The organism is Wenzhouxiangella indolica (assembly GCF_042310355.1).
In the GTDB taxonomy this organism is placed as follows: Bacteria; Pseudomonadota; Gammaproteobacteria; order Xanthomonadales; family Wenzhouxiangellaceae; genus Wenzhouxiangella.
Genome location: NZ_JBHJMR010000018.1, coordinates 1 through 55,194 on the forward strand (window position 1 = coordinate 1; position 55,194 = coordinate 55,194).

Here is a 55,194-nt window from a genome sequence, read left to right on the forward strand (position 1 = left end):
GCAACGCATCGGCCGATGCGTTACGGCCCTACGGGCCTCCACGCATCCTACGCGCCTGGATCAAGCCCCCGCGCGCGCAGCGCGCCACCTTCGAAGCCGAGCCGTCCTCGTGCGGGCTTCGCCCCACTCCTGCAAACGCCACCGGATCCTCCGACCGAGTCTTCGCGAAGCCCGCTCACCGAAGGGGCCAGCCCCCACAGTCATCAAGCTCCTGAGATAACAGAGCGTTGGACTTTGAAGTGAGAGAGCGTTTTTGCTTACTTTTGTCGCGAATGACAAAAGTGAGTCGCCGCAAGACCCCGCGAAGCGGGCCCGGGCGAAACAGATTTTGACTTGTCGAGGCCACCAAACCGCCCGGTGGCACCAACCCGCCAAACGCCCGCGGGGGGATGTTAAGCGCCCCGCGAACAAGGGCGACCCAATCAGATTGGGAGCACGCATCAGCAACGAGTGACGCCACCGGATATCTCGTCCGTCGGGGATGTAACCCCGACCTACGTCCAACAGCCGAATGTGCGAATATTTTCTCCTACCTCTTGTGGGAAGAAGAACAATGAGAACGTTCCTGATAGCCGCACTCGCGGTACTACTCCTGTCCGGCTGCGGCGAAGACGAGTCGGCCGACTCCCGGTCGGACGCGGCGCTGCCCGATGAGCAGGCTGCGACTACGTCGGCGGCCGATGAAGTGACTGACCAGGCAGGCGACGAGACCGCCGACAAGACTGCCGAAGCAGATTCCGGCAGTGAAGCGCCGCCTCCTTCCCCGTTGACACTGGAACTGGAAGACGGCACGACCCTGGCCTACGAAACCTTCGGGCAGGGCGACACCGCGGTTGTGATGCTGCATTGCTGGGGCTGCAACCGTCAGTTCTGGCGGCACCAGGTCGCGCCGCTGGTCAATGCCGGCTACCGCGTGGTGACCCTCGACCTGCCCGGTCACGGCGAGGCCGGCAGGGAACGCGACGAGTGGCGAGTGGGCGACTACGCCCGGGACGTCCGGGAGCTGATCGATGAACTCGGACTCGAGCGCGTCGTCCTGGTCGGCCATTCCATGGGCGGGCCCGTGGCGGCCATGACCGCACCGCTTCTGGACGAACGAGCGCGGGGTATCGTCTGCGTCGACACGCTGCACGATGCCGAGTTCGAATGGCCGGAGGGAATGTCGGAGCGCATGGCCCGGGGCTTCGAGTCCGACATGGCCGGCGCGCTCGACGGTTTCCTGGCGCAGATGTTCCCGCCCGGCACCGACCCCGACCTGGTCGCCTGGATTCGCGAGCAGGCGCTGGCCACCGACAGCGAGGCCCTGGTGGACCTGATGCGCGATTTCGGCAGCATCGACCAGGCGGCCATGCTGGATGCCGTTCAGGTACCGGTGCGCTGCATCAATGCCCGGCCCGAAGACGAACGCGGCATGCCCACGGCCGTCGAAACCAACCGCCGCTATGTGGACTTCGACGTGGTGCTGATGGACGGGGTGGGCCACTACCCGCAGCTGGAGGCGCCCGAGCGCTTCAACCAGCATCTTCTCGAAATGCTGGCAGAACTGAGCGATTCGAATGAATGACCCGCGCGAGCGGCTTCAGTCCGACCGAAGCCGCTCATGCCATCGGGCCGGATCGACCCGGAAGCACTTGCGCATTTCCTCGTACAGATCGGGATGGGTCTGCTCGAGCTGGATCGGCTTTTCGTAGAAGGTCTCGACCAGCACGGCAAAGAACTCCTCCGGCGCGGTGGCGCCATAGTGATCGAGCAGGGTGCGCGTCCCCGCGCTGGCTTCGCGCTGCAGTTGCTCGAACTCGCGTTTCATCACGCGCGCCCAGCTGATGTACTGGGAGCGCTGGTGCAGGATCGGCGCCCCGTCGACGGCGCCGTCGGCATCGTCGAGCTTGTGGGCGAATTCATGCAGTACGACGTTGTGCCCGTCCTTGATGTCGCGGCTGCCCGCCAGGGCCGAGTCCCACGACAGCACCACCGGCCCCCGATGCCAGGACTCACCCAGGCGGGCCTGGGGGCCGACCGACTGCACGAGCCCGTCCTGGCTGGTGTGCTGCGACACGAAGGTGCTCGGATACAGATAGATGGTCGAGAAGTTGGCGTACTGGTCGTGCGAACGGTTGAGCAGCAGGATGCAGGCGTTGCCCGCGATGGTCACGCGCATCTCGTCGGTGACTTCCAGGCCCTGGAAGCCCTCGAATGTCTTGTCGTGCAGGAACAGCTGGACATGCCCGTGCAGTTCGGACTTGAGTTCGTCCGGCAGCGCCCGGTAGAGCGGAACGTTGCGCTCGAGAATGTCCTGCCACGCCGCCGGCAGGGGCCTGGCGGCAATCTTGCCCCGGCGATGCCGGCGCCATCGTCCCCAGCCCCACCAGGCCAGCGCGGCCAGCGGCACAACCAGAAGAATCTCCATCAGGCCGCCCGTGCCGAAACGGCGCCTGGCAGCCGTGCCGCGCATTCACTAGAATGTTTCACGGCAAGGCAATCACGGGGAGTGCAATGAACGAAGCGCGTGATCGCTGTCCGGACTGCGACAGCCGGCTGCACCCGCAGGAAATCGAAAAACTGTTTCGTGGCGGCAAGCTCGATTGCTGGCATTGCAACGCACCGCTCAAGGCACGGGCCAGGGGACACTTGTCGGTGCTCACACAGGCCGCGGTCGGCGCGGTCCCGGTGTTCGACGCCGTCGTCGGCGGGGACACGCCCGCCTGGTGGGGCTTCGCCTTCGCCACCCTGGTCATCGTAGCCATCCACGTGCTGCCGCCGGGGCTGGTCCACGGCGCGCCGTGGGTGCGCATCGTCAACAGCCGGAGCGTCTTTGCCGTGAGCGAGGAATGAGCGCTTTCGGCAGCGGTCAATCACGGACATCGTCCTGCACCCACTGGAAGGCGTGCCAGAAATAATCACCGCTGCCATCGGCCGCCGGTGCGGTGCAGTTGATCTTGTTGCGGCCGGTCGAGCCGGCGCCGCCGATCTCGATCTGCAGCGAATGCGGCGGCCCCGCCTCGAAACGCAGCGTCAGACGCTCCCCGCTACCTGAATAGCAGGCCAGCTGCCCGTGCCGATAGGCGCCGTCGGCCAGTTTCAGCCGCAGCGACTCGACCGGCCCGCGCACGCCGTCACCCGAAGGCGAGGGCAGCTGCTCGATCACGGGAAACGGGCGCGAATCGACGGCCAGGGCGAAACGCTCCATGCCGTCGAAGCCGCTGGCCATGGGAAAGCGCGGCACCGACAGGCGGTCGGTGTGGGCCCCGACCGCACCCGAGCGCTGGGCCAGGGCGAAGTCGTAGCGCGCATCGACGAGTTCGGCCAGCGGATCCGAATCCTCGCCGTAGGGGTAGGCGAACAGCTCCGGTTCGGCACCGATCTCCTCGGAAATCCGTCGATGGGCGCGATCGATATCGGCCTTGACGCGCTCGGCCCAGCCGGCACGGCCCTCACCTTCCTCGCGCGCGATCAGGTGCCCGTGGCCGGCGCTGTGGTTGCCGATGATCACGCCGTCTTCGTACAGCGCGCGCAACTGGTCCCAGCTCATGTAGGGCGAATGACCGGCGTCGATCGCATCGGTATTGGCGAACACGGCGAATGGCCAGCCGCGCTCGCGCAAGCGCGGCCAGGCTTCGGTATGGACCGACTCGTAGGCGTCGTCGAACGTGATTGCGACCACCTTGTCCGGCACCGCTTCCTCGCCGTCGATCACGGCCGCGAGCAGTCGGTCGAGCGGCCAGACCTCGAAGCCGTTTTCATCCAGGTAGTCGAGGTGGGCCTCGAAGCGCCCGGGCGTGACGCTGGTCGAAGGCGGGGTGGACTCGCTGACGTGGTGATACAGCAGCACGACCGCATGGTCGGCCCGCGAAGGCTCGGCCGTGCAGGCGACCAGGCCCAGGCAGGCGGCAAGGATGGCGGTTCGAGCACTCATGCTCATGTCTTCAGGCGCCGGTATCGGCCGACGCGAGCGTGTCCGCCGAGGGTGATGCCTCACCCATCGCGCGGCGGATCAGCTCGCGGTTTGAACGAATGATCTGCTTGATCTCCTCGACGTAGGCCTCGCGGCGCTCCGAGTAGCGGATCAGGCCGTCGGCCAGGGACAGGGCCCGCGGCTCGACGTTCGCCTCGCGCTCGGCCTCGCGGATGCGGCGCAGCGGCAGGTAGGACGGGTGCGTGTTGAGGTTGTTGATGTAACGCCGGACGGAATGGCGCACGGAGTCGAAGGCGGCCACTTCGTGGGCGGCGTCCTGGTTGCGCCGCGACGGCACGATGCCGCAGCCGCGCACGTAGCACCAGTGACCGAACAGGTTGTTGCCCTGCCGGGCGAAACGCGAGCGCCCCCAGCCCGATTCCTTGGCGGCCTGGACCAGGGCCAGCGGCTCCGGCACGACGTCGACGCGCCGCTGCAGCAACGCCAGCGTCTCCTCGCGCGAGTCGCCCGGCCAATCGAGCTCGTACTCGGCCGAGAGCTTGCGCATCCAGTGCCGGTCGAGCAGGGGCAGCGGACGACCGTCATCGACCTCGGGCGCGATCTCGAGCAGGGTGCGCCGCTGATCGAACACCCGCTCGTTTTCCGAGGCGACGATCGGCGCCAGGAATTCGAAGAAGGACGCCTTGAGCACGTCGGCCCGCTCGATCTCGCTGAAGTCCGGCAGGACTTCCGGCGCCGGGCGCAGGACGGCCCACAGCGCGACCAGCACCATGGCGAGCAAGGCGGCACCTTCGCCGGCCCACTGCGGCGGCAGGCGATCGATCAGTCGCCGCGGCTGCGGCGTTTCGCTTTCGTTCGGGTTCACCATGCCTACAGTTTGCCACCAACGGGCTTACTAAGACATGCACAAGTATTGCCGTGTTCAGTCCGATTCCTCCCGCCGCCGCAGGTAGTCGCCCAGGTTGGGCGGCCGATAGTCGACATCCTCCCGCCAACGACGCTCGGCGGTCTCGTCGAGCATTTGTCCGGCGTGACGGCCGCCCTGCGCCGCGATCGGCCGGTGCCAGGGCGGAATCAGGCGAAACAGCCCGCGGCGGCTGCGCGCCGGCCCCTGGAAGACGTCCAGCGTGGCGGCCGGCGCATCGACCGCAAGTCCGCAAAGACCCGCCTGGCGCAGTATCCAGCCGAAGGTGATAGCGGAAAGCCCGGCGTTGGGACCGCCCCCGCCGACATCGCCGTGCACACCGACGAACCAGCGCTGCTCCACGGTCTGGTCGTGCGCCCGGGGCAGGCGGCGCCAGAGCGTGGCCTTGAAATGCCGGCGCTTCTCGTCGATGGCAAGGGCATGGTAGGCATACCGCACCGTTGGCCCGAGCCGCGTGTCGTGAAACTGCACCCGTCGGCTGAGCGGGCTCTTGTGCAGCAACAGCGGGTTGCCGAGCGCGCCGACCGTGTCCCACACGCCGATGAACTCGACCGGGGTACGGTTCTCGCGGGCATACCGCTCGCGAAAGCGAACGGCCTCGGCCGCATCGGGATGCTTGAGCGGCGAACGCGACTTGTACAGGTCGAAGGCCGAGTCGATGCGATCGGCGAACTCGGTTTTCAGCACACCGGCGTTGAAGATCATGCCGGCGAGGCTGCGGACCGTGAACGCGCCTCGGCTGTAGCCGAACAGGAACAGCTCGTCGCCCGGCTCGTAGTGCGCCACGACGAAGCGATAGGCGTCCTTGAGATTGTCCGACAGGCCCCAGCCCGTCGCGCCCGCAAACCAGCGGTAAAGGCGATTGCCGTCGCTGCCCACGCCGGGCCCGTAGTAGACCCGCTGCTCGACGCCCATAGAATCCTCGCCGGCCACCGACTCGGCCAGGCGCAGCACGTTCGTCGGCGCCGGCGACCCGTCGCGCTCGCGGTCGGCCGAACTCCAGGTGCCGTCACAACAGACAACGATTCGCTTCATGGCCCACTCCCCGATGCCATGAAATGATGCTACCCCCGTGGAACCGGGTCTTCAATTGATGCAATCGGGAATAGGGCTGACAGCCTCACCCATGCCCCGAAGGCCGGGCGTGCCAAGTTCCCTACCGGAAGCCCCTACAGGGCATATTGAATGATCATCTCCAGCGCCTCGTCGCGCGAAATCACGCCGTCGTGGTCGGCATCGAACTGGTCGAAGATCTTCGAACTCACGCCCACGCCATGCTCGCCGGTCAGGCAGCGCACCAGTTCGACGAACTCGCCCCTGGAAAGTACGCCGTCGCCGTTGGTGTCGACTTGTTTGAACATCTCGTCGACCAGTTCTTCGCGTTTCATGCCCGCTTTGCTCCGTTCAAGGGTTTGTATCAAGACTGCCCGGAAAGATAACACTACCCACGCCGGCTTGTTGTTACCCCGGCGGGCGGATTGAACCAGCGCCGCGCTTGGGTGCAGAATCGACGCATCAGGATCCATACCCTGCAGCGCTTCTTGCGACCGGACGATTTCAAGGAGGCAGCAAGGACCGCACCGTTCGCGCGCTCGCTTGTCGGGCGGCCATGCCCGATTGAACCGTTTTCCCTCCCGGGCGCACTGTAGAAGCAAGAACGCAAATGGACCCAGGACCCTTGTGAGAACCGGGAAGGAAAGGGCACTCGACGCCTACCTGGCCGCCTCGGCCCGAACGGGCAGTCGCAGTGCACTCGACAAGCTGGCCGGACGCTGGCAGCGCAAGCTGCTGGCCCACGCCCACCGCATGACCGGCGAAGCCGATCTCGCCGCCGACGTGGTGCAGGAAGCCTGGACCGACATCCTGCGCGGCATCGGCCGGCTCGACGACGTCAACGCCTTTCCCGCCTGGGCCTTCCGTATCGTGACCCGCCGCTGCGCGCGCGCCATTCGCGGCCGCCAGCGCCGGCGCGCCGGCACTGCGGCGCTGGCCCGCGACGCCGGGCCGACGACCGGGGACGACGGCGGCCACGAGAACCGGGCCGACCTGGCCGTGATTCGCAGGGCCATGGCCGAACTGCCGGCGGAGCAACGCGCGGCGCTCGGGCTGTTCTACCTCGAGGGCCTGAGAGTGGCCGAAATCGCCGTGGCGCTCGATGTCGCGCCCGGCACCGTCAAGACCCGACTCATGCACGCGCGCAACTGGTGGCCCTTCAACTGGATAATTGCGGATTCAGTTGGTCTGTCAGCGTTCAGGGCAAGACGCGGCTTGCAGTGAATGGCCTTAGCCCTTTACAAGAGCCGCAACGCCGCCATGGACGCTGACAGGCCAACCCTTAGGGCGCTCCTGTGGCGCTCCGCAGCGGCGTTCCCGCGCTTGCCAAGGGCGACGGCCATTGACTGCGCACGGCGCCTTGCTGCGGAACGCCACAGGAGCGCTGAACCCGCAATTATCCAGTTGAAGGGCCACGAACTGCGTGCCCGACTGCAAGGAGAACAGACATGAGCAAGATCGACGACCTGATCAACGAATCCCTCTCGAAAGAAGACGAAGCGCTGCTGGAGCACTACGGCAACGAACCCGGCTACTTCAGCCAGGCCATGGCCCTGTTTCGCGGCCAGCTCGGCTGGGTGATGTGGTTCGTGGGCATCGTGCAGCTGCTGTTCTTCCTGGGTGCGATATACGCCCTGGTGCAGGTCTTCACGGTGGACCAAGTGATGGACGCGCTGCGCTGGGGCGTCGTCACCGTCGTCCTCGTCCAGCTGTCGACCTTCCTGAGAGGCTTCATGGGCGCCCACTTCGAGGCCAACCGCGTCCTGCGCCAGATCGCCCGCCTCGAACTCCGCCTCGTGGCTTCCAGGACAGAGTCCTGAGACCCCCGAAGAATGATCTGGGTTTAAGGAAAGCCGAAGCGGTGATAAATTAAGTAGGAGGCGCAGTAGCTCTCAGCGCCTCCTAAAGCGCCCGTAGCTCAACCGGATAGAGCATCAGGCTTCGAACCTGAGGGTTGGGGGTTCGAGTCCTCCCGGGCGCGCCACCACGACGCCGCCTCACCAGGGCACCGGCTTGCCGTGGTGGTCGAAGAAGCCACCGCTGTCGTCGGCGCCGAGCCGGTCGATGACCTCTAGCAGCTCGCGCGCGGCCACCTCGGGCGCGCGCACCGACAGGCCGGCCTTGCCGAACGGCGCCGACAGACGCGTATCGACGGTGCCGGGATGAAGCGCGACACAGACCGCTTCCTTCGAGCGCCGGTGCAGTTCCACGGCGGCGCTGCGCACGAACTGGTTCAGCGCCGCCTTGGAAGCGCGGTAGCTGTACCAGCCGCCCAGGCGATTGTCGCCGATCGAACCGACGCGCGCCGACAGGGTGGCGAACACCGACTTGCCGCCGCGCGGCAGCAAGGGGAGGAAATGCTTCATCAGCAGCGCCGGGCCGGTGGCGTTGACGGCAAAGGCCTTCGCCATGTGCTCGGGGTCGAGCTGCGACCAGCTCTTTTCCGGCCCGAAGTCGTCGTCGTGCAGGAAGCCGGTGGCGTCGATCACCAGGCGCAGGTCACCGCCGAGGGTTTGCACGTGTTCGGCGGCGGCGCGAATGCTGTCCTCGTCGGTGACCTCGAGCGGCGGATCACTGCGGCGTGACAGCCCGACAACTTCCAGCTGCCCGGAATGGGCTTCCAGCCGGGCGCGAAGCGCGGCACCGATGCCGCCGCTGGCGCCGATCACGACGACCTTTCCTTCGGCCGGAAAAGCCCTGGCATCGCTGGGTTCGATCATGGCGTGTGCGCGATCGGGGTCGGCAACCCCGTGTTCGGGTAGACCCGTATCGTGAGGCAGGCCGGGCGAATCCCGCGTCAACGCTGTACCGGCGTCGGGCACCGCTGGTACGGTGGGCGCCGCGCACCAAGCGACCCGACACCATGCCGAATCCGCTCGAACCCCTTCGCCGCCTCTACCGCTTCTACTTCCCCGCGGTCGACTTCGAGCTCCCGCTGGCCGTGCAGCGCAGCCAAGCCGTCAATCGGCTCTCGGATCAGGTCATTCCGGGCTGGAAGGCGTTGTTCTCGCGGCTCGAACACGACGCCGTGGGCGGCAAGGTCTCGCGCGACAAGCTCGTGCTCTATCGCATCGAGCCGATCGAGGGCCGGCCGGGAACATTCAAGGCGAACTCCTGGCGCCCCATGCTGTTCGCCGGCTTTCGCATGCGCGGCGACACCCTGCACCTGCGCGGCCGGTTCACGATTCATCCGTTCGTGCAGGCATTCACCGCGTCCTGGCTGCTCGGCGTCTTCGCAATCACCGCCTACGTGCTGTTCATGGCCGTCTTCCACGAGCAGATGGGCATCGACGAATCCATGCCCCTGTCGATCCCGCTGATGTGCGGGGTACTCATCGTCGGCGGCACGCTGCTGGTCAGGAAAGCCTGGCAGTGGTCCGAGCACGATATCGACGCCATCTCTGAATTCCTCGAGCAGACCATCGGCGCCGCACGCGGCCCTTGACCGGGCATTGGTCGCGTCGGCGAACCCGTCGACTTCGCCCGGGGTAAGCCCTGGCTGGCCTTGGACGAATCGAAGGTCGAGACCGGTAGCGAGCTGGTGATCGACGGAGGCTCTACGGCGCAGTAAGCCCGCCGCGGACGATCCGCCCACGCCTGTCCATCCAATTGTCCACCAAAGGAAGCGCACTGCGGATAACCGGGGGAGCAAGCCTTGCTCACCCTGGATCACTACGGCCAAAAAAGGACAGCATCGATGAAAACAAGCCTGCGCACCCTCTTTCTCTCGGCCGCCCTGACGCTCGGATTCTGGCCCGCCCTGGCCACGGCGCAGCCCTTTGCCTACATCGGCAATGTCGCTGAGGACAGCGTTTCGGTCGTCGACACACAGTCCAACACGATTGTCGAAACTTACGCGCCGGTCCCCACACCCCGTGGGGTGACGGTCTCCCCCGACGGCACTCGCGTGTATGTGGCGAGCATCAGCGATAGCGTCGTGACCGTGATCGACACCGCCAGCGGCACCGTCGAGGCGTCGATCGCCATCGACGACTCGCCCCAGGCCGTTGCGGTCAGTCCGGATGGTTCACGCGTCTATGTCGCCACGACCCTGGCCGATGTCGTGACCGTGATCGACGCGGCGAGCAACACGGTCAGCGGCACCATCGCCGTCGGTGATGCGCCGGTCGGCATCGTGGTGTCGAACGACGGCGAGCGCCTCTACACCGCGAATTTCAATGCCGGCTCGGTGTCGGTGGTCGACACGGCCACCGAATCGCAGATCGCGACCGTCCCGGTCGGGAACGAGGCGTTCATGATTGAAGTTTCACCGGACGGCAGCCGCGTCTACGTCGGCAACGGGGCCGATGACAGCGTTTCGGTCATCGACACCGACGCTCTCACCGAGATCGCCACGATCGGCGTCGGCGCCTATCCCGCCGGCATTGCGATAGCCCCCGACGGATCGAGCGTCTACGTCACGAATGCCGACGGTGATTCAATCTCGGTGATCGATACCGACGCCGCCGCGACAACAGCCACCATTGCGCTGCCGGTTTCCAATTCGTCCGGTCTCGGCATCACACCTGACGGAACCCGACTCTATGTTGTCAGCGAGACCGACAACGAGGTCGCCGTGATCGATACCGCCACTCAAGACGTCGTGGACGGCATCGCGGTGCCGTCGGGCTCGTTCAATCTGGGCCGCTTCATCGGGCCGGACCGGGGCGGATCGGCTTCGGCGATCTCGGTGCCGGCGCTCGACGTCTGGGCCACGCTCTTGTTGATTCTGCTGGCCGGACTGATCGCCAACCGCACGCTTCTGGCCGCGAGGTAGCGGCGTCCCGGGTCACCGCTGGCGCGGCCCCGGACAGCGGGATCACTGCGCCTGGCGGGTCGGGTCGTTGCGTCCGTACTGGTCGTGGCTGGAGACCCAGTCCAGCGAGGAAATGGCCGCGCCCAGGGAGATTTCGCCGGCCAGCACGGTGCCGGCAACGATCTCGGCGAACTTCATCACCTGGCCCGGTCCTTCGCAGCCCATGATCCGCAGGCTCTCGGACTGGGTGGCCAGGCCGGTGCCGCCACCGATGGTGGCCACGATCAGCGACGGCAGTGTGATCGAGATGTAGAGGTCCTTTTCCTCGGTCAGCTCGGTATAGAGAATACCGGCCGAGGACTCGGCCACGTTGGCCACGTCCTGGCCCGTTGCGATGAAGATGGCCGTGATGGCGTTGGCCGCATGGGCGCCGTTGTTGTTCGCGCCAGCGAGCATAGCGCCGATGCTGGCGATCTTGGAGTGGGAATAGAGCTGCTCGGTGTCGGCATCCATGATGTCGCGCAGCACCTGGCGCTTGACCGTGCACTCGGCCGTGACGCGCTTGCCGCGGGTGCGCATGGCGTTGATCTGTGATGCCTTCTTGTCGGTGGCGAAGTTCGACTCCAGGTAGAAGTCCTTCACCTCCGCGCCGTCGAAGTTCTGCAGGATCCAGTTGCAGGCCGCGAACGTGGCCTTGCCGACCATGTTCATGCCGGCCGCATCGCCGGTGACGAAATTGAAGCGCGTGTAGCAGAAGCGGCTGACCAGGTAGTAGTCGATGTACTTGAGCGTCGCGAACCGGTCGGACTCGCTGCAGACCTGGCGCAGGGTCTCGGTGCGCTCCTTGAGCCAGTCGGCGAAGCGCCGCGCCGCGGCGGCATTCTCGAAACAGAAAACCGGCGCGCGCTGCATGTTGTCGCCCACGACCGTGCACTGCACGCCGCCGGACTCGCGGATGACGCGCATGCCGCGGTTGTACGACGCCACCAGCGTGCCCTCGGTGGTCGCCAGGGGCACGTAGAATTCGCCCTCGGCATGCTCGCCGTGCACGAGCAGCGGCCCGGCAATGCCCAACGGGATCTGGGCCACCCCGGTGAAGTGCTCGATATTGCCGCGCATCATCGTCGGATCGAACGAAAACTGCCGGATGTGCTCGAGCTCGACGCCGGTGCGCTCGGCCACGAAGCGCTGGCGCGCCTCGACCATGGCCGGGGCATAGTCGTCTTCGGCGTCACGGGGAATCATGTCGGCAGAACGTTCCCCGCTGCCAAGGCGGTCGCTGACCGACAGCGACAGGCGGCCGAACGGGGGCGCCCGAAACACCAGCTCGATGTCGTGCTCGCCCTCATCCAGCGCGTCGATGGCCAGATCGACCACCATCAGCGTGCCCAGGGGGAAAGCAACGGCACGGTCGGGGGCGATGTCGGCCAGGGCGATTTCGGCGCCGCCGTCCATCGAAAGGCGTACGCGCTCGGGCGCCACGTCCTCGCCGTCGATGCGCAGGTGATCGACGGCCTCCAGGCGCGCCGGACTGAGCCGGTTCTTGATCGAAAAGCGCACACCCGCCTCGGTGTTGCGCAGGCTCGAGCGGTTGTAGAGCCGCTTGAGCAGGGCCTTGGGTACGAAACGCATATTCATCCTCCTCCGGCACCGTCGTGTAGTGCCCACGGGTTTCACCTGCCCTGATCATAGGGGCGCAGGCGACCGTCGCTCTTGCTCCAGATCAATACCGACTGGCTGCGGGGACCCTGCGCTGGCATAATGCCCTTCTGCGGGGATATCTCAGAGGGGAGCATGATCCGTGAAAAGGCTCACATGAGTTCGCGGCGCGACACGACCGCGGGGCATCGCCAGCGCGGGGGATCAGACCAGTGAACGCCAGCCAGTCATTTCTAACGCGCGACTCGGTTGCCAACCTGATTCGCCTGACCAGCCTGGTCGCCATCGCGCTGGGCCTGTTCGCCATCGTCACCGGGGGCGTGGCGGTCTACCTGAACCTGTCCGCCCAGCTCGAACTCGAGCGCTCCGACCGCGCCGCCACGCAGCAGGCCGATCGCATTGCCACCGAACTGGCGGACGTGCAGACGGCGCTGCGCGACGCCAGCGTGGTCGACGCCGCACGCGCGGGCTCCGGCGATGCCCTGCGCGCGGCGCTGCGCACACGCGGGGTCACGAGCATTCTCGACGCCCGCCTGCTGCCGGCCGAGATCGACGCGGTCGCCACCTCGGAGGAGATCGACCTCGGCTTTGCCGCGATCGAGGTGGTGCTCGAGGCCATCCGCAACGACCGCGCCGAGATCCGCGTGCTCGAACCGGGAACGCCGTCGGAAAGCCTGGCCTTTGCCCAGCGCATGCCCGGCGAGGGCGACGTACTGCTGCTTCGCCTGACCGTCAATGTGCTCACCAGCCTGATGCACGACCACGAGGCGCTGGACTTCCTGGCCCTGGCCCAGAGCGACCGCCGCGACCGCACGGTGCTGACCGCCGTTGGTCGCTCGGCGGCCGCGCGCATCCGCGAGATTCCCATTGCCGACAGCAGCCTGCTGCTGCAGTGGAGCCGGGCGACGGTCAGCGCGCCGATCGACAATCGTGCCGCGGTGATCGTCGGCTCCTCGGGCATCATCGTGCTGATGCTCGGCCTGCTGCTGCGCCGGCGCACGCGGCTGGCGCGCTACCTGGGCGAAACCGAAGCGGGGGCGCAGCGGCCGGAACCGCGGCGCGCAAAGGCCGCCGGGAAAGCCGCCGCGCCGGCGCGACGCCCCGATCCACAGGCCGCGCCGCGCGGCAAGGACCACGCCGACGACCCGATGGCCAGGGACTGGCGTTCGGCCGAGGATGAGCCGCCGACCATGGTCGCGCCAGCGCCCGACCTGCCCGAATGGCTGCGCGAAGATGTCGACGCCGGGCTCGACGAACTGGGCGACGAGGACCTCGGCACGACCATGCCGACACCCGACGCGCCGCTGTCCGATCCGGGCAGCGACGACGATGAAGCGCTGCTCGAGGACTTCGACACCTACCAGGGCGTCGACCCCTCGCTGTTTCGGCCCGACGGGATCTACGGCAAGGCGGGCGAGGAACTGGGCGTGCCCGACATGGTGATCCTGGGCCAGGCCATCGGCAGCCAGGCCGCCGATGAAGGGCTGAGACGCATCTGCGTCGCGCACGATGACCGCGCCAGCGGCGGCGAACTGCTCGAGGGCCTTTCGCGCGGCCTGAGCGTGAGCGGTATCGACGTGATCGACCTGGGCAAGGCGCCCGCGCCGCTGGCCTGGTTTGCCGCCATGCGCCGGCAGCAGGCCGGTGCCGTGGTGATCAGCGGCGGCAACCGGCCGCAGGACATCAACGGGCTGGAGATCGTGCTCGACGGTCGCTGGCTCGACCGCGAGGAACGGCGCGGCCTGCTCGATCGCATTCGCAACCAGGAGTTCGCGACCGGCGCCGGCGAGCACGAGATCACCGACGAGGCCGAGCGCTACGGCGAGCAGCTGGCCGCTTCGCATCGCCTGCAGCGGCCGCTGCGCGTGGTCGTCGACTGCGGCAACCCGGTCAACGGGGCATTCGCGCCCGGCCTGTTCGAGTCGCTGGGCGTCGACGTCATCGCGCTCAACGCCGACGCCGAGACCCGGCCCGAGCAAGTGGCGGCTTTCGACAGCGCCGAGCGCGGCCAGGACCTGCAGCTTTGCGTGGAAAACTTCGCCGCCGACCTGGGCTTGGCCTTCGACGGCACGGGCGGAAAGCTGCGTGTCGTCGACCCCGGCGGGCAGCCGGTATCAACGGCCCGGCTTGCCGCGCTGCTGGCGGCCGACCTGGCGGAGCAAAGCGAGGAACCGTCGGTGGTCGCCGACGCCGGGCTGGCCGCGCAGCTGGCCCTGCCGGGCAGCGCCGAAGACATCCGGATCATCGCCTGCGACGGTGACGCCCGCGCGGTGCAGCGCAGCCTGCGCGAGCGCAACTCAGGGCTGGGCGTGCATTCCGACGGCTCGATCATGACCGCCGGCGACTGGCACGGCCTGCCCGACGCCTTTCATGCCGCCGCCTGGCTGCTGGCCGTGCTGGCCGCCGACGGTCGTCCGGTGGCCGAAATCCTGTCGACCGGGCAAAAGGATGCGGACCCAGCGGCCCGGGATTGAGAACAGCCAAAAGTGTGATGTATTTCTCATAATGCCTGCGGTAAGATGCGGGCATTGGAGTGCCTTCGGGGGCCTGCTTCTTGAGCGACATCCGCACCCACGACTACACCAGCGTCATCGGCCGGGCCTTCGGCAACTTCATCGTTGTGCGCGAACTCGGCCGCGGCGCCATGGGCGCGGTCTTCATCGGCTACCAGAAGTCGCTCAAGCGCCAGGTGGCGATCAAGCTCCTGCCCAAGGCCATCGCGCGCAGCGAGTCGGCCCGGCAACAGTTCCGCGACGAGGCCGAGACCATCGCCGTGCTGTCGCATCCGCACATCATCACCATCTTCGAAAGCGGCGAGGACGACGAGTATTTCTACCAGGTCATGCAGCTGGTCGAAGGCCAGGACCTGGCGCGCATCCTCGCCAAGCTGCGCCGCCATCCGGTGCCCACCCGCCGGATCCTGCCGGTGCAGCACACCGTCCGCCTGGTCGGCGAAGTGCTCGACGGGCTCGAATTCGCCCACGAGGAAGGCGTCATTCACCAGGATCTCAAGCCCGCCAACATCCTGGTCGATAACCGCACCGGCCGCGCGCTGATCGCCGATTTCGGCATCGCCAAGACGCGCCAGATCGAGTTTTACGCTCGCGGCCTGGTCGTGGGCACGCCGCAGTACCTCTCGCCCGAGCAGGCCGCCGCCGAGGACACCGACCGTCGCACCGACATCTACTCGATGGGCGTGATCCTGCTCGAGCTGCTGGCCGGGCGGCTGCCCATCCGCGACGAGTCGGGCAAGGAAACGGTGGTGCGCAAGATCCAGCAGCCCGACACCTTTTTCACGCAACCGCCGGGGGCCTGCTCCGCCTGGATCGACGCGGTCATGGAAGGCATCATCAACAAGGCCACCGCCAGCGACCGCAACAAGCGCTACGTCAGCGCGCGCGCCTTCGCCCAGGCACTGAGGCGCTGGTGGGACGCACAACAGCAAAGGGCGGCGCCGTGAGCCAGGGCAGCGCCCACAACCTCGATGCCCGCAGCGCGGAGCTGATCGCGCGCCAGCTCAACTCCGCCTACATGAACGCCTGCGGCTTCGGCCTGAACCACCCGACCACGGATCGGGCGCTGGAGACCTTCCACGGCACCCTGACCAAAGCGCTCGACAAGGACGACTCGCTGTCGCTGATTCTCGACCGCGGCACGCTGTTCATCGAAAAGCATCCCGTCGGCGGGCGCTTCAACCCCAAGCGCATGGTCGACTCCTTCAACGAGATGGGCCTGGAGTCGATCACCTTCAGCAAGGGCTTCAGCGAGTCGGACGCCAAGGCGCTGGTCACGACGCTGTCGAAGCTGCTCGAGTACCCCTCGCTGGAGGCGGCGATCACCGAACTGCGGCCGCGCCAGTCCGGTGCCATCCAGTTCAACTACATCGTCTACCGCAAGGTCACCTCCGACCAGAAGGTGGTGGGCGGCGACGCCCCCGGCGACGACCCGGGCGAGGCGCTCAAGCGCAGGCGCCCCGAGGCCCCCGTGTCGGCCGCCGGCGCGCGCGTGCTCGGCCAGCTCGACAGCTTCTTCTCCCTGGGCGATATCGCCGGCAACCCCGACGCAGCCGCCGAACAAATCGGCACCTCGAGCGCGCAGGACAACGGCAACCGCGGCAAGCTGGTCGAGCACCTCAAGCGCCTGGTGCGCGAGGTCGAGATGGGCGGCGGCGACGTCGAGGGCCTGTCGCCGGAAGAACTGTTCACGGCCATGAACACGCTGCGGCAGCGCCTGCGCAAGTCCGCCACCGCGCAGCAGGACGTCGACCGCATCATGGCCGCGAGCGGCGAGGTGGTCAGCGAGGTCGACGAGTTGACCTATTCCACCCTGGTGAGCCTGGTGCGCGAGGAATACCGCGGCGGCAGTTTTTCGGTCAAGCGCATGGCGCAGATCATCAACCGCATGCTACCCGACGCCGGCGACCTCAAGCGCCTGCTGCCGCGACTGCGGCGGGGCCTGATGGAAGAGGGCATGCCGCTGGAGCAGTACACCCAGCTCGTCCACGAACTGTCGAACGAATTGCGCGGCGAACACCTGGTGAGCGCGCTGGAGTCGGGCGCGGAAAACGTCGGCATGGACGTCGACGACATCGTCCGGCAGATCCAGGAAGATCCGACCGAAGCGGCCCGCCTGGTGGTGCTGGCCGGCGAGCTTCGCCAGGGCGGCGTGGGCGACGGACAGCAGCTGTCGGCCGCGTTTACCGACTACATCGAACGGGTCAGTCAGAAGCTGGCGCTCGACCGCGTCGCCCACGGCGAACCGGTCGACCCGGGCACCCTCGGCGAACAGATCCAGCGCGTGCAGCGTGAACTCATCGGGCGCATGAACGAAAGCGGCCTGACGCCGGCGGCCGCGCGGGAGCTCGAGCAGCAGCTCGAGCAGCGCAGGCCGCAGGCCAGCGAGAGCAGCAAGATGGCGCTGTTCGAGCGCATGCTCGGCGGCAGCGAGCAGCTCTCCGACACCCTCGTGCTCGACTGGCTCGAAAAGCAGATCGAGAACAGCACCGAACTGGAGCAACTCGGCCAGGCCATTACCGAGCGACTTCGCCAACACGGCTATACCGCGCCGCAGGCGGCCCGCCTGATCGACGAACTGGTCCTGCGCCTCGAGCAGGAGGACGAACCACCGCCCCTGCCGCCGGCGGTGCTCAGCGTGAGCAACACCGCGCTGTTCCTCAAGCACCAGGTCAAGAGCGCACAGCGCTACGGCAACCCCTTTTCGGTCATCAAGCTGCTGGTCGAGTGGCTGGTGCCGGTCGAGGGCGGCGGCCCCAGGCGCCCGCGCAAGAGCGACATGCGCGAACTGCTGCCCGAACTCTACTTCCGCATCACCCGCCTGGCGCGCGACCTGGACCTGGTCGGCTCGCTCGAGAAATCACAGCGCGCCGTCCCCTTCATCATCCTGCCCATGACCGAGGAAGAAGGCGCCGGCATCTTCCGCCAGCGCCTGCTCGATGTCCTGGCCGAGTTTCCCTTCCGGCTCGACAGCGGCGAATACACCCTGATCTGCACGGTCAGCGCCGTCGGCTTCGACGGTGAAACCGACGCCGACGCCAACACCTTCGTCCAGCGGCTCAACCAGCTGCACCGAAGCCACCGCGCCGAAACCGCCAGGCGGGCAACCCAGAGCAACGCCGAACGGCAATCCGGCGGCGCCGCTTGACGCCCCAATTCGCCCGCCTCCGGGGCCCGACCGCTGCCGCGGACCGGGTCGACAGCCAATCGCCGCCGCGACATCATAGGGCATCCCTTTTCCGTCAGATTCCTCCAGAGGCCTCCGCATGAGCATCGAACCGACCGCCACCCTCTACCTGCCCGCGCTGGCCTGCCTGGCCGCAAGCGGCCTGCTCCTGGTCGTCCAACTGTTGATCGCCGACATCGCCGGGATCCGCCGCGGCCATCGGGCCGGTTTCCCGGTCGCGGCCGACCCGAGCCGCTTCCATTTCCGCGCCATGCGCGCCCACGCCAACCTCAACGAAAGCATTGCCGCTTTCGTGGCCGTGCTGGTCGCGGCCATGGTCGTCGGTGCACCGAGCTGGGCGGTCAATGTCTTCAGCGCCGTCTACCTGGCCGGTCGCATCGGCCACGCCGTGATGTACTACGCCAACCTCAGCCTGGCCCGATCGGTGTCATTCGGCATCGGCCTGGTCGGCATCGTGGGCGTCGGCGTCGCGGCATTGCTCGCAATGATCGGAACGGGCGTTTGACCGGTTGACCGCGTCGAGCGCGCATCGCCTGCAATTGGAGCCGTTGGTCTTCAGCCCCCGGCCGCCCGCGCCTTGCGCCGGCGCTTGTTGGCGGCAAACGCGATCCCCTGGGCGTTGATGTCGAGGTCGAGCTTGAGGTGCGACCAGATCGCTTTGTCGCGGCCCAGGTTGCCCCGTCCATCGAGCAGGCCGGCGACGTAGTCGTACAGGCGAGGGCGGCAATAGGCTTCCAGTTCCTCGTCCGGCAGGTCGCTGGCTTCGGCGTCGTCGCGCACTCTCTCGGCAAAATCCAGGTGGCGGATAAGCTGGCCGGCCGCCGTCTCGATATCGGTCACGGCGCCGAAGTGCGTCACGTAGATGCAGCCAGGCTTCTCGTCGACCAGGCGCCGGACCGACTCGCGCGCCAGCTCGGGCTCGAAGTCCGTCGGACTGGTCGACGGCATTGCGAATGTGCCCTCAACCTGCAGGGTCGGGTAGGCCAGCCCGAACGCATCGCCGGCAAAGATCGCGTCCGAAGCGCTGTCGGCAATGCAGAAATGGTGGTTGGCGTGGCCGCGGGTGTGCAGGAATCGCAGCTCGCGGCTGCCGAAGCGAAGCGTTTCCTCGTCGTCCATGACCCGCACGCGCGCCTCGTCCACCGGCTCGATCGTGCCGTAGAGTTTCTTGAAGCTCTCTTCGCCATAGACCGCCGAGGCGCTGGCGACCAGCTTCGAGGGATCAATCACATGGGGCGCCGCACGCGGATGAGCCAGAACGGTGGCGTTCGGGCAGGCCCGGGCCAGCTTCGACGTGCCGCCGGCGTGATCCAGGTGCACGTGCGTGATGATCAGGTACTCCACCTGCTCCGGCGTCAGGCCCTGCTCGTCGAGCGCGGCCAGCAGCCGCGGCACCGCCGCGTTGGTGTTGTTGTCGACGAACGCCGCCTTGTCGCCCTCGACGATCAGGTAAGCGGCGGCCACCTCCGTGCGGTCGAGATAGTGCGTGTCGATGGTGTGGATGCCGTTCATGTCATCTCCTCGGTAACCCGTTCAGCCTATCACCGGCGGGCCGGGTCGCTTGTGCCGTTCCGCGCCATACTGTAGCGTATGGCGAAGCCCGGCGGCTGCCCAGGGAGGAAGCCATGTACCCGTCCGACCAGCAATCCAACTACCTGATCGATCTCTACAACCGTGTAACGAGCTGGCCGTTCGGCCAGGCGCTGTTCTCGCGCCTGTTCGCGCGCAAGGCGCCGTACTTCGCCACCATCCGGCCCCGCGTGACCGAACTGCGCCCCAACTTCTGCGAAGTCCGCTTTACCAAGCGCCGCAAGGTGCAAAACCACATCGGCACCGTCCACGTCATCGCCATCTGCAACGCCCTGGAGATGGCCATGGGCGGGCTGGCCGAGGCCACGATTCCAAAGCACCTGCGCTGGATTCCGCGCGGCATGCAAGTCGACTACACGGCCAAGGCCGATTCGGATATCCGCGTGACCGCCGAAACCCGCCCCGAGGACTGGCAGCCGGGCGACCTGCCCGTGAAGGTCACCGCCTACCGCGCCGACGACACGGTGGTGGTGCAGGGCACCATCATGCTCTACGTCTCCGAGAAGCCGCCGAAAGCCTGAAGGGCATTGCAGTTGGGCACGGCGGTCAGTAGTGAAACCGGCACTGGGCGATCAACAGATCGTCTTTCTCCACCGCATAGACCAGCCGATGTTCCCGATCGATCCGACGCGACCAGAAGCCGGACCAATTCCCCCTCAAGGGTTCCGGTTTACCAATGCCCTGGAAGGGGTCGCGCTCGATCGCGCGGATGAGTTCGTTGATGCGCTTGCCTTTTCTCGGGTCGGCCTTCTGCCAGTAAAGATAGTCGGCCCAGGCATGCTCGTGAAAGCAGATCCTCACTCGATCAGTTCACGCGCTTCACCTTCGCCTCGCCGCAAACCCTCGATCGCTTCGGTCAATCGCGCCGCGTTGCGCGGGTTGGACATCAGGTACAGGGTTTCCTCGATCGAGGCGTAGTCATCGGCGGAAAGCAGCACGGCGCCCTTGCCTTTCTGGCGGGTGATGTAGAGGGGCGCGTGGTCTTCATTGACCTGGTCCATGGCGCCGGCCAGACGACGACGAAGGTCTGTGTAGCTGATGGTGGACATGCGGGAAGCATAATGTACAGAAACCTGTACGTCAATCGCCTGCACGAGTCGTGAACCGACGCATCAGACCGCAGGCGCGAAACCTGAGCGCTACTCGGCAAATTGTTGGCACGGGTGGATAGCCCGACCCGAGGCGCGGTAGTGTTCAGCTCTATGAAACGGACGCGTAGGCTCTCTTGTGCCTTTCCGCCGCAAGACCCAGTTATTTGTTGATATGGAAAGGAGTTGATACCCGAATGAATACCCCTGTCCTGATGCTGGACGCCGAAGACGTGGCGATGGCGATGAGCGATCAGAGCGCGCAATGGCTGCTCGACCCGACGACGGGAAAGCTGTGCATGGAACGCAGCGAGGCTGCCCTGATGTTCGGTAGCGAGTACGCTGAAGACTGGGCGCCAACCGACCCGGAACGGGCCCTGCCGATCCCCTTTTTCGACAGCTCGGACGGCTATCATCTGATGCAGACCTTCGCATTGGAGCACGCCGGCAGCGAAGCCTCGCGACGCCTGCAGGAGGCTCTGAAGAAGCGCAAACCCTTTCGCCAGTTCAAATTCGCCCTCAGCGATTTTCCCGAGGACGAACGCCGCTGGTTCGAATTCGAGTCCGAGGAAAAGAAGCGCATCGCCGAAGAGTTCTACGAAGACGAAGGCTACGCCGTGCGCTGGATCGAGTCACCCGGCGATCCGACCGGGCTGCTGTGAGAAGGTGAAATATGGGTATAATGGCCATGTGCCCAGCAGGTGGTAATACGGCCATGTCAGAGCGACTTGAAAACCAACCCAGCATTTCGGCCAGCGATGTCAAGAAACGCGGCTGGAAGGCGGTCTCGACTTTGGCTCGCGAAAAAGGCCCGCTGGTGGTGACCAATCACAACCAGGCCGAAGTCGTGGTCATCGATGCCGCGCGATACCAGGTCATGCTGGAAAGACTCGAAGCCAGCGACCCTCTGGAGGCGCTCAAGCGACGCTTCGAGAAGCGACTGGAGCACCTTCAGGGCGCCAGTGCCGGTGATGAACTCGCCGATGCCATCGATGCCGGCCCTGAAGAGCTCGCCGGCGCGGCCAATCAGCCCCGGGCCGACACCGAACCCGACGACGGTTCCGACGAAAACGCCTCGGCATGACCCAAAACGATGACCACCGGCCGGTGCTCTACGTGCTGGCCGGGGTCAATGGCGCCGGCAAGAGCTCCATCGGAGGACGGTTGTTGCGGCAGCGAGGGCTGGCGTATTTCAACCCCGACGAATTCGCTCGCGCTCTGGGCCGGAAGACCGCTCAAGGCGTCGAGCAAAGCAATGCCGAAGCCTGGCGCTTTGGCAAGGAACTGCTCGAGCGGGCGATCGCCGAAGGTCGCAACCACGCCTTCGAAACCACCCTGGGCGGCAACACCATGCCGCAACTCATTCAAGACGCCGCAATCGCCGGCCACCGCGTCGTCGCCTGGTACTGCGGCCTGGCCAGCGCAGAGCTGCACATCGAGCGTGTCCGACAACGCGTCGCAGCCGGCGGACACGACATTCCCGCAGAACTGATTGGCCTGCGCTGGCGCCGCTCGCGCGAAAACCTCATCGCGCTGATGCCGTTACTTTACGACCTGCGTGTGTTCGACAACTCCCGAGCGGCCGATCCCGAAACCGGCAGCATCCCGCCACCGACCGAAGTCCTCCGCTTTCGCCGGGGACACGTCGTCCACTCCGAATCCGCCGGACTCGCGAAAACGCCGGAGTGGGCCCAACCCATCGTTGAAGCCGCGCTGCAGCTCGGGCGCGGGAAGTGACCGGCCGAGTTCCCGGTCGACGTCAGAACCGGAAGTACACGAACAACCGCCCCGGGTTCTTCGAGTCCTTGTCCACCCGGTGATAGAGCTGCTTGATGTCCGGTCGTTCCAGGAACTTGAGCACCCTTTTCTTGAGCTGCCCCGAACCCCGGCCCGGGATGATCTCGACCTCCTTGATGCGCTTGTCCACCGCCTCGTGGATCACGCGCTCGAGTTCGCGGTCGATGTCCGTACCGCGGTTGTAGATATCGTGGAGGTCGAGTTTGAGCTTGGCCATGGGCGTTCGCACCGCGAGATCGGCAGTGGGTTGGGTCTCACCCCATGGTAGCGGCGCAGGCGCCGCATCCGAGAACCAGGACACCGCATGACTCCTGGCACAGGCGCCGGCCATCCCGATCGCTCAAGCTTGGGCGACATCATCGGAGCAAGCGCCCATGGCAAGCCATCCCATCGACCGGCTGAGAGTCGGCCTGACCGTTCTTGTCGCGATTGCCATCTGGAGCCTGCTGGTCTGGCAGCACTTCCACGAAGGCGTCCCGGCGCATCACCTTCTGGCGAATCCTGACCTGCCGCGCATCTCCAACTGGTACGGCGGGCTGCTGCTGCCCGTTCTGGCCTGGGGGCTGCTCAGCCTGACCCGGCGCCGCATGATCAAGGCGGAATCGACGAGCCTGAAGCCCGTCATCGCCGGCGTGGTCGGCGGAATGGTCCTCGGTATCGCAATGTCCGTCACCTTCTTCAGCGGTTACGAGCACCTCACCCCTTACCTTTACTTCGGCGTCCTGCCGCTGGCGCTGTTGCTGCCGATCTACCGCCCAGAATGCCTGCTCGGCTTCGTGCTGGGCATGAGCGTCGGCTTCGGCGTCGTCCTGCCGACGCTCTTCGGCCTCGTCCTGGTGGTGGAGGCGTTCATTATCCACTGGCTGATCGGCAGGCACCTCCTACGGCTGGCCCGCCGACGTACTGGCGCGGACCTGCAAGGAGTCAGATGACGCGCATGCGAGCCATCGTCCAGGATCGTTACGGCGCCCCCGACGAGGTGCTGCATCTGCGGGAAGTCGAGATTCCGACGCCCGCTGCCGACGAGGTACTCGTGCGCGTGCGCGCCGCCTCGGTCAATCCCGACGTGTGGCATGCAGTCACCGGCTACCCGCGCGTCATGCGTCTGATGGGCGCGGGCCTCAGAAGGCCGAAGCAGCCGATCCCCGGCCTGGACATGGCCGGTGAAGTGACGGCCGTGGGGAATGCTGTGGTCGACTTCCAGCCCGGCGATGCGGTGTTCGGCGAAACCCATGACAAGATCCAGTGGACCAACGGGGGTGCCTACGCCGAATACGTGTGCGTACCGCAACACGTGTTGGCGCCAAAGCCCGGCAACATCAGCTTCGAGCAGGCCGGCTCGGTGCCGACCTCCGGAATCATCGCCCTGGTCAACCTGCGCAAGCACCTGGGGAGGAAGCCCGTACAGCGCATCGTGATCAACGGTGCCGCCGGCAACGTGGGCAGTATCGCCATCCAGATGGCCAAGGCCAAAGGGGCCTATGTGGTCGGCGTCGACCACAGCACCAAGCTCGACTACATGCGAGAGCTGGGTGCCGACGAGGTGATGGACTATACGCGCGAGGACGTCACCCGGCTGGACGAACCCGTCGATCTCATCGTCGACGTGGCCTCGACACTATCGCTTTCCGACTGCAAGCGGATACTCGAGCCCGATGGACTGTATATCGCCATCGGGCACGACCACTACGGGACAAAAGGCCGCCGCACCCTCGGCGGCTTTCCGCATTTTCTCGGTCTCATGGCGCGGGCGTCCTTCAACCGGCACCTGGACCGATCGTGGTTCGAGGTGATCGAGAAGGGCGATGCCATGGAGATCCTGCGCGGCATGCTCGAAGCCGGGCAGCTGACGCCGATCGTGGGCAGGACCTTCCCCCTGGAGGAGGCACCCGCGGCGATCCAGTGCCTGCAAGCCGGGCAGGCATGCGGGCGGGCGGATTGTCATCGTGCCGTAGGACTCGGCACGCCAATCAGCCGCTGGCAATTGCCTGAGAAGCGGTAGCGTTGGGCCTTTCGAAATGGTAGTGCGGTAGCGACGACCGGCTCGATGCCGGGGCCTACGGCCGCCAACCGGCTTGTTCGGCCGCCAGCACGATACGGGCGCAGGCGTCGGCGTCGGATGCGGCGTCGTGGTGGTTCAAGGGGATACCGAGACGGCGACAGACATCGGGCAGCTTGGTGGGATAGATGCCCCACACCCGGCGTGCCAGGGCCACGGTGCATTCGAACGGCGCTTCCGGCAAACAAAGGCCATGGCTGTCGCAGCAGGCGTGCAGCACCCTGCGGTCGAAAGGCGCGTTGTGAGCGGCCAGGAAATCGACCCCCTCGAGCAGCGGGCCGAGCCTGGACCAGACCTGGCCGAAATCGGGTTCATCGCAGACATCGTCCCAATCGAGACCGTGGATATGGGTAAACACGAACTCGCCGCTCGGCGGACAGATGAGATGGGTCTCGCGATGGACGATACGGCCATCTTCGGCCATCACCACACCCACCGCGCAGGCACTGTCGGCGCCGCGGTTGGCCGTTTCGAAGTCGATGGCGGCAAAACGCATGGTCAGGTCGCCAAGTCCCCGGCCCACTGTTCATTGGGGCCGGCATCGGTCAGCGCATACTCCGGAACATTGCGGATGGTGATCGAAGTGCTCATGCCGGCATTGTAGAAGCAGTAGCAGCGCAATGTTTGCAAGGCCATCTCACCGCGAAATGCACGTTTCCGCTGAAACGTCGAAGCCCGTTCCGCGCCGAGGTTCTGAATCCATTCGGCGCTTCCTTGACAAATACTCAATTTGGGTATTCAATTACCCGATATGGGTATTAAGGGCGCAAAACCGAACGCGGCTTCGTCAGAGGCCGGCACCACCAGCATGGCCGACGCCCTGTTCTCCGGCACTCGGCAGAAGCTGCTGGGCTTCCTGTTCGGCCAGCCCGAAAACACCTACACGCTCGGCGAGTTGATCGAGCGCGCGCAAGCCGGATCCGGAGCTGTTCAGCGGGAAGTCGCACGACTGGCGGATTCCGGGCTGGTGCGTGTAGAAGGAAGGGGGCGCTTCCGCCAGTACCGAGCCAATCCGGATGCCCCCATCTTCGAAGAACTGTGCGGATTAGCCCGAAAACTGTTCGGGCCGCAAGCAGTGATTCGATCGGCGCTGGAGCCGTTGCACGCCCGGCTCCAGGTCGCGCTGCTCTATGGTTCTGTCGCCAAGGGCGAGGACCGCGCCGACAGCGATATCGACGTATTGATCGTTTCCGACGAACTCCTGCTGGAAGAAATCTACGCGGCACTGGCCGAGGCCGAGCGCTCGCTCGGCCGCCAGGTCAACCCGACCCTCTACACGACCGAGGAATTCAGGCAACGCAGGGACTCCGACAGCCCCTTCCTGGCTGACGTACTGGCAGGCGAGTATCGGGTTCTGCTGGGAGAGATGGTTTGACGGGCGAGAAGCTCGAAGCTCTGGACCCCGCCCAGTGGCGCGTACTCGATCAGGCTCATCGCAAGCGCAATCTGGCGAAGTATGAAGACCACCTCGAAGTCGACCAGGGCCTGGTCTATGCGACGATCCGGGTGGCCACAGAGGGTCAGGAGAGAGTGGAGAACCTGGGGAGTCCGGCTTGAAAGACCGTCGCACTGAGCTCCCGGACCGGCCTCCGGAGGGAAATTTGCCAGGTTCGGACACAAAGACCGTACTGGTCACCGGCGCCGGCGGCTTCCTGGGCAGCGCCATCGTCGAGCGGCTGCTCGAAGCCGGACATCACGTGGTCGCTTGCTCACACGGCGCGCAGGCATTTCCCGCACATCCCCGGCTTTCGGTACGCGCCATCGAGCTTGCGCAGATGACGAATGCCTCGGACTGGGCACCAGTGTTGAGCGACGTGGACGCCGTCGTCAACTGCGCGGGCATTCTCAGGGAAGGGCGGCGCGGCGAGTTCGAGTTGATTCACCGGCAAGCGCCACTTGCGCTGGCCCACGCCTGCATGGAGGCCGGCGTCGCGCCCTTCGTTCAGATCTCCGCCCTGGGGGATCCCGAAGACGGCGATTTCATCGCCAGCAAGCATCGCTTCGACGACGACCTGCAATCGCTGCACCTGGCCTTCTGGATTCTCCGCCCGTCGGTCGTCCTGTCGCTGCGCGGCTCGTACGGCGGCACCTCGGCCCTGCGAGCCGGCGCGGCCCTGCCGTGGATGCTTGTGCTGCCGGGAGACGGCGGCCAACGGCTGCAACCGGTCCTGCTCGAGGACCTGGCCGAAGCGGTCCAGCGCGCAGTCGAGGATCCCGCCGGCCTCGACACACCCTTGCCGGTGGCCGGACCGACGGTCATCACGGTTCGTGAGCTGCTGCAACTGATCCGGACCTGGATGAGACTCCCTCCCGCCCGTTTCGAATTGAGACTGCCACGATCGCTTGTTTCAACCCTGGCCGCGGTCAGCGACCGACTGCGCCTGCACCCCATGGGACGCACGACCTGGCGAATGCTCGAGCGGGGGAACGTCGCAGGAGATGAAGCACCCGCTGCGGTCGAACAAGCGCTGCACATGCAACTGCGACCGGTGGACGAGGCATTCCGACACGGCGCCAGCTTCGTCCAGGACCGCTGGCACGCGCGCCTGAAGAACCTGGTACCACTGGCATGGCTTTCGCTGGTTCTGATCTGGCTGGTTTCGGGCTTTACCGGCCTGATGGCCGCACCGGAACAGTATCAGGCGGTGCTGTCCGGAATCGGTCTTCCCGAATCGGCGCACGCGACAGCGGCAAAGGTGACCGGGGCCCTCAATCTCCTCCTCGGGCTGTTGCTCGCCCTGCGCTGGCGCATCCGCCTGGTCCTCTGGCTGATGCTGATCTCCGTGTTGGCCTACACCGTGGTGCTCGGAATCGGCATGCCGTCCCTCTGGCTGGCCTTGCTGGGCGGCCTGGTCAAGAATGCGGCGGTTCTGATGGTGATTACATTCTGCCTGGTGACTTCCAGCGAGCGCTGATGAATACCTACCTCGCCGTCAAGTGGCTCCACATCCTCTCCGCCACGATCCTGTTCGGCACGGGCCTGGGCACCGCATTCTTCATGTGGCGGGCAATGGCCAGCAACAACATCCAGGCGATCGACATGGTGTCCGAGAATGTGGTGATGGCGGATACCTGGTTCACGACGCCCGCAGTCATCGTCCAGCCGCTAAGCGGCATCTGGCTGGCACATCTGCTGGGACTGCCACTGGGAACCCGATGGATTCTTTTGAGTTTCGCCCTGTTCGTTCTGGTCGGCTGTTGCTGGATACCCGTGCTCTTCATCCAGCACCGGGTGGCTCGTCGAACGCGCGAGCTGGCGAACCGCAACGAATCGGTCAGCGAAGATGTGCACCGCCTGATGCGCTACTGGTACGGCCTGGGCTGGCCGGCGTTCATCGCAATGCTCGCCATCTTCTATCTGATGGTGTTCAAGCCGGTTCTGGCCTGAAGCAGCGCCCGCCGCGCTTGCCCACAACGCTTGTTTTGCGGCTGAGCGTTACCCAACTTATAGCGTGGTCCACTATTCATCCAACGAGAGCCCGTTGGAGAAGGCCTCCAGTAGCTTCCGAAAGTCATCCATGTCTGTTGCGCGAACATCCCCGATCAATGGTCCCGGGCCTTCAGACTGTACTTGGAGGCGGACTGTTTCCCTGGCCAGCTCAAGAGCACTCGGTGAATCTTCTTCCGCTTCGGCCAACAAACCGGCCAAATCACGGCCAGCAGTCCCGCTCAGTCCGCGCGCTCAAATCCATCGACAATCTTCTTGTAGATCATTTCTCCGGTTTCAATGCATCGCGTTTCGCCGGTTGCCAACAAATCAGCATAGACCAGTGGCAGGGGAACAAGCGGCTCACTTTTATCAAACTCCCAGAATCGCTTCATGAGTTCTACATTGCCTTGCGGATCCTTGCGCAGTCGAAAGCGAGCCAGTAGTTCCGCGCTGAGATCGTCACCGTAGAGGGTGATAGTTGCCGGTTTGAGGTACCTGGTCACTCGAGCACCAGCGGCTTCCCCTCCAAGGTTGAATCCGAACTCGGTCGCAACCTGGTCTTTCCACCAGCCGAAGTCATTAGTGAAGTAGCGGCCAAGCACCTGCTTAGGGCGCAGGGTCCGTGCATAGGCTTCCGCCCACTCTCTGAGCAAGCGCTCAGGCTTCACCAGAACCCGCTTCTTGCGATAGGTCGCTACATATCCGAGCTTCGGCAGCTCCGCCATCACCCAACCAACAGTCCCGTGCGCTACGCCGGCCAATCGGGCAATTTCCCTGTACGGCCTGTCAATCATCCCAGGCTTGCACAACAACGCAAACAACACTCGCAAGCCGCTGGCCCGAAAAGCCCGTCCCGTTGGCCCAGTTTTGTCCTCAGTAGTTTCCAGAGGGCGACGGCCAGTAACCCAGACCCATAGCGGTGGATCGCTCAGCCAAGCGTTTCCGGCCGTATCGATGAACTCTACATCGGCTTCCTGCAGGCGTGCTGCCATTGGCGGGTTGATGTGATCGGAAACGAGCAAGGGACGTGCATCCAATGCCCGGAGCTGCTGAAGCACGGCCCCGAGCGTTGCCGGCCGAAGGTTGCGCTTGACCTCGGCGCGATACTCGATGCGCCGGTCCCCGTGCCGCACATAAACCACGTCGTCGGCTCCTCGTTGCCGCTCGACGCTGGAACTCGGCTGTAGCTCAAGCGCAAGCCCTGGCACCTGAAGCGCTGCAGTCGCTTCTTTGACCAGACGTCTTCTGTTTTCTGTCTGCTTGTCCATTATTTATCATTGTCCACGTTTCATGGACAAAGTGCAATAGTGGACAAATGGCCGGAAAAGCCTTGCCTGAGTACGGCTCCAAAGACGCACGCAGAGCACCGGCGGCCCGGCTATAATCAGTTCGGCGTTGACAGATCAACGGTCGGAAGGGGACATGTCCATGAAGGATTTCAGAAAGGAGCCGGTCTTCTCCGACTCCAATCGTCGACGATAGCAAGACCGCGACAATCTGTTCGACTCACGGCTCCCACCCAAGGATGATCAGGATCCACGTATCCGTGTGGCCATCATCGCCGTATCGATCGTGTGCGGACTGTTTATCGCGGACTGGCTTTACGAGCGCTACACAGAATACCGCGCCGTACAGATGCTCGAGCAAATGGCCAAGGGATTCGAGCAGTCGGCCAGGGCGGCAAGCCAGAGCTTGCAGGAAAGCACTCAGCGGAGCATGGACCAGCTTCGCGCAAGCTCCGAGCGCGCCAGGCAGGAAGCCGAGCGCCGCCGACTCGCGCTACGCGAGCAACGCGCCGACACCAACCAGGGCAAGTGGCTGGCCAAGAACTGCTCGGACTGGCGCCGGGCCTACGAAGACCTTGGCGCTCCGACAGCCCAGCAGGAGATGAGAAGGCACTGCCAGATCTATGAGACGTATCTGGATACCGGAATTGCCGTTGCGCCGAGCAGGTGACGCTTATCCAACCGTTTGGCAACAAATCGGCGCTAAGCACAGACTTCTCCAAACATCAGCCCTAGATCGCGGCATGGCGCTCCTCGATGTGATGCCGAATTGCGCGGAGCACTTCCAACTTGGCTCTCGATGGAAGTGCAACTCCCGGCATGCGCGAAACCAGGATTCAGGTTTATGATCAAGATGCGGGCTCAGAAGCCTCCTTCGCTACCCGCGTGTACTGCCATTTATTCAGCACTGAATGAGCGCCACTCATACGTTAACTGAACATTGTTGACATCGACCACTTCGAATGTGTTTCCTTTAATTCCGTAAACTGCTTCACTATTTTGCGGTGGGTAATCGAACTTGAATTCTGTTTCCTTTGCACTTGAACCGGACCGCTCTACAAGCGTGAAATGGAGCAAACTCGAGTAGTAGCCATCGAATCGGATTTGCGTCATGTTCGATCCAGCCGCCGTAACATCGCCTTCGGCCTTCTCGAGTATTGGGTCTTCAGATCGTTCGTAGTCCCTATTCCATACCGTGGTCATACCATTGTGGACAGAGTTATCCACAACCCACTGAAGTGCGCCACTTGAGGTGTGACGTCGTACACCGACGCAATCACCGCGTTGAATTACTTTTCCTAGTCCACCAAACCATGCATTGACTTTGTCGAATGGAGCGCAAAAATACTCGAAATTAGCTCTCCTGTATGATTTCGTGAGCACACTTCGTTCAATCGAAAAATTGAACGGAATGCCCATTGATCCAGGCATCTTGGATCGAATTGGCCTTTCTAGCTTGTATGCCTCTTGGAACGCAAACTCTCCCTTTGCAAAAAGGGTCTCTCCAACGTTCACGGAAAGGGAAGTACCAATCGGATCTGTCAGTTCCTCCATTCGGTATCTGGGATCCACCGATACCTTATGCATATCGACCGTCGGATTGGAGCCGCAAGCGGACAGAAGAAGAGGCAGTGTCGCGGAAATGGCGAGCTTTTCAAAGAGTTTCATGGGTCCCCTGATTTTGGTTGAAGCGAAAGTGAGTTGCCTTGTACTAAAGAACGCCTTCGAGGAAATGGGACGCGAACCGGCAGCCTGAAGTACCCAACGCGGCCTGCGTCGACTACAGCGCTGGATATGGCGAAACGCTCGCCGCTTATCGGCTGGGCACCGAGGCGGAACTGCAAGCTGACCGGTACGTCGCCGAACACTTCACTGGCTAGACGCCATCGCCCAGCCAGTCCACAGACTCCCAGAGAATTGCCAGAATATTGAGATCTTGAACCTCACCCCTCGCTGCGATTCGGAAGCGGTCAAAGTGCCTGGTAGTACTCGCGGATCATCCCGGCCATCAACTTGCGCCGGGCTTCCAGAAACTCGGGATAGCTGGCAGCCGTGACTTCGTCGATGAAGTTCGGGATGGCGTTCTCCTTCAGATTGGCTTCCAGGTCGGCCTGATCGGTGATCTCGCCTAAGCGAAGCACGCCTGTTGAGATCTGCTCCGCGACCCAAGCCATGTATTCCTTCGGTGGATGGTCCTTGATCGTGATATTGATCGGTGTTTCCGTAAGGGCAAAGTTCGCGACCTGGTTGTAGTCCCCCTGCTTTGGGAAACCATTCCTGATGAGAAAATTCTTCGGCACAATATGGTGAAGGTCACCCCGGCCTTCGATCATATGAGCAACACTGATTGACTTGGAGAGAAATCCGCGTCCTCCCTTGCTTACACGTGCCGCCAGATATGTCTGGAACGCTGGGCTGCGCTTGCTGGGTGTATTCAGCTCCTGCGGGAGAGCGACGTTCCAAAAACCATCTCCCAGATCAGATTCCTCAAGCACCCGCAAGTACTCGGCGGCACCCTGCTCTCTGATTCGTCTCAAGTCGGTTTCCCAGGTCGATTCGAAGCTGCCGACCGCACGCCCGGTAAGCAGGGACATGACAAACCATCGCTTGACGATTTTCGACCGCTCTCCTTCGGTCAGGTCCTGGTTCTGACGCAATCGAAGGTACAGGGCGTAAGCGAAGTTCAGGGCGTTCTTGGAGCCGATCATGCTGGCGTCGATGAAACCAGCCGACTTGAGCATCATCACAAAGCGCTCTACGTGCGTTTGCCGCACTAGCTCGTCCAGGGCGGTGCCGAATCGCTCGTAAGCTGCGGGTATCCGGGACTCGTCGATCTTTCGGGTTTCCGGATCCAGCCCGGAAAGCTCACTGACAATCGCCCCAGCCTTGCCACGGCTGAAACCGACCAGGCCGGCGACGCGGATCACATCTGTGTAATCGGGCCGGAACAGTTCGTCCGACTCGTTTTTGAGCCACTGAATTTTACGAATGTGGTCAGTGGCGGCGAATTCCTTGTCATTCTGCTGGATGTCTTCAAATGCATGGCCGGCAACAGCTAGGTGGCAGAAATAGTCGATCAGCTTGCGCAGGTTTCGGCCCTCGTCGCCGTAGGTCGCGATCTTACTCATCACGAAGTCAGCGCTTGAGAGCGGTACACCCTTGGCGTTGATGCGCACGAATATCTCGGCAACCGTCTCGACATCGAGGTCATCCGCCAGGGAGATAACCCCAACTTGAGCATGCTCGATACTCGCGAGGCCATTGACTGCAACTTCGACCGCTGACTGGTCGATGTCTGGATTCCTCTCGAAATATTCGCGCAGAAAAGTCAGCTGACTCGTGCCGGAGAAAAACTCGCTGATATCATGAATCCACTGATTGCTTCTGCGGATGGCAGGGGTCAGGGTCGCGAACTCTTCCGTGACCGGATTGAAAGCGATGGCGATATTTTGCTTCTGATACTGCTTGCCGATCACGGGCTGGCCGGCGATCGCCGCCCGCAACGCCGTCACTCGCTGCTGACCGTCAATGAGGATTTGCTGGTGCGCCGCTACCTGGCCACCCTTGAGCTTAGCGCCGACTGACTGCCAGGTGATCAGGTAACCCACGGGGTAGCCGTTGTAGAGCGAATCCATCAGGTCGCGCACCTGCGAGGTCTTCCACACGAACGGACGCTGAAGCTCCGGTATCGCGATCTTGTCGGCACGAACGTCGGCCAGCACCTGACTGACGGCAGTTTGTTTTACTTCGTACTTCGCCATTTAGAAATTCCCCTCTGATATATCGATTCTGTCTTTCCTGCAGCCAGCGTATCGCAAAACTCACCGACTGCGGTGACGGCATCAGCCCTCGCCTGGGACCGATCGTAGTCGGGATGATTGATCAGAAGCTGCTCGGCATACGCGATTGGCCCTTGTGACTGAGGATTCGTGAAGTTGCCGCAAGCTCAGCCAGCGCTCTTCTCGACGCGCTAAGCGCCTCCTCGCCGGAGACCTCGATCACGGCTCCCGCAGCGTCGACTAGGCCGCCCAGGCCGTTGTGTGGCAGCGCGAAGGCAACTTAGTACCAATCGCCTTGATGCTGTGGGATCTGGGTGATCTGGTTCAGGCGTTGGTTGAGAATTGCGAGAATGCCGATCGGGAAACGCGCACCCTAGTGCCGCTGGCTCGGCTCTTTTGGCCTGTGTGAACCCTGGTGCTGAAACGAAATCAACGGGCTAGCGTGTGTCTTACTACCCCCGATGTCTGAGTCGCGCCAACTGGCGCCTGATTTCGCGTTCGGGTAGCCATCTCTGATCGTTGAGCATGGTCTGATAGGCCGAGTCCATTTGATCGATGCTGAGCAGTGCCGCGTCGAACAGTTGCTCCATCAACCAGAGTGTTCCGAATACCCCAACGCCCTTTTCCACGGCCAGGCGGCGCAACTGTTTATCGCCAGTTAGCAATGGACACTCACGATCCAGAGCGAGCACCAGTGCAAACAGGTCGTAGGTACTGGGGCCGGAATATCGGGCACGCAGTGCAAATGCCTGACTGATTAGTTCAGGGGACAGTTCGTAAAGCTGGAGGCCGAGTGCTGGCAGCTCTCCGTGATGCTGGCTGAGTTCGTCGCGGTATAGGGCATCGGGAACAGCAAGTTCGAGGTCCAGTCGAAAGATCCGCGGTGTCAGTTCCGCGCATTCGAGATCGATCAGGATATTGGCATCACTGATGATCAGTGCCATGGCTGGCTTCCAGATTCCGCTGACGGGCGAGTTCGGCCACCGGTATGCCAAGCAATTCGGCCGCGCGCGAATCGCCAATTAGCTTCTCGGCCAGTGCCCGATAGATCAGTCGCTCGAATCGGCGCGGCTTCTCGCGCGGGTACTGAGGTTCGGGCTCTCGCTCCTTCCAGCCATGCTTGCGCATCAGCCCCCAGAAGCGCCCCAGAGTGCTCCGGTTGATAATGCCTAGATCGGCAGCACGATAGGACCAGCCGCCCATACTAAGGCCCCACTGCTGCTTGAGCAGATACAGCTCGCGGGGCTCGATCCAGGAACGCTTGTTACCCAGCGCCTTTCGGACCTCCTCGGCCGGCACTAGAAACGCCCCGGCAAAGCGGTTGCAGGCGCGCTCCTCGTCCTTGGACAGCTCTCCCTTGAGTCGATCGGCCAGGACCAGATGGCCGAGTTCATGGGCTATGGTGAAGCGCTGCCGGTCTCCTGGCAAATCCTGGCCAACCAGCACGACGGTGTGACCATTGGCTTGCGCTGCCAGCCCCTCGAAATCAGCGGCGCGCGCATGCTCGCTGCGCAACACCTTCAGGCCGTTTTCCTCCAGCACCTCGATCAGATCCACGATGGGTTCGGTGCCCAGACCCCATGCGTCGCGGACAGTCAGCGCTGCATGCTCGATATCCTCGCCCGAGGTCACCGAATCCGGCACGTCTTCCGGCACCTGGAAAGGAGCTCCCCATTCATTCGGGAGCAAGTCTTCCAATGCCAGCCAGCGCTCCATCTGCTCCTGCGCATCCGCCAAAACGCGCTTTTCCTGCTTCGCCGGCAAGCGTGAGTGCTTGCGGAACTCCAGCTTGTCCAGCTCGACGTGCTGAGTCCGGAAGAAGTACTCCACGCGCACTCCCAGCGCATCGGCCAGCGCCATTAGCACCTGCGAGGAGGGCACGGAAAGGTCCCGCTCGTACTTGGAAATGGCCATGGCGGAAACGCCACAGGCCGCGGCCAACTCACGCTGATTGAGGCCGGCGGCTTCGCGGGCTTGCTTCAGACGTAGCCCAAACATGATGCACTCCTGATATCGCAACTCCCCATGACAATCTATGGGTTTACAAATATACTTGACATGGAGGCGTCTGTAAACTACCATTTTGTGACACTTGTCACATAAGGTGATGGCATGAATCGGTACATTGAGCGAAGCCGAAAGGAGTCCGACTGCTCCCGAGAATCCGAAATCATTGGTGTATGCGGAGACTTCGGATATCTGTCCAAGCAGCAAGTCCACGACGAAATCAAAGCAGGCTCGTGGATCTACTTCAGCAGGGCCCCCGGAGCGTCCGACGCCCGCGGACACGCCCGAGGCGAAGGGCCGAACCGCTACATTCAGACAGATGCGGACAGTGCATATTCCGGCGAAGTTGAACACCCATTCCGGGCCAACGTGAACACCGGATTTTCTTCGCATTGTTTCGGTTGGTTTCTACCTCAGGTGTTCACGTTGGGTCAACTTTCTGTCTTTTTCGCATCGACTCGCCCTTGAGCTGGAGTCGATGCGCGTTGTGCATTAGCCGGTCGAGGATGGCGTCGGCCAGGGTGTTGTCGCCGATGCTGGCATACCACTGATCGAACGGCAGCTGGCTGACCACGGCGGTCGAGGCGTGTCCGTGGCGATCATCCATGATCTCGAGCATGTCGTGGCGCTGCACGCCCTGCAGCGGCTCCAGCCCCCAGTCGTCGAGGATCAGCAAGTCCGTTCGCTTCAGGCGCTTGAGCATCTGACGGTAGCTGCCCTCGGCACGCGCCTGGGTCAGCTCGAGCAGCAGGCGCGATAGACGGTAGTAGCGCACGCTCAGTCCCTGCAGGCAGGCATTGTGGCCGATGGCGCAGGCCAGGAAGGTCTTGCCCGATCCACACGGGCCGGTGATGAGCAGGTTCTGGCTGCGCGCAAGCCAGTCCGGTTGAGCCAGCTGGGCGATGCGGGCTTTGTCGAGGTTGCGCGGGTGCTGGTAGTCGATATCGGCAATGGCCGCCTGGAGCTTGAAGCGCGCCTGTCGCACCAGCCGGTCGCGCTTGCGCTGATCTCTGAGCAGTTGTTCTTGCTCGACCAGCAGGGTCAGTCGTTCGTCGAACGACAGGCCTTCGTAGGTGCCGATCTGCTCGTGCTGGGCTTCCAGTCCGCGGGCCATGCCGCCGAGTTTGAGTTCGCGAAGTTGCGCCAGGGTCTGAGTGGTCATGTCGGTATTCCTTTTCAGTTGAAGCTGCCTGGACCGCGCACGTTGGCGTGGTCCTGCGGCAGTTCGATGGCTAGATCGGGCACGCCGACCAGACGGTCGCGGCCGTTTTTGAGGATGCGCTTGATGGATTTGAGGCGGATCAGTTGCTCGCGGTTGGCGACAGCGCAGGCCGCCTCCAGCCGGGCCGGCGAGTAGTCACGGCTCAAGTTCAACAACCCCAGGCACACGCGATAAGCCTGCTCGGGATGAGCGTGCCGGGCCAGCTGGGCGTCGACCCACTCACGGGTGGCGTCTCCGATCGCCCCGGCCCAGCGCGTGAGCCGGCCCGGGCTCCATTGGTGCTGCTGCCGGTGGCCTTCAGGCATGTGGGCCGGGTCGGTGGTCATGCCGTGACCACGCCCGCGCGGATGGACCGCAACGCGGCGGTTGCGGCAGTAGACTTCGATGAGCGTGTCGCTGGCGTGCACTTCCAGCTGCTCGCCGACATAGGCATGCGGCACCGAGTAGAAGTGGCGTTCGTAGTCGACGTGATAGTCGATATGCACCCGCACGGTCTTGATCGCCGTGTAACGGTAGGCGTGGGCCGGCAACGGCTTGAGCACGGGCGCATCGAGCTGCACAAAGGCCTCGCGCCGGTTACCCGGCAGCGCCTTGAACGGACGCTCGTTGAGGTCGACCAGCAACGCGGCGATCGTTTGGTTCAGTTCGGCCAGCGAGAAGAACGTCTGATGCCGCAACCGGGCCAGGATCCAGCGCTCGACGACCTGTACTCCCACTTCGGCCTTGGCCTTGTCCTTGGGCTTGCGCGGTCGCGCCGGGATGATGGCAAGCTGGTAGTGCTCGGCCAGTTGCTGGTAGCTGGGGTTGAGGTCCGGGTCGTAGCGGCAGGCACGTTGGACACCGCTTTTGAGATTGTCCGGCACCACGATCTCGGGTAGCCCGCCGAAGAACTCGAAGGCGCGTACGTGCGAGCCGAGCCAGTCCGGCAGCCTCTGACTGTGCGTCGCCTCGGCAAAGGTGTAGTTCGACGCACCCAGCACGGCCACGAAGATCTGCGCCGAGCGGCACTCGCCGGTGGACGGGTTGACGATCGCCACCGTCTGGCCGGCATAGTCGACGAACAGCTTCTCGCCGGCCCGATGCAACTGGCGCATCGAGCGCCGCAAGGTTGCTCGCCAGCGCCGATAGCGTTCACAGAACTGGGAGTAGCTGTAGCAGCGGTTCGGGAACTTTGCGGTGTACTCCTCCCAGACCAACTGCTTGGTCATGCCCGGTCGTTTGAGCTCCTGGTGCATGAGCGCCCAGTCGGGCACCTCGAAGCGCCCGCCGCCGGCCCTGGCGGCCGGGTAGAACAACTGTGCCAACGCCACGTCGCTCATATTCGGCGCCAGCGGCCAGCTCAGGCCGAGTTCGTCGGCCCGCGCTACCAGCTTCTGGATCGCGCCCACGCTGATCTTGGTGCTGTGGCGGATCTGGCGGATCGATAGCCCGCCGGCCAGGCGCAGACGCAGTACTTCCCTGATTTTGCGCATTGATTTTCTCCTTGCAGCCATCGAAACCCTCCGGAAAATCGCGAAGGGTAGCGGTTTCTAAGAAAAACAATGCGTTGAAAACGATTCCGGGCAACGTGAACACCCATTCCGCAATGTGAACACCCATTCCGGAAATTCGGCAAAAGTGTTCACGTTGAAACGGAATGGCTGTTCAGCTTGTTCCGGAATCGGTGTTCACGTTGGACCAGAATGGGTGTTCACGATGGGCCGGAATATGCACTTGAGCGTTCACAGCCGGGCCTCGACATCAAAGCAACCTACAACAACCCCGATCATCCCGGCTATCCCGCCGATGCCCGGCCCGTGTTCTTCGGTCATTATTGGAAGAAGGGCAGCATGAAACCGGAAAGACCGAACGCGGCCTGCGTCGACTACAGCGCAGGCCATTACGAGACACTAGCCGCCTATCGACTGGGCGGAGACGCATCTCTGGGAAAGGGCGGATTTGTTGCCGAGCGAGTATTGAGTCCAACATTGGGCTCGTAGTTGGATGGGCACGCCCACACACAGTAGCGATCCTTTTCGGATTTCAAATCATGGCTTCGGGGGCGTCAGCGAAATCTGCCATGACGACAGATCTTGCAAATTGATATCTGATTGATCTAACAGGTTTAGCAGCTCCTCTTGCCGCGGCTGGCCGAAGACGACGCGATAGGCTGCCAGCTGTCTTTTCAGGCGCTTGAAGGCCTCGACTTCTCGCGTGTATGGAAGCATGGGGACTCGACGCTCAATCTTGAACTTCCCGGGCGCCAGCCAGTGTGGAATCAGGTCGTCTAGGCCACGTGCGCGAGAGTCGCCATTGGCCGTTTCAAACACCAAATCCCACAGATTCTGGTCCGGGGTCCACGACTTTCGCGCGAGGCCCGTGTAGACCGCTGCAACATTCCGGCGTACGGCGTGGCCCTTGTAGCGGTGAACGCGGCCTTCGCGCTGCTCCATGTCAACCGGATTGCCCGGCAGATCCCAGTGAACGAGCCTGTGGCACCAAGGGTGGAAATCCAGGCCTTCCTGGCCTACCGAGGTACTCGCCAGGAGAAAGGGTCGGAATGGGCTGTTGAAGGCTGCACGAACGGCGTCCTGACTGTGTGCACCTTCTTCGGACTTGGTTCGCCCAAAGCGCAGCGCAAGCACTGTTCGCAGCCTGATCTCGGACTCTTCGACATGCTTTCCAGTGACTTTGTAGAAGCTGGCGTGTACCCGGGAGGGGCGCGGCTCGATGGTATCGATCATCTGGCTGACACAGCGGTGACTGATCGTTTCGCGCGTCTCGCGCGCGGACCAGGCGTGCTGCTCCCAGACTAGGTGCCAATACTCATCCAACACGGCCTGCAAGTTCCCCTGGATGCAATATCGGACAACTGTGCGCCAATAGGGCGCTGCTCGTTGATCATCCGCTTCAGGCTTGACATCGAGCTGCCGGAGAAGCCTGATGACGGCAGGACGATTAAACAACTTCCAGAATGAGTTAGCCAAACGCGCCGCCTGTTTGCGCCGCTCATCGTCACCTAGATTGGCAGGGGAAAGCGTGCGAGACGCCAGCACTCCGGGTGCGCCCAGCGCCAGCTCCGTGACAAGATCGGCCAGATCCTCAGGCCGGCGTCCGAGATCCTGGGTATCGATGTTGATTAGATCCTGAACATGATCAGCGAAATTGGCCGCATCAGGACGCATCGGACTTTCCGGATCAAAATCGGTATCGCGCCAATACTCCAGAAACTCGTCTATGCCAGGATCGAGCGCGCGCAGGATAGCAACCTCCCAGCGATCATCGACTGCACCTTCCTGGGGATTTGGCAGATCTGCAAGCAGTCGTTCGACCCGCTCTCGCACCCAAGCCTCAACATCGTCTCCGTGCGCCAGTAACGGATGTGTCTCATCAGCCAACCTCAGGCAAGGCGTCAGAAGTAAAAGCATTCTATGGCTGGTTCGGTTGGCATTAGCCGCACCGAAGTCGAGCAACTGGCTCTGCTGCTTTGACAGGTCCTTGTATTGATCCATACTGCCGCCAAGCATCCGGCGCTCGGCCTCGTAGCTGAGCAGCCCGCTTACCACATCCGGCACAACGTTCCAGGCCGAAAAAAGAAGCGTCTTGGTGCGGTGATCCTGGTCTTCAAACGCGCCCCGAAGGGGCCAGTAGGGAATCGTTGGCGGAATCCAGAGGAGTTTCCACAGGCCAGCGTCAAGGATGCTGTGCACCATCCCGCGAAGCTTGGCATTGCCCGGATCGATTTCCTCCCAGCGATCCAGCTGTTCCGCGGAGAGCATCGAGTCTGAGTGTGTGCTTAAGATCTCGGAGACTTTCCCTGGGAAATGCGCCAGCGTGTCCTTCAGTCGTTGGTTGAACTTGTAGCCATGCATGAAGTGCGGCAGATAGGGCGCCGACTTCCAGAAGGTCAGCGGATCGAAGTCACCTACGGCCTGGAACAGGGCATCGGCAGCCAGGTACTGCTGAACATCGGCGCCTTCAAGGCGCAGCGCTTCCCCAACCTCGCTGAGCATCGCATCACGTTCATCGCTGGCCATTACTCGCTCTGTACGCGCCATCACTGCCGTAAGCAATCGCTCCACCTCCTGCTTGGCGGCAGCGACATCGTGCGTCAAGCTTTGCGAGGCTCGTTTCAGTTCCAGTCCAAAGCGCCTAAGCGCCTGCTGAAGCGCCTCCACGCGCTTCTCGTCGCCACTGTATAGAAAGCGTGTCGTGTCAATGAAGTCCTTGTAGTGATCTTCATGCTCGATCTCGGCATCAGCCGTATAGAACTTGTAGGGCGTGGCCGACAGGAGCAGCGTGCGCGTTCTGTGCCCTTCCGGCGTCGGAGCATTGAACAGCGCCTGAGCTAGCTCAGCAGCCGGATCAGCGTACTCGGTGCGATTCTCCAGCAACGACTTGAAGCGTTGGAACTCGTCAAGAATTATTAGATCCGGCTCCAACGCCTGAACACAAATATCGGCTAGCATCCGCCTCAACCGCCCCAGTATTCTGTTGCGGGCGACTCGCGCCTCGGGGGGATACTGTTTCCGCATTTTGTAAAACCACTGCCCAATAGCCTCGTCAACTTCCTCCACCAGTTGCGTGTCAGTAAGAAAGTCCTGCTGGAACTGCTCGCAGATTCCCGCATCCAGCGGCATGGGATCGTTCTTTAGCCTGCCTCGCCACCACTTCGTCCGCGTCACATAGCCCTGCATGAGATTCATCAGCCCAATTCGCGGCTCGACCAGACCATCAAGTAGCGCGAACAATACTCGCCTCTCTTTGGCCATTCCGCCGGAATCGCCCATATTGAAAGAGGTGCCCGGAGTAAAGCTCACGAAATTGACCTTGCTTTCGGCCAGCGTATTACCCCCGCTTCCGCCGGCCAACTCAGTAGCTAGCATTGTCAGTCGAGTGGCCAGTGCAAAGGACTTCTCGTCACCGTCTGCAACCTGAAGCTTCGGCAAGTTGGAGTTGGCAATAGATTGATTTGAGCAGATGTAGATAACGTCGATGCGGTCGACATCGTCCCAGTAGTGATCGATCGCTTTGGCGATTACGCCTCGAGCGACCAGCGTCTTGCCCAGTCCGACCTCATCGGCCACAAGAAACCGGGCAGTGGTGTCGGGCGCCTCGAACAGTCGGTGGAAAGCATGTTCCACCGTCCTGCGCTGGAATGGCTTCATCGGCGCGAGTACAGTTTCAACGTCCGGGCGCTTCATCGTTTAGAGCCCTGATCGACGACGGCATCGACCACGTCCCAGATCGCCAGAAAGTCTTCGGGAACAATGGACTTTCCGTTCGGGGAAGATTGCAAATCATGGATTAGCCGGCGGATTGGCGCTAGCCGACTTGGATCTCGGGCGGCAGCCCGCACAAGGTCTTCAAGAAGCGGCTCGGCATTCAGGCCGGCGCCCCAGTCACCTTCCCACCGTCCGCCGTCGTCAGTCTGTGCCCAGCCAACCAGGCCTTCGAGCCCACCTAGAAGCGCACGCAAGAACTGGAGGAAACGTTCGGGAGTATTGATCAAGTGCCTGAGCACCTGCGCAACGCGGCCTTCAGGCATGCCGGTCGCCGGCAACTTCAGCACGAACCGGACGTCATCGACTTCGGCATCGGCCCGAAGGCGAAAGGCGATAAATGCGGTCAAACGATCCAGGGGCAGACTCCAGGCGATGTCCGGCTTCAGTTCCACGGACTGGTCTTCCTTCAGCGAGACGGGCCAGACCTGGACATCGACATCGCTGGGGATATCCACATCACCATCGAGCGTCAATTGCCAGGCGTTACCCTCACCTGCGCAATGCAATTCGAACTGTGCCAGTGCCAAAGCCCGCCGAGCAAGCTCGAGCCTTTCCTTGGCCGCCTTGATCGTGCTGTCCGACTCAAAGGGCTCTGCACGATCGTAGGGTTCACACAGCTTCAGAAACCCGGCTTCCTTAAATTGGCTTATGCCGTAACCGCTTGTCTTCGCTCGCTCGTCGCGCGGGCCGCTCATCGAGACAATAACCTCGACATTGCGACCGGTCAGCGCCGCTGCGGTGAAGTTTGCGGATCCCATATACCAAGTCACACGACGCCCATGCTCCAACGCAAAGATTTTGGCGTGCAAATCCGAGCTCTGCGTTTGGCCGTCCTGGTCTTCATCCAGCGCCGCTTCCGAAAGCACAAGCACGTCCTGCCAGGCCCTCAAAGCTGATTCAGGCAGATCGTCCAGTGCCTCGCGCCGACTGATCAACGTCCGCTCGCCCGCGCTGCGAGCTGCAATTGCATCCAGGCCGGTTCGGTTGACAAACGGCGCGATCGCCAAGGCATTCTGACCCTTGCGCCCGGGGTGCCACGGTGCGGTGGTGCCGGATTGCAGACCCAGCACTTCAAAGTTCAGAGGGCTCTTGAATCGATCCGGTGCAGGAAAGGCAGTTCGCTCGAGTTGCTCAGCCAGACCTTGGAGAATCGCTTCTCGCTCTGCGCCCACTCCGTGAACCGCGGCCCCCGGCAGAGCCCTAAGAAGCTCTCCCAACGGGGCCGAGGCGTCGACTGGACCTTCGGTGGACCCAAGCAAGGCTTCGGTCACCAGGGCCGCATCCCAGGAACGATCGTAGGTCAGATTGCGCGACATCACTGCCACGCGCATCAGAGGCGGGCCATTGTCTTGGGTGAATTGTACCGCCCAAAGCTTGGGATGGAATGCGCCACCATTGGGCGCACGCACCGGGTGCACGCAATCCTCGAGCATGGTGTAGAGCGCCCGGTTGCTGTGCGGTATGGCAATGCTCGCCGCATCTACGAAAATATCAAGGCGGCCACCTGCCTCACGCAATGCCTCGAGAATCAACATCGGGTCGCCCAGGAGCTCGTCGATGCCCTGATCGGATTGCGCGAGCACCGCCAGCGGCAAGGCCAGGATCACGTCCAGGTCCAGCGAGTAGGTCGTGATGACCGCCTGATCCAGCTTGTAGCCAGCGGGCGGGCGCAGGATATCTGTGGCGACGGTACGAGCTTCGGGAGAAAGCATCAGGCTCCCAAGCCCCGGTGCAGATCGATCAGCAACTGTCGCACGTTGGGCCAGCGAAAGCGCATGCGCCCCGTGCCGGTGCGTCCGCTCCAGTCCAGCAGGCGGCCTTGATTGGCCAGTCGGGCGCGCGGTCCTTTCAGTCCGATCTCGCGTTGGCGCATGAGCTTGCGCACTTCGTCCAGATCCGCCACCGACTCAGCGCCGTGCTCGCTAACCGCGGCAGACCAGCCCTCGACGAACCGACGCTGCGGCTCACGAACAACCCCACCATGCCTTATCACCACCGCCCATAAGGCGTCTGTCTGGAATGTGTCTTCTTCCTGCTCCCGCGCCGCCCACCCGCTTAGTTCAGCACGGTAGTTCTCAATGCGCTTTTCATCGGCCTGACTGGGCTGCACTGCCTGGCGCGCCTGGGCAAGCATCAAGTTGTAGAGCAAGGGCGCGCCCTCAACGTGCAAAGAGAATCGCCGGGCCAGCTCGACTAGATCAGGGACGCTACCGGGGGCATTAAGCGCCACAGGCTCCTCCCAGAAGTCTTCGGCCAGCTGGCTGCCGCCGTCCTGGGCCAAATAGGCCAGCAAAGTCCCCTTGCAGCGATCCAACATTCGGTCCTGCAGGAAATCCGCCTCGTCGAACGTCAGCGAAAAGTCGGCCGCCGCCGGAAAATCTTCGGGTGCTGCTGGAAGGCGGGGATGCCAAATTGGTTCCTGCGTCCAAATAACGCCCGGGTCATCTGCCTGAGGGTGTCTCGAGCGCTGCCGCAGAAGTGCGTCAAAATTTCGGTGATACCAGGACTGCGGGCGATCCGGCACGAAAAGGTCCAAGTGGTCAAGAAACGCCCAATACGCGCTGCTGGCCAGCCGGGAAAGTGAAGCGCCGGCCGAAATGCCTATCACGCCGGCGGTATCCTCGTTCTCCGCCAGCGCTCCAATCAGCTCGATTTCCATCTCCCGAGCGTGATGCGGAATGTCGTAGCCGGGGCCCCAGCTTTCGAGTTCCTGGTAGATCCAGGGAATGAACAGAGCGTAGCGGAGGCGGGTAAGCAAGACGGACGTGCCTGGAAAGAGCGCGTTTGAGATCGCATCTCGCAGGCTGCCAAGGCCAAGCTCGTCGACGGTTCCCTGCTCAGAAAAGAGATCCAGAACCCTACGAAGCTTGTCGCGGTCTGACGCTGTCAAATCAAGCCAAGAAAATGTAGAGGGCATTCGATCGCATCCATCTCATTCCAGCGTAGGAGCTAGCTAAACTTGCACTAACGGAACGTGTCAACATATTCCCAACACATCGGCGCGTTTTTCTATGTAACAACCTCGGGCAGCTCGACGCTGACCGGCGTTGGTGATGTTTCGAACGCGTCTGGCGTGCCCAGCAGTTCTTCCGCAGTCTGCCCGTCGTCGGGGTTGATGGCTACGATGGCAGGTGGCCTGGGAACATGCGGCGGCCCTTTGACGTAACGCTCGGGATACGCTTCGTAGTGCCTATCCATGGTCGCCTGTCGGACCTGCCAGGTTGTTTCAAAGCGCCCGGTGTAGAGGTCTTCCGGCGTGAACAGCGCCAAGCCTTCATGCGGTCGGCGGCTGTAGGCCGGGAAGAACTCGCCGCACCACTGTCGGGCATGCTCATCGTCTCGAAAGCGCCCCGGGTAACTTGGCCAATACTTGGTGGTCTTGAACTGGCTTTCGCTGAACGGATTGTCGTTGCTGACTCTTGGCCTCGAGAAGCTTCGCTCAATGCCCAGGTCCGAGAGCAGATCGCCAAAGCTATGCGCGATCATCGGTGAGCCACGGTCTTGATGGACGATCAATTGCTGGGGCTTGATTGCCCGGCGCGACAGGACTTCGCGGAACAGGTGGCAGGCCAGACCGGCGTTTTCCTTGCGCGAGACCATCCAGCCCACGGGATAGCGGCTGAACAGGTCCAGGATGACGTAGAGGCACAGATAGATACCGCGGGCCAGAGTCGGCAGCTTCGTGATATCCCATGTGTAGACCTCGTCCGGTGCTGTCGCCTGCAGTTGCGGCTTGACGTGGTGTTGGGCCGGACGCTGGTTGCGACGCTCGGATGTTTCCTCGCGACGAGCCAGCAGGCGATACATCGTCGAGATTGAGCCCAGTAAGGTGCCCTCGCTGAGCAGCGTCGCGTAGATCTGGCGCGGGGCGGCATCCAGGAAGCGTTCGGAGTGCAACTCATCGAGGATGCGCTGCTGCTCCGGTTCCGACAGGCCGCGGCCGGTGCCCGCCGGCGCCGAGGTGCGGTCCCGGCGCCGGCGATCGGGATAGCACCAGTGACGCGGCACGTTCAGTGCCCGACAGGCCTGTGTTTTGGGCACATCCGCCGGCAGTGCGGTCAGGCAACTCACGATTTGTTGTCGTCTTTGTCGCTGTCGAACAGGTGCAAGACTTTTTTTTGGAGATCGACCAGTTGCTCGGCGACGTAGGCGCGTTTCTCCAGCTTGGCATTGGCCTTTTTCAGGCGCTCGAGCTCCTTGTCGCGGGCATCAGCGGGCTTGCGACCGGGCTGTCGAGCAGCCACGCCCGATTCGCCGTGCTCGGCTAGGTCCTTGCGCCAGGTCGACAGTTGGCCCGCGTACAGGCCCTGGCGACGGAGCCACGCACCTTTCTCGCCAAATGGCAGCTCGTCGGCTTCAGCCAGAAGGCGCTTTTTCTCACCAGCACTGAAGCGACGTCGGGTACGCTTCTCAAGGCGCGGGTCGGTGACAACTTCGTTGGAATCAGACATCTATTCACTCCGTAAGCGCCCTGAATGTTACAGATAAAACCGATCAGGTGCTGTTGGGAAGGATGTTGACACACAGGGTAAGACCAACGGCTAGTCACGCCATTATTTGTTACATCCGTTGGCCAAAAGCCGAGGTTTTGTAAGACGGGAACTTGCTTTTCCAGGCTGTACGGGAAAAACATAAGCTCCCATAAAGAGTCTACGGCGTGATCGCTAGCATTAAGTCAGGATTGAGATCGCCTTAATAGAGCCGGCGCAGAGACCGGAAAATGGCGTCTCAACTCACTCGCCGCAGAATCTCTTTTGCGTTTGGCAATCGCACGAAGCTCTTGTTTCGACGATGAGCCTAGAAATCTTTTAATTTGCTCTAGACGCTCTGGCCCAAATCGAGCAAGAACCTGCTCCTGGGCTGCCCGAGAAAAGCGATTCTTCTCCAAGATGGTGCAAACAAGATTCCACATGTCGTACTTTAGGGCGAGGTCTTCCTTTGCGCTAAACGCTGCAGCATCGACGAACCTCTCTAAGTCTTTGAGAACCCGCTGATTAACAAGATCAAGCTCTGTCAAACTCAAATCGCTAATTTGACAATTAGAACCGAGCACACCAAAAAACCAAAGCAATGAACGGCAACGAATCAGAATTGGCGGATGCGTTTGGACCGAAAGATTTTGGCTAAGATCGTCCTGTACCTCAACTTTCGAAAGAGTCTCGATGTACGCATTAATATCCAGCCTAAGATGCGAGTCATCCAGGCCAGAGACCGTTTTGATTAGAGCAGTTATGCTCTCTTTTAAGTACCCGCAGGCAATTAGACCGAGCCGATCCGCCGAGATTTCTCTATGCTTTAGCGCGATCTTATCCTCTAGCGCCAAATGATCCGAGCCATTAATTACCGAGCCATGCCCAAAAAAATGATGGGCCAATTCATGGCCGATAACAAAACATATTTCCCGCTCATCAAGCAGCTGTACTAGACCAGATGAGAGCCGAATTATGCAGCCCGAACCCTGTGACGGGAGGCAGTTTGCCTGGATACTCGAATCTGGGAAAACGTAAGCCTTAACAGTTTCCCTTTCCAGGCCAAGCTTTGATAGTGACCCAGAAAAAGCCGCCTCCAATTCCGGCGTTAACTCTGGCGTTATAGGAAACTCATTTAACGCACATTGAGCCACCGCCGCCGAAAGCTCCTCATTCGGAGCAAGGGAATTGATTGCCGACTGATCGTCTGAAGGAAAACGCAAAGCCTCCAATCGATCCGCTCCGGCAGGGCCCGCCTCACTCATATTTTTTCCGCTCATCGCCTATCAGCTTGAGCATCTCCTGTGCCCGATCTCTTTTAGGGCCTTTAGGAAGAGTGTTAAGTCGGTTATTCCACTTCGTAAACTCTTTCCGGAGATGAGCCTTAATTTCCGATTTAGACCAACCGTCTTTTATCCCTAGAATATGCGCACGGCTTTCTGTGGCTGAATTCTCGACGCTCAGCGTATTAATACGCTTATCCCGGATCGCCTCTACTTTCTTTTCATCGAGCTCGAGAGCCTTGGAGATTTGGTCGAGAACCTTAATCTCATCTTTATCCACAACGCCATCGGCTGCCATTACATCATGGCAAAGTTCGATGGCTTCATATTTTGCACCTTGCAACTCAAGCGCCCTCAGCTCCTTGCAAATCTCACCTATCTGCAACTGCCCGACCTTAGCGTCTCGCAGAGTATCTGACAATGCTTCGTTTAGAGTCTTCTTCCGACTTTCTCGATCGTCGCCCTCAAAGCTCTCAAGGTGCTTCTTAATCCAACGCTTAACAACTTCTGACTCTTTTGGATCAACCGAGCCGTCTGAGACAGAAACCGCAACTGCCAGTTTTGCACTAAGCTCTACAGCCTTATCTTGTGATTCTTTCGCTTCAATGTAGCCCTTTTGAGATAGCGCCACCTCTCTGTTTAGTACTTGCGACCACAAAGTTGCCGCATTTGATGCTTCGGAATGCCTGCCGAGACGGATATCAAAAGGCTTACCAAGATCCATCAGTCGAAGGAAGATTTTTATTCTCTGACGACCACCATAGGGAGCGATCAACAGATCAGGGATAACGACGCCCGCCTGAACCCAATTTCCAAACCCATAACCAGGCTTTAAAACAGGCAGCTCAGAGCCATTTTGGTAGGCAATAGTCTCCTCCTCCTGGAAATCTTCAAGAGCTGACAGGACCGGGAGAAGTTCCTGATTTTCGTCTTCCCAGAAGACGGAAATAATTAGCTTCGTCCTTGTGTTGGTGTTTACGGGGAAAAGACCTCGGAGCTCGACTGCGAGGGCGTCAAACTGAGCGTCGCCCTGTCCAAATGACTCCTTTCGGCAGCGCGCTTCGAGTTTGCTCATAGAGCCGGAGGGAGCAGAGCCCTGCGCTTCACGGCCCCTATTCGTTAGGGCCTCCCCAATTGCCCACCATATAAACCAAACTACTCCAATTACAATTAGGACTTCCATGGCTAATCCACCTGAAACGCTTCAACTTCGGAGTCTTCCATCTCTTTCTTGATACTTTCGTTGATATCAACTTCTTGGAATTGGCCACTTGCAACGTCCTTAAAATGACAATGCATGCTCCCGTTATCATCGATAGAAAAGGAAACCTGAATTTCTTGACCCTGGGGACGACCGGGAGGAAGGGGCAAATTACCCTCCCATATTGTCTCCGTAAAGTCCGGGTCCGTCTCTGGAGTCGTACAGCTAGTGACGGTAAGAGCGACGTCCCGTTGGTCGTTAGCTACTGTGTAAAACGTTTCGGTGACTTTACAAGGAATTGCATCTCCTTTCTTAATAAGGACGGAGTTCTGCATCTCTTGCTGCCCAGTAGCGCGATCAATGCCAATCGACAAAGTTCCAAAGCAATAGGCTGCAATTTCATTCAAGCCAATACCGGATACGGCGCGACTCTGAGCAGGGTTTAGGCTAGACCTGTCTGCTTTGCTTGCGGAATATAGTGCAGCCCCAAGCGCAACCACTTCATCAAGGTTGGCAGTCTCCACAGGCTCTTGATCGAATGCCTTTTGGGCAATATTACGTACAGCAGGTACGCGACAGCTGCCACCCGCCATAAATACGCCGTTTATATCACTTGTTGATAATCCCGCCTCTTCGAGCGCTGACTCACAGTGCATTTGAACCTGCGCCAACAAGCCCGAGATCTCTTCCTCGAAATCCGAACGAGTCACTTGGACAAAATCTCTGCGACCAACCCGCGCTTCAGTCGCCTCCATAGTCGACAGAGCCTTTTTTAGTCTTTCGGCATCTTCTCGGCCGAAATCGTCCGGCGCCATCGGGCTGCCGGTTTGTGTCTCGAATTTCTTAGCCACCAGTTCGGTCAACGCAATATCAAAGTCATCGCCACCCAATCGCGACACTCCAGAAGATGCTTTGACATCCACATTTTCCCCGTTGATGTTAATTATTGAGACATCAAACGTGCCTCCACCAAGGTCGAAAACAGCGTAATGGCCGTGAAGTGATGACTGCTTTTCGTGAGCATAAAAGAGCGCCGCAGCTGTTGGCTCATTAATGATGCTTCTGACATTGAGGCCGGCTTTACGGGCAGCCTGAAGCGTGGCCTCGCGCGCTTCGTGCGCGAAATTGGCAGGGATCGTGACAACCGCCTCTGTAACCTCACCGAGCTGAGTTTCTGCAATATGCGCAAGCTTCTTTAATACCAACGTACTCAATTCGGTTGGCGTAAGCATCTGGCTGCCGACTTGGTGCCTTTCTGAATGACCCATTAGACGCTTAAACCTGGCACCTGCCCGACCCTCATTTTTAGAGTCATCTAATTCGATGAGCGATTTGATTTGAGCATTTTGGCCGACAACGATTCTACCGTTAGCTTCGGTTACACAGGATGGAGTGATATTATGGCCCTCTGCATCACGCAGAATCACCGGCCGACCAATATCGTCGATATATGCAACTGCTGAAAAGGTTGTTCCTAGATCGATTCCTATAACTGCCATCACTCACCCTCCTTACTCTTAAATTTGAAAATTTCGATTTTGCTTTTTTTAATGATTTCGCTATGTTTTGGCCCTTCAAAAATATAGGCAGGACATTTCACTTCAGCGACAGTCATGTCCTTTTCAGGATCTTCTGTCTCCCATGTTGAAAACGAATCTGAAACTCTATCAGCGAGGTCCGTAACAGATTCGCCGGTTTGGGGGTAATACACTTGAATGCCCAGGGAAGAAAGGCTTTTTTCAATTAGCTTAGAAAGCATTTCTATATCTTTTGGATGAATTTCTTCATCTTTAAGAATCTCAGTGCAAAAATCGTGTACTTCGATGATTTCAGACGCTCCCTTTTTGAATAAGTGAATCTCGTAGCCATCTTGCAGCTTCGATATTTCCTTTTCCCGCTTGTTCACGGCGTCTTTAAACACTGCAATAAGGTCATTCTGGTCAGCTAGTTTAGAATCAACTGTTTCATATATAGCTTTTGCGAACTGTTCGAGGACCCCTGGGAGGGCCTCCATATATTCTTTTGATACGTCCATATGTCGATGTAGCACTTCGGACGTGTGCTCAGGTAGGAGAGCATTCTCTTTTCCCACCAACACCCTCCTCCATCGGTACATATAAATGCAAAGCCCGCATGCAACAAGCGTCGTAGATATAAGCAATATGAGAATGACTACTGGTACTTGCATGATGTCCTCTGTTGGTCCTCTACCATCCTGGTTTTCTCAAACCGATCTACATGGCTTGTGAAGTTCGCTAGGACGCGATGATCGCCCAGCCGGTTAGATCGCAATCCAAGCGTGTCAATCGTGAATAGCCCAAGTCTATTGGGTGAAAGCTGCACCCACTGATTGATTCGGCTTCGAATCCAGAGCTTGGCCTTTCGTAGATTCCCTTGAACGGCGAAGCTATCCCCTGTCAATGCACGCCCCGCGATTTGATTATGCACCCTCCGATAAGCTATTCGCAAATTCTTGATCTTTAAAAACAAAAATAGATCCTATAATCAGTTGCTTATGGCATCTTTTCGGCGCGAAGATAGTTGTGATATACGTCACGCTCGTACTTTCACAATTGCGGCAGTTATCTTTAATGACGCTTGCCCCTACCATCTGTTTAGAAGCGCGATTGTGGATTTTGCAAGTTCCTCCGGATTGCCTCGAGTATGAGTAGCGTTACGTCACTCATCACTCGATCGTCCCCGAGGATTCTTCTAGATAAATCTTCTTGGGCCGTGAAAGCTTCCATAGCGGCGGCTTGCACTGCAGCCGGAAAATCGCCGTGCATAACCTGATCATCGCTGTTGTGTTTTATTTGCGAGACAACTTGGTCTTTTTCCATGACCTTGTCGGTAAGGGCCTTGAAATGGTTCACCACATCAGCCTCGGTCCAATCGCCGGCGCCGTAGATTTCGTTAAGCCGCTGGATGATTACCGACATCGGGTCTTTTTCAGGCTCGTGTGGGTTCCCGGAGCCGAGGCCATCGGCCGGTTGCAGGGGGTCCCCGTCACGGAGTTCCAGCGCGCGTTCATTTTGTTTCTGCAGGCGGTATCGGCTGAGTTCCAAGCCGGAGAGGTCGATTTCCTCGGTGGGGCGCTCCTCGCGGAGCAGCGGGCGGAGGTGGCGGGCGAAGACGTTAAGGCGCTCTAGGTCCTCGTCGGGCATCGGAGTGACCTGGGAGATGAATTCGTAGAAGCGGGAGAAGGTGCCTAGGTTCTTTCGGAACAGATTGAGGCGGTCCTTTTCCTCGGCCGCGGCTTTTCGATTTTCGGCTGCGCAGCGCTGTCCTTCTGTGTCGCCGGCCCGATCGGCTCGACGTTCGGCGGTTTCGGCTTCGTTGATTTCCTGCAAGGCCCGGCGGTAGCGCGTCTGGAATCGGTCGACGGGGGCGCGCATCAGGTAATTCAGGCGGTCGGCGGTCTGTTCGGGGTCGTAGAACGACTCGGCAAAGGCATCGACCTCATCTTGCGTATAGATGCGCTCGGCTTCCAGGGCGTCCTGAACGTCGTAGATCCGGTTCGGATCGGTGACATTTTCGAGTCGTGCGGTTCGGTAGTAGGGCTTGAAGGCCTCCAGGACGTCGTCGGGGTCATTGACGAAATCCAGCACGAAGGGATCCTCCTTGCCAGGATAGGTGCGGTTTAGCCGGGAGAGGGTCTGCACGCAGTCGACGCCCTTGAGCTTTTTGTCCACGTACATGGCGCAGAGCTTGGGCTGGTCGAAGCCGGTCTGGAATTTGTTGGCGACGATCATGACCTGATAGTCGGGCGTATCGAAGGCTTCGCGCATGTCACGGCCGCGCAGGCCCGGATTCATATTGCGCTCGTTAAAGGGCTCTGGCCCCATCTCGGGGTCGTTCACATCGCCGGAAATGGCCATCATGGCCTGTATACCCGGATAGCCTTTCTCCGCCACATATTTATCGAAGGCCAGCTTGTAGCGCACGGCCGCCTTGCGAGAATCGGTCACCACCATCGCCTTGGCGTTTCCCTCTAGCAAGTGGGCGACATGCTGGCGGAAGTGCTCGATGATGACCTGAACCTTCTGCTCGATATTGTAGGGATGCAGCTTGGCCCACTGGTAGATGCGGCTGGCGGCGCGGGTCTTGTCGACCTCTTCATCTGGCGCAGTGGCCTTTTGCTCGATCTCAAAGGCGGTCTCGTAGGTGGTGTAGCGGCGCAACACGTCCAGAATGAAGCCTTCCTCGATGGCCTGCTGCATGGTGTAGACGTGGAAGGCCTCGGGTACGTTTTCTTCGCTGGGCGGCTGATCCGGCTCGGGCGGGCGCCCGAACAGCTCCAGAGTCTTCGCCTTGGGCGTGGCGGTGAAAGCCAGGTAGCTGATGTTCTCGTTTGGACCTCGAGCGGCGACGCTGGCGGCCAACACATCTTCGGCGCTGAGATCCTCGCCTTCGGCGATCTGCTCGGCCAGCAGCACCTGGCGGAGCTTGGAGGCCGTGGCGCCGGTCTGCGAGGAATGCGCCTCGTCGGCGATCACGGCAAACTTCCGCCCCTTCAGACCGCTTCGCTTCTGGATCAGCTCGAGCACAAACGGGAACGTTTGAATAGTCACGATAATAATCCGCGCTGAACGTTCCAGCGCTTCTGCTAGCTGCTCGGATTTGCTGCCTTCGCCCTCATCGCGATTGACCCGGGCAACCACCCCTTCTTTGTGATCGAACTGGTAGATCGTTTCCTGGAGCTGGTCATCGAGCACCGTCCGGTCGGTGATGACGATGACCGAATCAAACACCCGCTCGTCGCCGGTGGTGTGTAGCGAAGCGAGTTGGTGAGCGCTCCAGGCGATGGAGTTGGATTTACCCGAACCCGCGCTGTGCTGGATCAGGTAGCGCTGCCCGGCACGCTCGCGCCGCGCGTCGCCCACAATCTTGGTGACCGCCTCCCACTGGTGGTAGCGAGGAAAGATCAAGGTTTCCTTGGTCTTGCCGTCGTCTTGCTTCTTGACTTCCAGATGGATAAATCGGTGGAGGATGTTGAGCCAGGTTTCGGGCTCAAAGACGCGCTTCCATAGGTAGTCGGTCGCATAGCCGTGCGGGTTGGGTGGATTGCCCTGGCCGCCGTCGTAGCCTTGGTTAAATGGCAGAAAGAAGGTATTCGCACCTGCCAGGCGGGTCGTCATCCAGACTTCTTCCTGGCTGACGGCGAAATGCACCAGCGCGCGGCGCTTGAAGGCCAGCAGCGGCTCGTCCTTGCGGGTCTTCTTATCCTTCGGCGGACGGTCGAACTTGTACTGCCGCTTGGCGTTCTCGATGGCCTGCTTGAACTCGGACTTCAGCTCCAGGGTTGAGACCGGGATGCCGTTGACGAAAAGCACCAGGTCCAGGCGCGGGTTGTAGTTCTCCCGGGCATAGGGCGAGTAGGACACTTCCTGCGCCACGCGCAGACGGTTAGCGTTGTACCGGGCCAGGGTGTCCGGGTTCAGGCCGTGGTCGGGTCGGAACTGGCACAAGCTCAGCTTGACGCCTCGATCCTTGATGCCGCGCCGAATGACGTCCAGCGCACCGCGCTTGTCCATCTCGCGCGCCACGCGCCGGACGATCATTTCATCGGTGCGGTCCTGGTAGAACTTCGATAGCCGCTCGATCGCCTCGGGCTGGGTCTCACGCAGCCAGGCCAGCAGTTCCTCGGGATAAAGCGCCAGCTCGCGGTCGTAGCCGGAGGCCGGGATCTCCGCCCAGCCCGCGCCGGTCATCTCACGGATGATGGCCTTCTGAAACGGACGTTCGGCAGCTTTGTCGGTCATGAGGCGGCGTCCTCTTGCTCAGGCGGCTTCCAGTCGCGGACGTCGATTTTTCCAGTGACGGCGGCGGAGATCAGTGCTGAGCGACGCTCTCGTAGAAGCCCAATCATTCGGTTTGCTGCTTCAGTCGCGGCCTGGAGTCTGCCCAGAACATCGGTCAACATCTTCACGATTTCTTTCTGCTCAGTTTGCGGAGGAACCGGGAAGGTCCACTCGATAGCATCGCCAATGTTGAACTGCTTTTGCGCTGCTCCATATTGAACCTGACCAACTTGGAAACGGCCAACGCGGCTATTTAGAGCATGACACAGCCAATCGGATTCAAATGGGCCGGATCGAATAACCATGACTGATGCGCAGTTCGCGCCATCGAGTTCTGCAGGGACAACTGCAGTGACTCCGGGATAGCCAACGCGAACGCAGACCAAGTCTCCTTTACGTAGTCGGGACTGGTGAAGTTTCCTGCTGTCGGCATCACTCATTCTCCGGACGCCATTAAGTTTGAATCCTCCCTCGACAATGTTTCCTCCGAACAAGAATGGAACGCCCTCTTCTTGAACATAGATGGAAGGATTGATTACCAAGCCGACACTAATTTGCGGAGAAATGTGCTTGAGGCGTTTGACATTCCATTGCGCCGGCACTTCGCCCAGCCACTCGACGCCGGAGTCTTTCATCGGGGTGTCGGGGTTGAGGCCCTTGGTGACGGCGTGGGAGATGACGGCCTGGCGTTTTTCCTTCAGCAGCTCGATCAGTCGCTGCTGTTTCTCGATCAGCCGGTCGATCCGCGCGGTTTCGTGGTCAAGGAAGGCGGCAATGGTGCGTTGTTCATCTAACGGCGGAACGATAATTTCTGGGTCTGTTGAATTCCAAGTGGGTTAAGCATACACATGCGGATTGAGACTGCGGAAGTCGAGTTTCCCTGCCAGCAGGAAGATCACGGTCCTGGCTGTG

At 61.5% G+C, this 55,194-nt stretch carries 54 protein-coding genes and 1 tRNA gene; 24 read left to right on the plus strand and 31 right to left on the minus strand.

Annotation, left to right across the window (positions count from 1 at the left end; translation table 11 throughout):
• Window positions 1–553 precede the first annotated feature (553 nt).
• Window positions 554–1,564: an alpha/beta fold hydrolase gene (locus ACDC67_RS14225; protein WP_376694189.1), complete on the plus strand. Its 1,011-nt coding sequence runs from the start codon at window positions 554–556 to the stop codon at window positions 1,562–1,564.
• A gap of 15 nt (window positions 1,565–1,579) precedes the next feature.
• Here the strand turns inward: ACDC67_RS14225 and ACDC67_RS14230 are convergent, their stop codons facing one another.
• On the minus strand, window positions 1,580–2,452 hold the full coding sequence (locus ACDC67_RS14230; protein ID WP_376694190.1) for a M90 family metallopeptidase: 873 nt from the start codon (window positions 2,450–2,452) through the stop codon (window positions 1,580–1,582).
• A gap of 41 nt (window positions 2,453–2,493) precedes the next feature.
• On the opposite strand from ACDC67_RS14230, the gene ACDC67_RS14235 reads away from it, so the two are divergent.
• Entirely contained in the window at window positions 2,494–2,832 is a 339-nt protein-coding gene (locus tag ACDC67_RS14235; RefSeq protein WP_376694191.1) for a hypothetical protein, read from the plus strand.
• A 16-nt stretch (window positions 2,833–2,848) separates the two neighbouring features.
• On the opposite strand, the gene ACDC67_RS14240 is transcribed toward ACDC67_RS14235, so the two are convergent.
• The 4 genes from ACDC67_RS14240 to ACDC67_RS14255 form a co-directional block, all read right to left on the minus strand.
• Window positions 2,849–3,913 carry a polysaccharide deacetylase family protein gene (locus ACDC67_RS14240; protein ID WP_376694192.1) on the minus strand — a complete coding sequence of 355 codons (1,065 nt, stop codon included), beginning with the start codon at window positions 3,911–3,913 and terminating at the stop codon, window positions 2,849–2,851.
• A gap of 10 nt (window positions 3,914–3,923) precedes the next feature.
• Window positions 3,924–4,781 carry a glucosaminidase domain-containing protein gene (locus ACDC67_RS14245; protein WP_376694194.1) on the minus strand — a complete coding sequence of 286 codons (858 nt, stop codon included), beginning with the start codon at window positions 4,779–4,781 and terminating at the stop codon, window positions 3,924–3,926.
• Between the two features lie 54 nt (window positions 4,782–4,835).
• Complete coding sequence (locus ACDC67_RS14250; RefSeq protein WP_376694195.1) at window positions 4,836–5,873, minus strand: DUF2235 domain-containing protein; 1,038 nt, start codon at window positions 5,871–5,873, stop codon at window positions 4,836–4,838.
• Between the two features lie 134 nt (window positions 5,874–6,007).
• Window positions 6,008–6,226 (minus strand): EF-hand domain-containing protein, encoded by a 219-nt coding sequence (locus tag ACDC67_RS14255; RefSeq protein WP_376694197.1) that lies wholly within the window; start codon window positions 6,224–6,226, stop codon window positions 6,008–6,010.
• Window positions 6,227–6,518: 292 nt separating this feature from the next.
• Between ACDC67_RS14255 and ACDC67_RS14260 the strand changes: the two genes are divergently transcribed.
• The 3 genes from ACDC67_RS14260 to ACDC67_RS14270 all read left to right on the plus strand — a co-directional run bounded on the left by ACDC67_RS14260 (window position 6,519) and on the right by ACDC67_RS14270 (window position 7,875).
• Complete coding sequence (locus tag ACDC67_RS14260) at window positions 6,519–7,115, plus strand: RNA polymerase sigma factor (protein WP_376694199.1); 597 nt, start codon at window positions 6,519–6,521, stop codon at window positions 7,113–7,115.
• A 224-nt stretch (window positions 7,116–7,339) separates the two neighbouring features.
• Entirely contained in the window at window positions 7,340–7,711 is a 372-nt protein-coding gene (locus ACDC67_RS14265) for a DUF6768 family protein (RefSeq protein WP_376694201.1), read from the plus strand.
• An 87-nt stretch (window positions 7,712–7,798) separates the two neighbouring features.
• Window positions 7,799–7,875 (plus strand) — tRNA-Arg (locus ACDC67_RS14270).
• 13 nt (window positions 7,876–7,888) lie between these two features.
• On the opposite strand, the gene ACDC67_RS14275 is transcribed toward ACDC67_RS14270, so the two are convergent.
• Window positions 7,889–8,611, minus strand: coding sequence for an SDR family oxidoreductase (locus ACDC67_RS14275; RefSeq protein ID WP_376694202.1), 723 nt, complete (start codon window positions 8,609–8,611; stop codon window positions 7,889–7,891).
• 143 nt (window positions 8,612–8,754) lie between these two features.
• On the opposite strand from ACDC67_RS14275, the gene ACDC67_RS14280 reads away from it, so the two are divergent.
• Together ACDC67_RS14280 and ACDC67_RS14285 are read left to right on the plus strand one after the other, a co-directional pair.
• Window positions 8,755–9,336 (plus strand): hypothetical protein, encoded by a 582-nt coding sequence (locus tag ACDC67_RS14280; protein ID WP_376694204.1) that lies wholly within the window; start codon window positions 8,755–8,757, stop codon window positions 9,334–9,336.
• A 252-nt stretch (window positions 9,337–9,588) separates the two neighbouring features.
• Complete coding sequence (locus ACDC67_RS14285; protein ID WP_376694205.1) at window positions 9,589–10,668, plus strand: beta-propeller fold lactonase family protein; 1,080 nt, start codon at window positions 9,589–9,591, stop codon at window positions 10,666–10,668.
• A 42-nt stretch (window positions 10,669–10,710) separates the two neighbouring features.
• Here ACDC67_RS14285 and ACDC67_RS14290 read toward each other — a convergent pair whose 3' ends face one another.
• The gene (locus tag ACDC67_RS14290) at window positions 10,711–12,279 is read right to left on the minus strand and encodes a hydroxymethylglutaryl-CoA reductase (RefSeq protein ID WP_376694207.1); all 1,569 of its coding nucleotides are present in this window, start codon (window positions 12,277–12,279) and stop codon (window positions 10,711–10,713) included.
• A 239-nt stretch (window positions 12,280–12,518) separates the two neighbouring features.
• Between ACDC67_RS14290 and ACDC67_RS14295 the strand changes: the two genes are divergently transcribed.
• From ACDC67_RS14295 to ACDC67_RS14310, 4 genes are all read left to right on the plus strand, one after another.
• Window positions 12,519–14,780, plus strand: coding sequence for a phosphohexomutase domain-containing protein (locus ACDC67_RS14295; protein WP_376694209.1), 2,262 nt, complete (start codon window positions 12,519–12,521; stop codon window positions 14,778–14,780).
• An 80-nt stretch (window positions 14,781–14,860) separates the two neighbouring features.
• Window positions 14,861–15,766 (plus strand): serine/threonine-protein kinase, encoded by a 906-nt coding sequence (locus tag ACDC67_RS14300; RefSeq protein WP_376694210.1) that lies wholly within the window; start codon window positions 14,861–14,863, stop codon window positions 15,764–15,766.
• Window positions 15,733–17,967, plus strand: a complete 2,235-nt coding sequence (locus ACDC67_RS14305; RefSeq protein ID WP_376694211.1) for a hypothetical protein — start codon at window positions 15,733–15,735, stop codon at window positions 17,965–17,967. The genes ACDC67_RS14300 and ACDC67_RS14305 overlap by 34 nt, the downstream gene beginning before the upstream one ends.
• 118 nt (window positions 17,968–18,085) lie before the next feature.
• On the plus strand, window positions 18,086–18,511 hold the full coding sequence (locus tag ACDC67_RS14310) for an MAPEG family protein (RefSeq protein ID WP_376694212.1): 426 nt from the start codon (window positions 18,086–18,088) through the stop codon (window positions 18,509–18,511).
• Window positions 18,512–18,561: 50 nt separating this feature from the next.
• On the opposite strand, the gene ACDC67_RS14315 is transcribed toward ACDC67_RS14310, so the two are convergent.
• The gene (locus ACDC67_RS14315; protein WP_376694214.1) at window positions 18,562–19,518 is read right to left on the minus strand and encodes an MBL fold metallo-hydrolase; all 957 of its coding nucleotides are present in this window, start codon (window positions 19,516–19,518) and stop codon (window positions 18,562–18,564) included.
• A 113-nt stretch (window positions 19,519–19,631) separates the two neighbouring features.
• Between ACDC67_RS14315 and ACDC67_RS14320 the strand changes: the two genes are divergently transcribed.
• A complete protein-coding gene (locus tag ACDC67_RS14320; protein WP_376694215.1) occupies window positions 19,632–20,117 on the plus strand; it encodes a hotdog fold domain-containing protein in 486 nt (161 codons plus the stop codon).
• Window positions 20,118–20,142: 25 nt separating this feature from the next.
• On the opposite strand, the gene ACDC67_RS14325 is transcribed toward ACDC67_RS14320, so the two are convergent.
• Window positions 20,143–20,397 carry a Txe/YoeB family addiction module toxin gene (locus ACDC67_RS14325; protein ID WP_376694217.1) on the minus strand — a complete coding sequence of 85 codons (255 nt, stop codon included), beginning with the start codon at window positions 20,395–20,397 and terminating at the stop codon, window positions 20,143–20,145.
• Window positions 20,394–20,645, minus strand: coding sequence for a type II toxin-antitoxin system Phd/YefM family antitoxin (locus ACDC67_RS14330; RefSeq protein WP_376694218.1), 252 nt, complete (start codon window positions 20,643–20,645; stop codon window positions 20,394–20,396). The genes ACDC67_RS14325 and ACDC67_RS14330 overlap by 4 nt, the downstream gene beginning before the upstream one ends.
• A 236-nt stretch (window positions 20,646–20,881) precedes the next feature.
• On the opposite strand from ACDC67_RS14330, the gene ACDC67_RS14335 reads away from it, so the two are divergent.
• The 3 genes from ACDC67_RS14335 to ACDC67_RS14345 are packed head-to-tail and all read left to right on the plus strand — an operon-like array spanning window position 20,882 to window position 22,421.
• Window positions 20,882–21,346, plus strand: a complete 465-nt coding sequence (locus tag ACDC67_RS14335; RefSeq protein ID WP_376694220.1) for a UPF0158 family protein — start codon at window positions 20,882–20,884, stop codon at window positions 21,344–21,346.
• A 53-nt stretch (window positions 21,347–21,399) separates the two neighbouring features.
• A complete protein-coding gene (locus ACDC67_RS14340) occupies window positions 21,400–21,768 on the plus strand; it encodes a hypothetical protein (protein WP_376694222.1) in 369 nt (122 codons plus the stop codon).
• Window positions 21,765–22,421 carry a zeta toxin family protein gene (locus ACDC67_RS14345; RefSeq protein WP_376694224.1) on the plus strand — a complete coding sequence of 219 codons (657 nt, stop codon included), beginning with the start codon at window positions 21,765–21,767 and terminating at the stop codon, window positions 22,419–22,421. Before ACDC67_RS14340 ends, ACDC67_RS14345 begins: the two co-directional genes overlap by 4 nt.
• 22 nt (window positions 22,422–22,443) lie before the next feature.
• On the opposite strand, the gene ACDC67_RS14350 is transcribed toward ACDC67_RS14345, so the two are convergent.
• Window positions 22,444–22,698 carry a Smr/MutS family protein gene (locus tag ACDC67_RS14350; RefSeq protein ID WP_376694226.1) on the minus strand — a complete coding sequence of 85 codons (255 nt, stop codon included), beginning with the start codon at window positions 22,696–22,698 and terminating at the stop codon, window positions 22,444–22,446.
• A gap of 157 nt (window positions 22,699–22,855) precedes the next feature.
• Here ACDC67_RS14350 and ACDC67_RS14355 point away from each other — a divergent pair, with 157 nt between their 5' ends.
• Entirely contained in the window at window positions 22,856–23,413 is a 558-nt protein-coding gene (locus ACDC67_RS14355; RefSeq protein ID WP_376694228.1) for a hypothetical protein, read from the plus strand.
• Complete coding sequence (locus tag ACDC67_RS14360; protein WP_376694229.1) at window positions 23,410–24,483, plus strand: NAD(P)-dependent alcohol dehydrogenase; 1,074 nt, start codon at window positions 23,410–23,412, stop codon at window positions 24,481–24,483. Before ACDC67_RS14355 ends, ACDC67_RS14360 begins: the two co-directional genes overlap by 4 nt.
• 55 nt (window positions 24,484–24,538) lie before the next feature.
• Here ACDC67_RS14360 and ACDC67_RS14365 read toward each other — a convergent pair whose 3' ends face one another.
• Both ACDC67_RS14365 and ACDC67_RS14370 read right to left on the minus strand, forming a co-directional pair.
• Window positions 24,539–25,036 (minus strand): 3'-5' exonuclease, encoded by a 498-nt coding sequence (locus ACDC67_RS14365; RefSeq protein ID WP_376694231.1) that lies wholly within the window; start codon window positions 25,034–25,036, stop codon window positions 24,539–24,541.
• 2 nt (window positions 25,037–25,038) lie between these two features.
• A complete protein-coding gene (locus ACDC67_RS14370; RefSeq protein ID WP_376694233.1) occupies window positions 25,039–25,170 on the minus strand; it encodes a hypothetical protein in 132 nt (43 codons plus the stop codon).
• Window positions 25,171–25,348: 178 nt separating this feature from the next.
• Here ACDC67_RS14370 and ACDC67_RS14375 point away from each other — a divergent pair, with 178 nt between their 5' ends.
• From ACDC67_RS14375 to ACDC67_RS14390, 4 genes are read left to right on the plus strand one after another with little or no spacing between them, the layout of a single operon-like run.
• Window positions 25,349–25,915, plus strand: a complete 567-nt coding sequence (locus tag ACDC67_RS14375) for a nucleotidyltransferase domain-containing protein (RefSeq protein ID WP_376694235.1) — start codon at window positions 25,349–25,351, stop codon at window positions 25,913–25,915.
• On the plus strand, window positions 25,912–26,097 hold the full coding sequence (locus ACDC67_RS14380; protein WP_376694237.1) for a hypothetical protein: 186 nt from the start codon (window positions 25,912–25,914) through the stop codon (window positions 26,095–26,097). Before ACDC67_RS14375 ends, ACDC67_RS14380 begins: the two co-directional genes overlap by 4 nt.
• 44 nt (window positions 26,098–26,141) lie before the next feature.
• Entirely contained in the window at window positions 26,142–27,455 is a 1,314-nt protein-coding gene (locus ACDC67_RS14385) for an NAD-dependent epimerase/dehydratase family protein (RefSeq protein ID WP_376694239.1), read from the plus strand.
• On the plus strand, window positions 27,455–27,928 hold the full coding sequence (locus tag ACDC67_RS14390) for a DUF2269 family protein (RefSeq protein ID WP_376694241.1): 474 nt from the start codon (window positions 27,455–27,457) through the stop codon (window positions 27,926–27,928). Before ACDC67_RS14385 ends, ACDC67_RS14390 begins: the two co-directional genes overlap by 1 nt.
• A gap of 281 nt (window positions 27,929–28,209) precedes the next feature.
• Here ACDC67_RS14390 and ACDC67_RS14395 read toward each other — a convergent pair whose 3' ends face one another.
• Window positions 28,210–29,238, minus strand: a complete 1,029-nt coding sequence (locus ACDC67_RS14395) for a type IV toxin-antitoxin system AbiEi family antitoxin (RefSeq protein ID WP_376694243.1) — start codon at window positions 29,236–29,238, stop codon at window positions 28,210–28,212.
• Between the two features lie 280 nt (window positions 29,239–29,518).
• On the opposite strand from ACDC67_RS14395, the gene ACDC67_RS14400 reads away from it, so the two are divergent.
• On the plus strand, window positions 29,519–29,926 hold the full coding sequence (locus ACDC67_RS14400; protein ID WP_376694245.1) for a hypothetical protein: 408 nt from the start codon (window positions 29,519–29,521) through the stop codon (window positions 29,924–29,926).
• A gap of 227 nt (window positions 29,927–30,153) precedes the next feature.
• On the opposite strand, the gene ACDC67_RS14405 is transcribed toward ACDC67_RS14400, so the two are convergent.
• The 6 genes from ACDC67_RS14405 to istA all read right to left on the minus strand — a co-directional run bounded on the left by ACDC67_RS14405 (window position 30,154) and on the right by istA (window position 37,757).
• On the minus strand, window positions 30,154–30,924 hold the full coding sequence (locus tag ACDC67_RS14405; RefSeq protein WP_376694247.1) for a hypothetical protein: 771 nt from the start codon (window positions 30,922–30,924) through the stop codon (window positions 30,154–30,156).
• Window positions 30,925–31,226: 302 nt separating this feature from the next.
• Entirely contained in the window at window positions 31,227–33,017 is a 1,791-nt protein-coding gene (locus tag ACDC67_RS14410; RefSeq protein ID WP_376694249.1) for a GmrSD restriction endonuclease domain-containing protein, read from the minus strand.
• Window positions 33,018–33,487: 470 nt separating this feature from the next.
• A complete protein-coding gene (locus tag ACDC67_RS14415) occupies window positions 33,488–33,979 on the minus strand; it encodes a PIN domain-containing protein (RefSeq protein WP_376694251.1) in 492 nt (163 codons plus the stop codon).
• The gene (locus ACDC67_RS14420) at window positions 33,960–35,033 is read right to left on the minus strand and encodes a helix-turn-helix domain-containing protein (protein WP_376694253.1); all 1,074 of its coding nucleotides are present in this window, start codon (window positions 35,031–35,033) and stop codon (window positions 33,960–33,962) included. The genes ACDC67_RS14415 and ACDC67_RS14420 overlap by 20 nt, the downstream gene beginning before the upstream one ends.
• A 430-nt stretch (window positions 35,034–35,463) precedes the next feature.
• Complete coding sequence (istB, locus tag ACDC67_RS14425; protein WP_376694255.1) at window positions 35,464–36,204, minus strand: IS21-like element helper ATPase IstB; 741 nt, start codon at window positions 36,202–36,204, stop codon at window positions 35,464–35,466.
• Between the two features lie 14 nt (window positions 36,205–36,218).
• Entirely contained in the window at window positions 36,219–37,757 is a 1,539-nt protein-coding gene (gene istA, locus ACDC67_RS14430) for an IS21 family transposase (protein ID WP_376694257.1), read from the minus strand.
• Window positions 37,758–37,946: 189 nt separating this feature from the next.
• Here istA and ACDC67_RS14435 point away from each other — a divergent pair, with 189 nt between their 5' ends.
• Window positions 37,947–38,243, plus strand: a complete 297-nt coding sequence (locus ACDC67_RS14435; protein ID WP_376694259.1) for a metallophosphoesterase family protein — start codon at window positions 37,947–37,949, stop codon at window positions 38,241–38,243.
• Between the two features lie 48 nt (window positions 38,244–38,291).
• Here the strand turns inward: ACDC67_RS14435 and ACDC67_RS14440 are convergent, their stop codons facing one another.
• The 11 genes from ACDC67_RS14440 to ACDC67_RS14490 all read right to left on the minus strand — a co-directional run bounded on the left by ACDC67_RS14440 (window position 38,292) and on the right by ACDC67_RS14490 (window position 54,917).
• Window positions 38,292–41,447: a helicase-related protein gene (locus ACDC67_RS14440; RefSeq protein WP_376694261.1), complete on the minus strand. Its 3,156-nt coding sequence runs from the start codon at window positions 41,445–41,447 to the stop codon at window positions 38,292–38,294.
• On the minus strand, window positions 41,444–43,240 hold the full coding sequence (locus ACDC67_RS14445) for a phospholipase D family protein (protein WP_376694263.1): 1,797 nt from the start codon (window positions 43,238–43,240) through the stop codon (window positions 41,444–41,446). Before ACDC67_RS14445 ends, ACDC67_RS14440 begins: the two co-directional genes overlap by 4 nt.
• On the minus strand, window positions 43,240–44,445 hold the full coding sequence (locus tag ACDC67_RS14450; protein WP_376694265.1) for a DUF6361 family protein: 1,206 nt from the start codon (window positions 44,443–44,445) through the stop codon (window positions 43,240–43,242). The genes ACDC67_RS14445 and ACDC67_RS14450 overlap by 1 nt, the downstream gene beginning before the upstream one ends.
• A gap of 92 nt (window positions 44,446–44,537) precedes the next feature.
• The gene (locus ACDC67_RS14455; RefSeq protein ID WP_376694267.1) at window positions 44,538–45,599 is read right to left on the minus strand and encodes a transposase; all 1,062 of its coding nucleotides are present in this window, start codon (window positions 45,597–45,599) and stop codon (window positions 44,538–44,540) included.
• Entirely contained in the window at window positions 45,596–45,979 is a 384-nt protein-coding gene (locus tag ACDC67_RS14460) for a hypothetical protein (RefSeq protein ID WP_376694268.1), read from the minus strand. The genes ACDC67_RS14455 and ACDC67_RS14460 overlap by 4 nt, the downstream gene beginning before the upstream one ends.
• Before the next feature lie 224 nt (window positions 45,980–46,203).
• Window positions 46,204–47,262 carry a M48 family metallopeptidase gene (locus ACDC67_RS14465; protein WP_376694270.1) on the minus strand — a complete coding sequence of 353 codons (1,059 nt, stop codon included), beginning with the start codon at window positions 47,260–47,262 and terminating at the stop codon, window positions 46,204–46,206.
• The gene (locus tag ACDC67_RS14470; RefSeq protein ID WP_376694272.1) at window positions 47,255–48,463 is read right to left on the minus strand and encodes a tellurite resistance TerB family protein; all 1,209 of its coding nucleotides are present in this window, start codon (window positions 48,461–48,463) and stop codon (window positions 47,255–47,257) included. Before ACDC67_RS14470 ends, ACDC67_RS14465 begins: the two co-directional genes overlap by 8 nt.
• A gap of 2 nt (window positions 48,464–48,465) precedes the next feature.
• Window positions 48,466–49,980 carry an Hsp70 family protein gene (locus tag ACDC67_RS14475; RefSeq protein WP_376694280.1) on the minus strand — a complete coding sequence of 505 codons (1,515 nt, stop codon included), beginning with the start codon at window positions 49,978–49,980 and terminating at the stop codon, window positions 48,466–48,468.
• Complete coding sequence (locus ACDC67_RS14480; RefSeq protein ID WP_376694273.1) at window positions 49,980–50,573, minus strand: hypothetical protein; 594 nt, start codon at window positions 50,571–50,573, stop codon at window positions 49,980–49,982. Before ACDC67_RS14480 ends, ACDC67_RS14475 begins: the two co-directional genes overlap by 1 nt.
• A 523-nt stretch (window positions 50,574–51,096) precedes the next feature.
• Entirely contained in the window at window positions 51,097–54,243 is a 3,147-nt protein-coding gene (locus ACDC67_RS14485) for a type I restriction endonuclease subunit R (protein WP_376694275.1), read from the minus strand.
• Entirely contained in the window at window positions 54,240–54,917 is a 678-nt protein-coding gene (locus ACDC67_RS14490) for a restriction endonuclease subunit S domain-containing protein (RefSeq protein ID WP_376694277.1), read from the minus strand. The genes ACDC67_RS14485 and ACDC67_RS14490 overlap by 4 nt, the downstream gene beginning before the upstream one ends.
• Window positions 54,918–54,950: 33 nt before the next feature.
• Between ACDC67_RS14490 and ACDC67_RS14495 the strand changes: the two genes are divergently transcribed.
• Window positions 54,951–55,076 (plus strand): hypothetical protein, encoded by a 126-nt coding sequence (locus tag ACDC67_RS14495; RefSeq protein WP_376694278.1) that lies wholly within the window; start codon window positions 54,951–54,953, stop codon window positions 55,074–55,076.
• Window positions 55,077–55,194: the final 118 nt, after the last annotated feature.

Coding starts and splice junctions, on each gene's coding strand:
- ACDC67_RS14225 (WP_376694189.1), top strand. CDS start 554: ATGAGAACGTTCCTGATAGCCGCACTCGCGGTACTACTCCTGTCCGGC.
- ACDC67_RS14230 (WP_376694190.1), bottom strand. CDS start 2,452: ATGCGCGGCACGGCTGCCAGGCGCCGTTTCGGCACGGGCGGCCTGATG.
- ACDC67_RS14235 (WP_376694191.1), top strand. CDS start 2,494: ATGAACGAAGCGCGTGATCGCTGTCCGGACTGCGACAGCCGGCTGCAC.
- ACDC67_RS14240 (WP_376694192.1), bottom strand. CDS start 3,913: ATGAGTGCTCGAACCGCCATCCTTGCCGCCTGCCTGGGCCTGGTCGCC.
- ACDC67_RS14245 (WP_376694194.1), bottom strand. CDS start 4,781: ATGGTGAACCCGAACGAAAGCGAAACGCCGCAGCCGCGGCGACTGATC.
- ACDC67_RS14250 (WP_376694195.1), bottom strand. CDS start 5,873: ATGAAGCGAATCGTTGTCTGTTGTGACGGCACCTGGAGTTCGGCCGAC.
- ACDC67_RS14255 (WP_376694197.1), bottom strand. CDS start 6,226: ATGAAACGCGAAGAACTGGTCGACGAGATGTTCAAACAAGTCGACACC.
- ACDC67_RS14265 (WP_376694201.1), top strand. CDS start 7,340: ATGAGCAAGATCGACGACCTGATCAACGAATCCCTCTCGAAAGAAGAC.
- ACDC67_RS14275 (WP_376694202.1), bottom strand. CDS start 8,611: ATGATCGAACCCAGCGATGCCAGGGCTTTTCCGGCCGAAGGAAAGGTC.
- ACDC67_RS14280 (WP_376694204.1), top strand. CDS start 8,755: ATGCCGAATCCGCTCGAACCCCTTCGCCGCCTCTACCGCTTCTACTTC.
- ACDC67_RS14285 (WP_376694205.1), top strand. CDS start 9,589: ATGAAAACAAGCCTGCGCACCCTCTTTCTCTCGGCCGCCCTGACGCTC.
- ACDC67_RS14290 (WP_376694207.1), bottom strand. CDS start 12,279: ATGCGTTTCGTACCCAAGGCCCTGCTCAAGCGGCTCTACAACCGCTCG.
- ACDC67_RS14310 (WP_376694212.1), top strand. CDS start 18,086: ATGAGCATCGAACCGACCGCCACCCTCTACCTGCCCGCGCTGGCCTGC.
- ACDC67_RS14315 (WP_376694214.1), bottom strand. CDS start 19,518: ATGAACGGCATCCACACCATCGACACGCACTATCTCGACCGCACGGAG.
- ACDC67_RS14320 (WP_376694215.1), top strand. CDS start 19,632: ATGTACCCGTCCGACCAGCAATCCAACTACCTGATCGATCTCTACAAC.
- ACDC67_RS14330 (WP_376694218.1), bottom strand. CDS start 20,645: ATGTCCACCATCAGCTACACAGACCTTCGTCGTCGTCTGGCCGGCGCC.
- ACDC67_RS14335 (WP_376694220.1), top strand. CDS start 20,882: ATGAATACCCCTGTCCTGATGCTGGACGCCGAAGACGTGGCGATGGCG.
- ACDC67_RS14340 (WP_376694222.1), top strand. CDS start 21,400: ATGTCAGAGCGACTTGAAAACCAACCCAGCATTTCGGCCAGCGATGTC.
- ACDC67_RS14345 (WP_376694224.1), top strand. CDS start 21,765: ATGACCCAAAACGATGACCACCGGCCGGTGCTCTACGTGCTGGCCGGG.
- ACDC67_RS14350 (WP_376694226.1), bottom strand. CDS start 22,698: ATGGCCAAGCTCAAACTCGACCTCCACGATATCTACAACCGCGGTACG.
- ACDC67_RS14355 (WP_376694228.1), top strand. CDS start 22,856: ATGGCAAGCCATCCCATCGACCGGCTGAGAGTCGGCCTGACCGTTCTT.
- ACDC67_RS14360 (WP_376694229.1), top strand. CDS start 23,410: ATGACGCGCATGCGAGCCATCGTCCAGGATCGTTACGGCGCCCCCGAC.
- ACDC67_RS14365 (WP_376694231.1), bottom strand. CDS start 25,036: ATGCGTTTTGCCGCCATCGACTTCGAAACGGCCAACCGCGGCGCCGAC.
- ACDC67_RS14375 (WP_376694235.1), top strand. CDS start 25,349: ATGGCCGACGCCCTGTTCTCCGGCACTCGGCAGAAGCTGCTGGGCTTC.
- ACDC67_RS14390 (WP_376694241.1), top strand. CDS start 27,455: ATGAATACCTACCTCGCCGTCAAGTGGCTCCACATCCTCTCCGCCACG.
- ACDC67_RS14395 (WP_376694243.1), bottom strand. CDS start 29,238: ATGGACAAGCAGACAGAAAACAGAAGACGTCTGGTCAAAGAAGCGACT.
- ACDC67_RS14405 (WP_376694247.1), bottom strand. CDS start 30,924: ATGAAACTCTTTGAAAAGCTCGCCATTTCCGCGACACTGCCTCTTCTT.
- ACDC67_RS14410 (WP_376694249.1), bottom strand. CDS start 33,017: ATGGCGAAGTACGAAGTAAAACAAACTGCCGTCAGTCAGGTGCTGGCC.
- ACDC67_RS14415 (WP_376694251.1), bottom strand. CDS start 33,979: ATGGCACTGATCATCAGTGATGCCAATATCCTGATCGATCTCGAATGC.
- ACDC67_RS14420 (WP_376694253.1), bottom strand. CDS start 35,033: ATGTTTGGGCTACGTCTGAAGCAAGCCCGCGAAGCCGCCGGCCTCAAT.
- istB (WP_376694255.1), bottom strand. CDS start 36,204: ATGACCACTCAGACCCTGGCGCAACTTCGCGAACTCAAACTCGGCGGC.
- istA (WP_376694257.1), bottom strand. CDS start 37,757: ATGGCTGCAAGGAGAAAATCAATGCGCAAAATCAGGGAAGTACTGCGT.
- ACDC67_RS14435 (WP_376694259.1), top strand. CDS start 37,947: ATGGGTGTTCACGATGGGCCGGAATATGCACTTGAGCGTTCACAGCCG.
- ACDC67_RS14440 (WP_376694261.1), bottom strand. CDS start 41,447: ATGAAGCGCCCGGACGTTGAAACTGTACTCGCGCCGATGAAGCCATTC.
- ACDC67_RS14445 (WP_376694263.1), bottom strand. CDS start 43,240: ATGCTTTCTCCCGAAGCTCGTACCGTCGCCACAGATATCCTGCGCCCG.
- ACDC67_RS14450 (WP_376694265.1), bottom strand. CDS start 44,445: ATGCCCTCTACATTTTCTTGGCTTGATTTGACAGCGTCAGACCGCGAC.
- ACDC67_RS14460 (WP_376694268.1), bottom strand. CDS start 45,979: ATGTCTGATTCCAACGAAGTTGTCACCGACCCGCGCCTTGAGAAGCGT.
- ACDC67_RS14465 (WP_376694270.1), bottom strand. CDS start 47,262: ATGAGTGAGGCGGGCCCTGCCGGAGCGGATCGATTGGAGGCTTTGCGT.
- ACDC67_RS14470 (WP_376694272.1), bottom strand. CDS start 48,463: ATGGAAGTCCTAATTGTAATTGGAGTAGTTTGGTTTATATGGTGGGCA.
- ACDC67_RS14475 (WP_376694280.1), bottom strand. CDS start 49,980: ATGGCAGTTATAGGAATCGATCTAGGAACAACCTTTTCAGCAGTTGCA.
- ACDC67_RS14485 (WP_376694275.1), bottom strand. CDS start 54,243: ATGACCGACAAAGCTGCCGAACGTCCGTTTCAGAAGGCCATCATCCGT.
- ACDC67_RS14490 (WP_376694277.1), bottom strand. CDS start 54,917: ATGAAAGACTCCGGCGTCGAGTGGCTGGGCGAAGTGCCGGCGCAATGG.